The following is a 57,671-nucleotide window of genomic DNA, read 5'->3' as shown; positions in this document are numbered from 1 at the left end:
CCAATGTAAAAGTTAAGAACCTAAGTGGGGGTCAAAAACAAAGGGTTGCACTAGCGCGTGCTTTAGCTCAAGAGCCAGAAATACTGCTGCTAGATGAGCCTTTTAGCAGCATTGATCAGTTTAAAAAAAATCAGCTAAGGCATAGTCTTTTTCCATACCTAAAAGAGAAAGGTATTACCGTCTTAAATGCTACTCACGACCCAAATGACGTACTTTCTTTTGCAGATAACGTTCTTGTTCTAAAAGATGGCAAAATGATAGCTCATGATGCTATTCAGCAATTGTATCAAAAACCAAAGCAGAAATATATTGCCTCACTTTTTGGGCAGGTAAACGAACTTCCTATTTCTTTATTAAAAGAGTATAGCGAGATGGATGCTTCTATACTTATTTATCCTCACGAATTTGAAATTTCCAAAGACGCTGGTTTTGAGGTTTACGTTGTAAACAATCATTTTAAGGGCGGGTATTATGTAATCGAAGGGGTAGCCGAAAATAGTCAAACCGTATTTTTTACCAACCCCAACGCACTTAAAATACACGCTAGAGTATATCTTAATGTTTCACTCCAATTGGTGAACCGAAGAATAAGCATTAAAAAGTAGCGTTTTTCATCGAAAACACCTTCGAATACATACTTCTGGCTTCCCCTTTTTCGTTCCTTTTTTAGAACCCAAAAACTATGGAAATGAAAAAGCCTATTTATCTTTTGTTACTCTGTTTGTCTATAAGTTTGTTTTCTTGTTCTGATGACAACGCTCTTTTGGAAGAAGTTCTAACAGATACCGAAGCTGATGAAGTTGATGACACTCCTGATGATACCTCAGGAAATGATAATAATACAGACCTTATTACTCTAGAAGCCGACCCCGATATTATTGTCAATGATGGTGAAGGTAACCAAACCTGGAATGAGGATGTTACAATTAGCGCTTTAAAAATAGATCGCTCACCTGGTAAAGTCGTCTATGAAAGTCGTTTTACCGATGATGGTTTTGGAGTTGCAGGAGGAAGATGGCAGCAGATAGATTATTACTATGAATATCAAGGTGAAATCGTCAAAGCAAGTGAGCAATTGATACTTGAATTTAATTCTCCATTAAATAACGTAATACTACAGGTAGGTCAAATGGACCCGGATGAGGGAAGACAGGCAAAAGAAGGTACGACCTGCGCCGATAACGATACCAATAGAGCCGATGAATCTGGTAAATGGACTGCCTTTAACGCTATGGGACAAGAGATTGGAAACGGAATTCTATTGGATGAATACTCGATTGAAGGTAAGTTGCCAAATTCAAAAGGCTCTTACCGCTTTGAGCTTAATACCAATAATATCTCAAAAATTATAATTGAAGCTACACAGTGGGGAGGTGAAGAAAGAGGCTGCCCAACCTATAGAGCGAGTTATGCAGGGCAGGCGTTAAACGATAGTGGTAATACCGAAAACAATTCAGAATTTAATCTAATGGCCCTAAGCTATAAAAAACAATAACCTGCTTACTTATCTATCTTTGTGTAAAGTAGCGTTTTGCAAAAAGAAATTATTTTAAAGGAGTTGAAATTCAAGGCTATTCGAAGCAGTGGTGCTGGTGGTCAGCATGTAAACAAAGTTTCTTCAAAAGTCGAACTTAGTTTTGCCATTTTAGATTCAGAAGGCCTATCCAACTCGGAAAAAGAGCGTTTACTTTTAAAGCTGAATACCCGGTTGACAAAGGAAAACCTTTTAATTCTACAATGTGACGAGGCTAAAAGTCAGCATAAAAACAAAGACCATGTGGTAAAACGGTTTTTGGATGTACTAAAAAAGGCTTTGCACATTCCTAAAAAAAGGAAGCCTACAAAACCTTCAAAATCTTCTGTTGAAAAACGGTTAAAATCTAAAAAGGCCGCTGCTTCAAAAAAATTAAATCGAAAAAAGCCAAATCTAGATTAGTTGATTTACATTCCCTGACCCATATCAGGTAATTGGTAATGATACGTAGCCCTGGTAATCTGATCGTTTTCTACTTGATATACGCATAGCTCATCCATTTGCTGCCTACCCCTGTCCTTAAAAGTTGCATCCATAGACATCGGAACCACAAAATGATTACCTGCGACCATTGGCTCACCTACAGAACCGCCGTGCATTTCTTCGATACTCTCTTCCCATTGCTGAAACCCTTTTAAAATATTTGCCTTACCCTTGGTTATATTGTTAGGTACCCCGGGCATTTCTTCGCTTACGGCATTATCGGCATACATTCCGTATGCCTCATCATATTTTCCTTCTTTACATAGGTTTACAAACTTGTCCGCTACTTCTTTAGTTGTCATGCTTATTTATTTTTTGGTTAACCTCTTAAAGATAGTGAACAACAGCAAATAAAATTTTAAGAAATAGTTAAAAGAGGCAAGTCATTACTAATTGACTCCCAGTATTTTATGCGCTTTCCCGTTAAATTGAAAAGTAGCTCCCGCGGATTTCCCCATTAACAGTTTCCCAATTGGGGTATTGGCAGAAATGCAGAAATATGTAGCTGTGCCGCTTTCATACTTTCCAGCAGAAATAGCGATATAGTAATTGGCATTGGTAGTTTTAACCAAACTCCCTAAAATAACGGTATTGGATTGCTTTGAGGCATTAACTTTACCTAGTAAGATTGTGGTTTTCTCAGCCTCTAATAATTGTTGCCCCAATTTCTCACGTTCAAGTTGAAGCATGGCTCTGCCCGTCTCGTGTTTATCGCCAGCACTGCTTTTGGTTTCAGAGTTTAAAGAATTATTGACCTCATCAATATTGTTTCTAATTCTTTGAAGTCTGGCTAAAATGTATGCTTCACAAAACCTATAGAGCGCTTCTTTCATACAGTTTTTAAAAAGTGAGCGTAAATACAGTTTCCTTATTTAAAACAGAATATAACTTTAAACTTCCGCCGTGCATTTGCATAATCTGTTTTGATAGGCTTAGCCCAATACCTGTACCCTTTTCTTTTGTGGTGAAGAAGGGAATAAAAATATCTTCAAGTATGTCAGAAGGTATTCCAGGGCCATTGTCCCTTACCTCTATATTCTTTTTTGCTTTGGCATCAATAAAAGCACTTACCCTTACTTCCCCGTTCTGTTGGCCTTCTAAAGAGTGTATAGCATTTTTCACCAAATTTATGAGCACCTGCGTTATCTGCTTTTCATCAATAAACAATTCTAAACTTTCATCGGCCAACTCCCAAAATATTTTAGTCCCGCTATCTGCGTCAATTTCCATTAGCACCTGTACTTTTTCAAAGAGCTGCTTAACACTTACTAATTTTTTATCTGGTTTGGGTACGCTAAGTAAGCTTCTGTACGACTGTACAAACTCCATTAAATCGTTGCCTTGATTTTTGATAACCTCAAGGCCCTTTGCGGTACTGTTCAACTTGTTTTCATCTAACTGTTCAGTAGAAACTAATCCATCACGGGTCTTATAATACTTTAGAATAGATTCTGATATAGAGGTTATCGGAGTTATGGTGTTCATAATTTCGTGTGTAAGCACACGAATCAATTTTATCCAAGAATCCGTTTCTTTTTCATCTAATTCTTTATGGATATCTTGAACAACCACTAGTAATAAAGTCTGCCCGTCAAAAGTAATAGGTGTAGATTTTAAAGCAAGTTGTATTTGTTCGCGCTCGTTCATTAGCTGAAACAGTTTGCGTTCAAAAGGTTGAAAGTTTTTAAAGATATCATACAGCTTTTCATCTATTTGCGCTAACTGCTTAATATGGTTTAAAGGAGTGTAATTGAGTAATTTTTCTAAGGTTGGATTAGCAAAGAGAATATGCCCCTTTTCATTAAAAGTTAAAATGCCGATACTGGCCTGCTTCAAAATTTCTTGATAATACTGTTCCCTTACTTGAAGTTGTAGATGTACCTCTTGAATTAGACCATTTACCCTATTCAAACTTTGATTTAATTCTTTAAAAGATTTGATGGTTACTTTTTCTGGGAAACGTAAGGTGAAATCTTCATTTCTAATAGCATCAAAAAAATAAGCGATTTTACGGTTGGTGCTATTAATGAACTTAATTAAAGAGTAGGTCTGAATAACTAAAAGTATGACCAAAAACCCAAATAAGAAAAAAAGATTTTGCACAAAGGCCAAAGCCAATAAAATGGAGGTAACTGTAATAAAACCGACCCTAACGATAAGTTGAAAATAAAAATTTCTACTAGCCATTATTTATTTTCTTAAGCTTGTTATACAAGGTTTGTCGAGAGACCCCCAACTGGTCGGCAGCAGCACTATAATTACCATCATGCGCTTCTAAAGCCCTTAAAATCATCTGCTTTTCCATTTCCTCAAGAGTTTTTGGATCAGCACCAAGAGATGGGGTCGATTTATTGTTTAAAATAAAATCATCTGCCTTTAAAACATTGCCTTCACCTAAGATTACAGCACGTTCAATGGTATGCAATAGTTCTCGAACATTGCCAGGCCATTGATACTTCATTAACTTTTCTTGAGCTGCGTTGTTTATTCTCAGGCTTGGTTTATCGTACTTGTTACCAAAGCGCTTTAAATAAAAATCGGCAATAATCAATATGTCATCGTCTCGCTCTCTGAGTGCAGGCACCTCAACGGAAATGGTATTAATTCTGTACAAAAGATCTTCCCTGAAAAGTCCATCAGTAACCATTTGTTCAAGATTGCAGTTTGTAGCACAAATCAATCTAATATCAACGGGGATTGTCTTATTTGCGCCGACTCTTACTATCGCCTTATTCTGTATAGCAGATAATAGTTTCGCCTGCGCCTGTAGTGAAAGATTTCCTATTTCATCTAAAAACAACGTTCCCTTATGAGCCGCCTCGAATTTTCCGATTCTATTTTCACGAGCGTCTGTAAAGGAACCTTTCACATGGCCAAAAAGTTCGCTCTCTAATAGATTTTCAGAAATAGAACCCATGTCAACGGCTATAAACACTTCATCTTTTCGCTTAGAAGTTTTATGAAGTTCTCTAGCGATTAATTCTTTTCCTGTTCCGTTCTCGCCTGTAATAAGAACATTAACATCAGTTTTCGCTACTTTTCTGGTAAGGTTTAAAACAGTATTTAAAGCTTTAGAATTACCTATGATATAGTTTTTATCTTCATTGATAACCTTTTTAAGACTACTTTCTTTCTTTTTTAAAAGGTGTATCTCTTGCCTTGATTTTCGCAGCTCAAATGCCGACTTTACGGTAGCCAACAACTTATCGTTGTTCCAAGGTTTTAAAATAAAATCAGAAGCGCCTTCTTTAAGGGCCTTAACTGCCAAGTCTACAGCACCGTATGCCGTCATCATAATTACTGAAGTATTCGAGGCTTTCTTTTTTATTTCTCTGAGCCAAAAAAGGCCTTCATTTCCTGTGTTGACACCAGCCGAAAAATTCATGTCCAAAAGAATTATGTCTACCTCTTTAAGGTCTTTAGACGATATCTGATTCGGATTGGAAATGGCCTCAACAGTTTTATACTCGAACTGTAACAAGATTTCTAAAGCGCTCAACACACTTTTGTTATCATCTATCACTAAAATTTTCGCATCGACCATTCTTAAACAATAAAATATAGTACTAAAGCTACAATATGAATTTTTACTTAATTTAAAAGTGTCAATTTTTTTTACAATATCTGTATAAATATTTTACATGTGTCTTTTGGTCGAAATCGATAAAATATTGTAAGTAATTCAAAATCAACAATTTAAAATAATGGCACAACAATAGTATATAGTTTGGCATATTAATAGTTTATGAGCCTAAAAATTAAAACAACCATCCTAATCATTTGTATGATTTGCTCTAAGGCCTTAGCACAACAAAAATGGTCTTTAGACGAATGTGTTGCCTATGCCCTAGAGCATAATCTGCAAATAAAGGATTTCAAGTATAACGAACAATCCAATAAGGAAACTTATAAGCAATCTATCAGGGATCTGCTCCCAACTGTCAGTGGTTTTGCCAATTATTTTGTTAGGTACGGTAGGCAGGTAAACCCAGAGGATAACAGTATCGTGAATACCGATATTTTTTCTAACAACTACTCCGTGGACGGTTCTTTTGATGTTTTTCAAGGGTTCCAAAAAATTAATACACTAAAAGCTTCCAAGTTTTTATACAAAGCTACCAAGGAAGAGCATGTGCAGCAAAAATATTTGTTGGCCTTTAGGGTGATGTCAGCCTACTATGACATTCAATTCATCGAAGGCTTAATTTCAATTTCAGAAGAACAGGTGCAAATTTCGCAGACCAATTACGATTTGGTAAAAAGGCAAGTAGAGCTGGGTACTATGGCAGGGGCCGATTTGTATGAAGCCGAATCCCTTCTTTTTACCGATAAATTGGCATTGACACAAAATGAAAACCGCTTAAAAGCTGCTAAATTGACCTTAATACAGGCCATGAACCTCCAAAATGAAGATGACATTACAATCGCGCCCGAATTGAATGAGGTGAAAACGACCAACGAAGAAAATATAGTAATTTCAGATTCCATTTTCACCAAGGCCAAAGGTTTTATGCCCTCCATAAAAGCTCAAAACTACCGAGTAAAAGCGGCAAAGAAACAACTTGCAGCAACAAGAGGTGGCCTTTACCCTTCGCTGAGCTTACAAGGAGGTATCGGTACCGGATATTTTGAAACAATTACAGAGGAAATCATTACAGGCAGCGATACCATTAGAAAAACAAAACCATTTCGTGACCAATTTGAAGAAAACAGGTTTGAATATGTTGGAGCTTCCTTGAATATTCCATTATTTAACGGATGGGCAAATCGCTCTAGGGTAAAACAACAAAAAATTGCTTTGGAAAGGGCCAAGAACAACGCCAAAATCACCGAGCAAGAACTTTATCAAATCATTCAACAATTGGTGCAGGAGCATGAAGCCCTAATTACGGAAACAGCACAAACATCCAAAGCTTCCAAATCACAACAATTGGCCTTTGAGATTGCTCAAAAAAGATATGAAAAAGGTATGATTAACACCATAGAGCTAGGCCGGGCAAAAACGCTCTTTGCCACTGCAAGGAACCAGCAGTTACAGGCACAATTAAGATTGCGGGTAAATAATAGTACGCTGGATTTTTATAAGGGATTACCAGTATTTAATATTAATTAGACAGAAGTAAGATGGATATAAAAATTGAAAAGAAAAAAGGATTAAAACCAAAACACTTTGGCTACATAGCGTTAGGGTTACTATTGCTATTTGTTGGCTATCAATTGCTTTCTCCGTCAGTTTCTACTTTTAGAACCGAGAAAGACAAACTTTCCATTGCCCAAGTATCACAAGGGAAATTTGATGACTACATCACTATTAATGGAAATGTTGCCCCAATCGCTACTATTTATATGGATGCCTATGAAGGCGGAAGGGTTACCGAAAAATTGATAGAAGAAGGAGCTACAGTGAAGAAAGGTGATATCATACTTAAACTTGAAAACATCAATCTCTATGAACAAATATTGAATAGCGAAAGTAATTTGGCCTTAAAACAGAACGACCTAAGGTCCACGCGATTAAATTTTGACTCACGCCAAGTCGAAGGCCGCAGGTCGTTGGCTACTGCCAGTACAGACTTGCAACGTTTAAAACGAAATTATGAGCAAAATGAAGCCCTTTTTAAAGAAGAGTTGGTTTCCAAAGAAGTATACCTGCAAGCAAAGGAAAACTACGAACTATCGAAAAAGCAATATGAAATCGTAAAATCTCAAACAGAAACTGATGATGATTTAAGAAAAACTTCACTTACAGGATTGGATGCAGATTTATCTAGAATGCAAAAAACCTTAGGTATGGTCTATCAAAGATTAGATCATTTAAATGTTCGAGCACCGGCAGATGGCCAGCTTGGCTTTTTAGATGCAGAAATAGGGCAAAATATTACACAAGGCCAGCGTATCGGGCAAGTAAATGTTCTGACCGATTATAAGATAGAAGCTGACATTGACGAGCATTATATCGATAGGGTAAAACGTGATTTAGTGGCGGTTTTAGAACGTAATGGCACTGAATACCCCCTACGACTACGAAAAGTATATCCAGAAGTTCGTAATGGAAGATTTAGGGTTGATTTGGTTTTTACCGAAGACAAGCCAGAAACTATTCGTACCGGTCAGAGCTATAACATAAAATTACAATTAGGAGAATCTAACGATGCCTTGTTATTGCCCAAAGGAAGCTTCTTTCAAAGTACTGGAGGACAATGGATTTTTGTTGTAGCTCCTGGTAGTAATGAAGCAATAAAAAGACCTATTAGAATTGGAAAACAAAATTCTAGATACTACGAAGTTTTAGAAGGTTTAGATGCCGGTGAAGAAGTGATTACCAGTAACTATGATAGCTTCGGGGAAGCAGAAAGAATTGTACTAAAATAATAAAAGAGCTGTCACATCAAGGGAAATCTTGATGTCATTATACTAATCGAAACAATTGAACAAAATGATAACAATCCAAAATTTAAAGAAGAGTTTTAGAACTGAGGAAGTAGAAACTTTAGCACTGAACAATGTGAACCTTAAGGTAGAAGATGGTGAGTTTGTGGCTATCATGGGCCCATCAGGATGTGGAAAATCCACCTTATTAAATATTATCGGAATGTTGGACAACCCAACGGAGGGGAGCTACAATTTTGCAGGTAATGAAGTCGGTGGTTTAAAAGAAAGTCAACGCACACAACTAAGAAAAGGAAATTTAGGCTTTGTCTTTCAGAGCTTTAACCTCATCGATGAATTAACGGTCTATGAAAATGTAGAATTGCCGCTTATTTATCTAAAAATGGGTAAAGCGGAGCGTAAAGAGAAAGTAATGAAGGTTTTGGAGCGTATGAAAATCGCGCACAGAGAAAAGCACTTTCCACAGCAGTTATCTGGAGGTCAACAACAACGTGTGGCCATCTCAAGAGCAGTGGTTACGAATCCGAAACTGATATTAGCGGATGAGCCAACAGGAAACTTAGACTCTAAAAACGGTATCGAAGTTATGAATCTGTTGACCGAGCTTAATCAAGAAGGAACAACAATCGTAATGGTAACCCACTCAGACAGAGATTCGCACTACGCCCATAGAGTAGTAAATCTATTCGATGGCCAAATCGTAACGGAAAGTCAAAATAGAGCTATTGGAGCAATGATATAGGAGTTTATTCATCAATCAAAACAATCATCAATCAAAATTATTTCCGCTATGTTCAAGAACTATATAAAAATTGCTTTTAGAAACCTTTGGAGACGAAGAGGGTTGTCTGCAATTAACATAACCGGGCTTGCCGTAGGTTTAAGTGCGACCTTTCTTATTGTATTATATATCAGTTTTGAACTTAGTTATGATTCTTTTCATTCTAAAAAGGCAAATATCTATCGTTTAATCGCTGATGTTGAAGTGCCTAATGATGTCTTAGAAATTGATAGACCCGCACTTGCAGTTCCCTCTCACTTAAAAGAAGACTTCGAAGAGATAGAAGATGCTGTTCGAATTATGGGTCTTTCTTTAGCTGTAAGAAATGGAGATTTGAAATTCAAAGAAGAAGATGCCGTGGCTGTAGATGCCTCATTCTTTGATATGTTCGATTACAATTTATTACAAGGAGACAAAGCAACTGTTCTAAAAGAACCTTATTCTGTAATATTAACACCTGAAGCATCAAAACGATATTTTGGAAGCGAAAATAGCATTGGAAAAACCTTAAAAATTCAAAATGAAGATATAAGCGATTTAACATTTACAGTAACCGGTATTATGGAGCAAGCTCCACAAAATTCACGGTTTCGACCCGAATTGCTCATTTCTTTTTCAACCTATTTTAATGGTGTAATGCCTGATATCAATAACATGTGGGGCACCTATGACCCTGAGGCATTTGTGCTTTTAAATCCGAATGTTGATGTTTTGGAATTACAGTCAAAATTTCCGGCTTTTTTAGAAAAATATACGGGTGATCAAATGCGTCAAGATAAATCATTGGTGACCCTAAAAATGGAGCCCTTCACAGATGTGTATTTACATTCTAATCGTAATCAGGGTGTGAGTGGCGATATAAATTCAATCTATATTTTTTCAATAATTGCACTGTTCATCCTACTGATTGCTTGTATCAACTTTGTGAATTTAACTACAGCCCGTTCTGTAGAACGGGCAAAAGAAGTCGGTGTCAGAAAGGTGATCGGTGCTGAAAAAAACCAACTATCCAAACAGTTCATAGGTGAGTCCATAATCATTGTTCTACTTGCTTTTGTTTTATCAGTTTTTCTTTCAGGACTTGCCCTACCTGCTTTTAAAGAATTGATAGGAAAAGAAATTAGTTCAGGTATTTTATCAAATCCCAGTTACTTACTCATTCTATTTATAACTTCGTTATTGATAGGGGTGCTAGCCGGAATTTATCCTGCGTTTGTGCTTTCTTCTTTTAAACCTGTAAACGTTTTAAAAGGTAACTTCTCAACAGGTTCTAGCGGTATTCTTTTACGAAAAGGCTTGGTCATTGCGCAGTTCACTATTTCTATTACTCTGATTATTGGTACGATAGTAATCTATAATCAAATGGGGCATATGAGCAATCAAGAGCTTGGTTTTAACAAAGATCATGTTGTTGTTTTGGAGACTGGTTATATTCCGGAAAGAAAAGCGCTTCAGCAAAAACTAAATGAAATTCCAGAAATAAAATCAACGAGTTACACTTCGAGTGTTCCTGGTGTCAATAATAATATCGCCTATTCACTTATTGAAGATAGCACCAATGAACAATTGGCGGTTCATATAGATGCATTTTTCGTCGATTATGATTATATGGACCAATACGGATTGCAACTATTGGCAGGCAGACCATTCTCTAAAGCCTTTGCCTCCGACTCCACTGCCGCAATGATAATAAATGAACGAGCGGTAAAATTATTAGGTTATGTTTCACCTGAAGATGCGCTTGGAGCCAGTTTTTCTCAGTGGGGCAAACAAGGGGAAATAATAGGTGTGGTAAAAGACTTCCATTTTAAGTCCTTAGAAGAAAACATTAAGCCAATGAGCATGACAGTTTCAGAGGCCGGGGGCGATTTTTTATCGGTTACAATACAGTCGAATGACATGGCCAAAACAATAGCTGCTATAGAAACTGAATGGAATAAAGTAATGCCGACCAATCCCTTCAACTATTATTTCTTAGATGAGGCGTTTGACAGACAATATAGAACCCAACAACGTTTCGGAAAAATATTTGTCAATTTCGCAGTTCTGGCAATTTTCATCTCTTGTCTTGGGTTGCTAGGGCTTGCTGCTTACAGCATGTTACAGCGTCGTCGTGAAATAGGTATTCGCAAGGTACTAGGGGCTTCTGTTACCACAGTGGTCAATTTATTGTCACTTGAATTTATGAAACTAGTAGGTATCGCATTTTTAATCGCAGTACCAATTGCAGCATTTACAATGAAATCATGGTTAGACAATTTTGCATATAGAATAGATCTTCAGTGGTGGATATTTGCGCTTGCGGGACTTATAGCATCAATTATAGCTTTAGGTACCGTTGGTTTTCACGCAATTAAAGCATCATTAACAAACCCAGTAAAGAATTTAAGAACTGAATAACATCATCAATCATAAAAACAAAATCATGAAATCATCCATTAAAAATATCAGTTTCAATCTTATAGCATTTGTTTTCGTATTGTTCTCGATCAATGCGTTTTCCCAGACCAAGACAATCTCTGTCGAAGACTTTGACAAGGTAATTGTAAGTCCGCACATCTCGGTCACTTTCGTGCAAGGTTCTCAAAACAATATTAAAATACATAGCAGTACGGAGCCACTTGAAAAATTAAACGTTGAAGTCGTGGGTTCAACCCTTCGCCTTTATCTAGATGGTGCAAAGACATACACGGATAGTAAAAAGGAAAAAGGAGACAATTACAGTTACAATAAACCTATTTACAAAGGCACAGTTATTATAGCCACCGTAACCTATACCCAGTTAGAAGAACTTTCGCTAAGAGGTGCGGAAAAATTTGTTTGCGAAAGTATTATAGATCGATTTGAATTTAGACTGAAGCTGTTTGGAGAATCAGAAGTGTATTTTAATGAAGTACGTCTAGATAACCTAACCACCACAATTTACGGAGAGAGTTATCTAGAACTTAAAAAAGGAAGTATTGATAATCAAAAAATCACAGCATATGGTGAAACTAAAATCAACATGCTTGATGTTGAAACCAATAGTGCTAAAATTACAGCCTACGGAGAAGGAAGCTATCGTATCTCGGTTAAAGACAGATTGAAAGTTACTGCTTACGGTGAGGCCGTTATTGCCTACAGGGGCTCTCCGGAAGTGAAAAAAGGAATAATAATAGGTGAAGCAACCATCCAAAAAATATAGGCCATGTTCAAAAACTATTTAAAAATTGCTTGGAGGAACTTACTGAAAAATAAGGGGTACAGTGCATTGAACATTTTTGGTCTGGCCATTGGAATTACATGTGCTTGCCTAATTTTGCTTTGGGTTGAGGATGAGGTGAATTATGATAGTGTTTTTCCAAAACGGGATTTGGTCTATTACGTGCCCACCAACCAAACTTTTGAAGGGGAAGTATATACTTATAACGTTACCCCTGGGCCCCTTGCCAAAGATTTAAAAGAAGAAGTGCCTGGAATTGCAAAATCTGCCGCAACATTTGGGGAGAAGATGTTGCTCACAAACGGGGAAACAGGAATCAATAGATTTGGAAGGTACGTGCAACCTGATTTTTTAGAAATCTTTAGTTTAAATTTTTTGGAGGGAGAATTGAAGACGGCCCTTTCTAGACCGGACGGAATTGTGTTGACACAGAAAACCGCAATAGCGCTTTTCGGCACCGATAAAAACGTCTTGAATAAAGTAGTACAATTGAATAGTGAGTTTTCCTTTACCGTAACAGGTATAATACAAGATTTGCCAAGTACCATTACCTATAAATTTGATTGGCTTATACCCTTTCAGCGTTTCCAATTGGGACAAGAAAATATGGCTTGGGCTGAACAATATGGTGGAAATTTTGCTGATACTTTCGTAGAACTTACTCCAAATTCCGACTTTAAAACAGTAGATAGCAAGGTCAGGAAAATGATAGCTTCCAAAATAGAATATGCTACGGAAGTTCCAAATGAGGCGTTTTTACATTCCATTAAGGATTGGCATCTACGTTCCGAGTTTGAAGAAGGAAAAATTGTTGGAGGCAGGGTTACTTTGGTAAGGTCGCTGACCTTCATCGCTTTGATTATTCTTTTGATTGCCTGTATCAATTTTATGAACCTATCTACGGCGAGAAGTGGTAAGCGGGCCAATGAAGTTGGTGTGCGAAAAGTATTGGGATCTAGTAAAAAAAGATTGATAGGCCAATTTATGACAGAAGCCATTATTCTGGCAAGTATCGCCGCCCTGCTGAGTATTGTTTTAGTAATGGTTTTACTGCCATCATTCAATAGCTTAGTAGATAAGCAGATTGAATTTAGGCTGTCTAGTCCTATGCATCTATTTTCCCTATTGAGCATTACGCTTATATGTGGGCTACTAGCTGGCTGGTATCCCGCTCTGTATTTATCTTCTTTCCGCCCGGCAAAAGTCCTTAAGGGCGCAGGTTATAGCGAAGGAAACGCTAACGTGATAAGAAAAGGTCTTGTGGTTGCCCAGTTTTCCGTTTCTATAGTTTTTATTGTCTGCAGCACTATAATCTATCAACAAATACAACATGTAAGCACTAGGGATGTAGGTTATAGCAAAGAAACATTACTAAATCTACCCGTAAGCGGGAATATGATTGAGAAATTTGAACCTATTAAAGAGGAAATGATAGCATCAGGTCTAATACATAATGTGGCGCTGACCAATGCAAACATGCTCACAGGAGGTTTTAATGGGCAAGGATACCGATGGCAAGGGGGGCAGAATTCCGAGAATGTATTGGTGAGATATAGGTTTGTAAGTCCAAACTTTTTTAGTACTGTAGGATTAAATTTACTTGAAGGTCGTAGCTTCAACAACAATGCTATGATAGACAGTACCAATGTTATAATAACCCAATCTTTTGCTAAATTGATGGGAGAAGATAGTGCTATCGGAAAAACTATTACGGACGAGAATATCAACTATAATGTAGTAGGTATAGTAAATGATTATGTCTATGGGGACGTATACGGTAATAACAATACAGGACCGGTTATTTTTTATAGTTATTCTGACAATGCGAACACCATGTATATAAACATAAAACCCAAATCATCCAAAACGGATGCACTTGCGGCTATCGAGAATGTTTTGAAAAAATACAATCCTGGATTCCCGTTTGAGTATCGGTTTGAAGATGACCTCTTCAATGCTAGGTTTAGAAACGAAGAATTGGTAGGCGAGTTAGCAAAAATATTTGCAGTACTTGCCATCATTATCTCATGTTTAGGTTTGTTTGGTCTGGCAGCTTACACAGCGGAACAACGAAAAAAAGAAATAGGAGTACGTAAAGTATTGGGTTCAAGCGTTTCGGGCATCGTTAAGTTGCTTTCTAAAGATTTTATGGGTCTAGTAGTGATTGCCTTGCTCATTGCAATTCCTTTATCATGGTGGTTCATGAGATCATGGCTAGAAAGCTTTGCTTATAAAATTACGATGAGTCCTTGGGTGTTTTTAGCAGCAGGAATAGTAGCTATAGGTATCGCATTATTAACGGTAAGCTTTCAAGCTATTAAAGCAGCTGTAGCCAATCCGGTAAAAAGTCTTAGAACGGAATAAAATCAATCAAAAAACGAAATCATCATGTTCAAGAATTATTTGAAAATAGCTTGGAGGAACCTATTAAAAAACAAAGGGTATACTGTCATTAATATCGGAGGCTTGGCCTTAGGTATGGCTGTGACTCTTATCATTGGTCTTTGGATATATGATGAGTTAGCTCATAACAGTTATTTCAAAAACAAAGAAAAGATTGCGCAGGTATGGCAGTCACAAACTTTTAACGGTAACGTAGGTACCGGTCCTGCCATACCACTTCCTCTTGAGCCTGCATTACGTGACGGCTATAGTGACAACTTTAAATATTTAATGATGGCTTCTTGGACGCAGGATAGCTATATCAAATACAAGGAAAATAGCATTTCTCGTCCTGGCAATTATATGCAGCCAATGGCTCCTGAGTTTCTTAATCTTGAAATTATAAAGGGCGAAAAAAATGGGCTTAGAGAAATAAATTCTATCATGCTTTCAGCTTCTACCGCAGATGCGCTTTTTGGAAAAGAGGACCCTATCGGAAAAATTGTTAAGATTAGCAATCAGTATGATTTAAACGTAACTGCAGTCTACAAGAATATTCCTTTCAATAACTCTTTCAATGATACCGATTATATTATTCCTTGGGATAACTATGTAGCCAATCGCGAATGGATTAAGAACTCTCTGGAGAATTGGGGTAATAACTCTTTTCAGCTTTTTGTACAACTGGCAGATAATGCCAATATGGAAAATGTGTCCAACACAATTAGAAACGTAAAAAAAGACTTAAACGAAGATACAGCAGAGTTTAACCCTCAAATCTTTTTGCTCCCTATGGAGGATTGGTATCTACGTTCAAATTTTGAGCAAGGAAAACAAGTAGGGGGTCGTATTAAATACGTTTGGCTTTTTGGAATTATCGGCGCATTTGTATTGCTCTTGGCATGTATCAATTTTATGAATCTAAGTACTGCCCGATCAGAAAAACGAGCTAAAGAAGTAGGAATACGCAAATCCATTGGCTCACAAAAAGGACAATTGATTTATCAATTTTTGAGTGAATCTTTTTTGGTCGTACTCTTTGCCTTTTTTGTTGCTTTGTTGATTGTTTTACTATCACTAAATGGATTTAATGAGCTGGCTAGAAAAGAAATTGCATTTCCTTGGAGTAGTATAAATTTCTGGATTATATCACTACTATTTATCCTATTTACTTCCTTGTTAGCAGGAAGTTATCCTGCACTTTATCTTTCCTCATTCAAACCCGTGGATGTGTTAAAAGGGACTTTTAAATCTGGAAAATATGCTGGTTTGCCAAGAAAGATTTTGGTAGTGCTTCAATTCACAGTTTCTGTAGCTTTTATTATTGGAACCGTAATTGTTATGCAGCAGATTAACCATGCTAAAAATCGCCCAATTGGATATGATAGAGAGGGATTAATCCAAATTCCAACATGGTCAGCAGATTTTGAAGGAAAAACAGATTTAATGCGTGAACAATTTATAAGCTCTGGTGCAGCAATCGCAATGGCAACATCAAGTAGTCCTACAACACAAATATGGTCTAATAGAAGTGGGTATACCTGGGAGGGCAAACCCGATGGTTTTCAGGAAGATTTTGCTTGGACCGAAATATCTCCAGAATACGCCAGTACATTAGATTTAAAAATAACTCAAGGAAGAGATTTTTCTAAGGATATGGCTTCTGATTCATTGGGAATTTTAATTAATGAGACCGCCGTCAAATATATGGGAGTTGAAAATCCCGTTGGCATGGTAATCAGAGATACCGATGAAGAAGACCCAGGGCCTTCAAGAAAAATTATTGGCGTAGTTGAAGATATCATAGCCCAATCTCCGTATGAAGCGGTAAAGCAAGCTTGGTACGTATACGACCGTCATGATAATTTTAGCTACTACACCCTAAGGTTGAATCCGAAGCAAAGTGCAGCCAAAAGCATTGCGACCATAGAACGGATATTCAAAGATAATTTTCCCGCGATTCCATTTCAATATGATTTTGTAGACGATAAATATGCTGAAAAATTTGCAGCGGAGCAGCGCGTAGGCACGCTTTCAGGCATTTTTACGGCCTTGGCCATCTTAATCAGTTGTTTAGGGTTATTTGGCCTTACATCTTTTGTAGCAGAGCAGCGTACAAAAGAAATTGGGGTTCGCAAAGTATTGGGGGCTTCTGTATTCAATGTTTGGAATATGCTCTCTAAAGATTTTTTAAAGTTGGTGGTGATATCCTGTTTTATAGCAGTGCCAATTGCCTACTATATTATGAATGGTTGGCTACAAGAATACCCGTACCGAGTAATCTTAAAATGGTGGATTTTTGCATTGGCCATGTTGGGAGCTATGGGGGTGACTGTGTTAACGGTAAGTTTTCAGGCAATTAGAGCTGCCAAACAAAACCCGGTAAAAAGTTTACGGACGGAGTAATAATACTAAGTCTTGTTCTAAATGCTTTAGAACAAGACAATTAGGTTTAGTAAGGTGTAAATATGTTGTACATAAACTGTAAAAAAAATTTACACACTAACACAATGGTTTATTTTTATATAATTGATTATCAATTATTTATGTGCTTGGCATGGTAATCGATTTTAATTCGTAAGTCAATCATAAAACGAATCGGTCATGTTTAAAAATTATCTAAAAGTAGCCTGGCGAAACAATAGAAAGAATAGAGTAATGTTCGCTATCAATATTATTGGTCTCACTTTAGGTATAACTTCTTGTTTGCTGATAATGCTTTTTGTTGTAGACGAATTGAACTATGACACCTTCAATGAAAAAGCGGATGAAATCGTCCGTGTTGTGCTCAAAGCTAAAATTGAAAATGAAGATATTAGGGAGGCGGTAGTAATGGCTCCGGTTGCCCAAACACTAAAGGAAGTCTTTCCAGAAGTTTTAGATGCTACACGTCTACAAAAAATTCATAATCCCAGTATCAGCTATAACAAGGTCAAATTTAACAATACGAGCCTGGCCTATGTTGATTCAAACTTTTTTGATGTTTTTACAATGCCCATTATTAAAGGTACATACAAGAACCCTTTAGACGCTCCATATGCTATTGTAGTTACCGAAGAATTAGCATTCAGGTATTTTGGAGAAGAAGACCCGATCGGTAAGTCGTTATCCTTAAACGAAGAAAGTCAGCCTTATAAAATTAGTGCGGTGATGAAAAATATTCCTAAAAACGCGCATTTTCATTTTGACGCCTTTATTTCTATGCAAGGTTTATCTGCCGCTAATAGTAATTCTTGGACTCAAGGTAATTTTCATACCTATCTAGAGCTAGAAAAGGGAGCTTCTCAAAGCGATCTAGAATCAAAATTACCAGCGGTGGTAGAAAAAAATATGGGGCCTCAACTTCAAGAAGAAATAGGTATTTCTTTCGCCGAGTTCAGCAAAGAAAACCCCATAGGTCTCTTTTTACAGCCTTTGACCAGTATTCACCTAAATTCAGAATTTACCAAAGCATCTTCTTTAGAAGAAGGCGGTGATATAAAATACGTTTACATTTTCAGTGCCATAGCACTTTTTATGCTGCTCATCGCCTGTATCAATTTTATGAATCTCTCAACGGCCTCAGCTTCTAAAAGAGCAAAGGAAATAGGCATTCGTAAAGTCTTGGGGTCACGCAGAAAGCAGCTTGCAAATCAGTTTTTAATGGAGTCTTTTTTGGCAACACTTATGGCAATGATATTTGCTGTAGTATTAGTTGCCATTGTACTACCTTATTTCAATACAATCTCAGGAAAAGAACTTGAATTATCCTATTTGGTAACCCCTAAGCTTATCTCGGCTTTATTGGTAGCCACTTTACTCATAAGTCTTTTGGCTGGTAGCTACCCCACTATTTTCCTATCCTCATTTAAACCCGTAACAGCTTTAAAAAATAAATTCTCTGGCAGTGGCAGAACAAAAGGTTTGCGCAGTGGGCTGGTAGTTTTTCAATTTGTAATATCGGCAGCATTAATATTGGGTACACTAGTGGTAAATCAACAGATGTCTTACATTCAAAACAAAAGTCTGGGTTACGATAAGAACGAAATATTGGTTCTTAGGGATGCCTATCTTCTTGGAGAAAACAAAAGAAATGCCCTTAAAAATGAATTGCTTAAAAATTCAAAAGTGGCAGGCGTTAGCGTATCGGGATTTGTTCCGGCAGGGCCTTCCAATAATTCAGTATCTCCAATCTATAAAAACGGCAAATTCATTAGAAGAAGTATGCAGTATGATATTGATGATGCATACATGAATGTAATGGGCATGACCTTGTTAGAGGGTCGAAATTTTTCAGATGATTTTGGCTTTGAACAAGACAAGATCATCATAAACGAAAGTGCCGTAAAAGCATTCGGTCTTGGGGAAAATCCATTAGGAAAAAGTTTTGAAAGAGCAACTGACAACGGAAACGAAACAGTGACTGTAATTGGAATAGTAAAAGATTTTCACCATGAATCACTTCATAAAACCATAGAACCCTTAATTATGAACTATGGTTCTGCCGGGGGTCTTGTTGTGCGAGCAAAAACAGCAAATATGAAAGCCCTTATTGCAGACGCACAACAATTGTGGAATGGTTTCAACACAGATGAAGTTTTTAGTTACGCCCTTTTAGATGAGTCTTATAGATACACCTATGTTGCTGAGCAAAAAATGGGAACTGTGCTCAACATTTTTGCAATACTTACCATTTTAGTGGCCTGTATGGGTCTATTTGGTCTTGTAACTTTTACTGCCGAACAACGCTTTAAAGAGATAGGTATACGAAAAGTTTTAGGTTCTTCGGTTTATCAAATTGTTACAATGCTTTCCAAAGATTTTTTAAAACTTATAGGACTTTCATTTTTAGTGGCATTTCCATTGGGGTATTATTTGATGAATACCTGGCTTGAAAATTTCGCATATCATATAACAATAAAGTGGTGGTTTTTTGCTTTGGCCGGCATCTTTACCGTATTGATAGCCTTGACTACCATTAGTTATACGTCATTACATGCCGCTTTACAGAACCCTATCAAAAGCTTAAGAACAGAATAAAAAACACAATCATTCTATGTTGAGTTTAATCAACATCAAAAAACGAGAATCATGATTACAAATCATTTAAAATTAGCTTGGCGAAATTTGAAAGCTAACCGTATGTTTTCGATTATAAATATTGTGGGCCTTTCTTTGGGTTTAGCGATTACGATACTTTTATTTATGTTCATTGCCTATGAACGGAGCTATGACACAGATTATGTAAACAAAGATGATATCTATAGGGCCCTTATTCACACGGGCGAATCTTATGGTAATCAGGTGTTTTGCACTGCGCCGGCTGCATTAGCTCCGGCATTAAAATCAGATATTCCTGATATAGCTTACGCCGCTCGCATGCTAAAACATGATTTTGGGCAGACCGCATTTATCAAAATCGATGAATCTAACTTTTTAGAGAAAGAATTGTATTGGTGTGACCCTGATTTACTTTCCATTTTTAATATGGAATTTGTAAAAGGGAATTCCAATACTGCTTTAGATAGACCTAATACCGTGATTTTATCAGAAAGTACCGCTAAAAAATACTTTAGCGATAACAATCCTTTGGGTAAAACAATCACAGTAGACAATGAAAGGCAACTAGAAGTAACAGGGGTATTTAAAGATTTTCCGGGGAATAGTACTTTGCATTGTAATGTTATAGGGTCTTTTAGTTCTTCTTGGGCTGCAAAAAACCCTACTTGGGGTAACTCTAGTTTTGAAACCTATGTTCAGCTTAAAAAAAACACTTCTGTCGCAGCAACAGAATTGCAAATGCAAGCAATTTTAGATAAAAATGTAGCGAAAGAGGGGCAATGGTTTACACTATCCTTGCAGCCTTTAGAGAAAGTTCATTTGTATTCCTCAAATTACGTTAATTCGTATACCAACAGAGTCGGTAATATTAGCGAGATAGAAAACTTATCCATTCTAGGCTTATTAATTCTAATTATAGCCTGTGTCAATTATATGAATTTAATGACTGCCAGGTCTCAAAAACGATCAAAAGATGTTGGTATTAACAAAACACTTGGAGCATCATCTAAAAGCATGATTGTTCGTTTTTATGCAGAGACAGGTTTAATAACGTTTATTGCTTTAGTTATTGGAGTAGTATTAGCGGTTGTTACCGTTCCAATTTTTAACGCCATTACGGAACAACAGCTCGATATTTCTTTATTGTTCAAAGCAGAATTAGTGATTGGCTTGTTTGTTTTTTGGGCAATCACAACGCTTATATCGGGGTCATATCCTGCATTTTATTTGTCGCGTTCTTCTCCAAAAGCGATTCTGAATCCAGAAATAAAACAGGCAGGAGGCGTTGTGAATATTAGAAAAGGGCTAGTTGTATTACAGTTTGCAGCCTCTGTGATGCTTATTGTTGGTGTTATTACTATTTATAAGCAACTACAATTAATACAGAATCAAGAATTAGGGTACGAACCTGAACATACGGTCGCTATTTCTACCATGGCCATTAACGAAACAGCAAAGAAAACAGCGTTGGTGCAAGAGTTCAAGTCTTTAAGTAATGTGACCAATACTGCCATGGCGCAAGGGTTCCCTGGGGTTACGGTAAGTGGAAGAATGCTTTTTAAAAATGAGCAAGATGAAAACGGATTACAGATAAGTACCAATCGTGTTGATCCCGAAGTTATTGATTTGCTCAAGTTAAAATTGTTATCAGGTAAAATGTTGCCAAGTGTAAAACAAGAAAATGACACCTTAATAGATGTTGTCTTAAACAAAAAAGCAGTGCGATACTTAGGTTATTCTGTAGAAGATGCTGTAGGTAAAAAAGTCTTGATAGGCGGTTTTAGGGATAATGCCACCATAGTCGGTGTAATTGATGATTTTAACTTTGAATCGCTACATGAACCTATTGGAGCCTATGCTTTCCATAATGGAAAATCAGAAGCCAAATCGTTTGCTTTGGTACGTTTTAATAGTGCTTCATTACCGGTTATTATGGGAGAACTAGAAGCAAAGTTTAAAGAAGTTATGCCGGAATCAGGTTTTGAATACGTCTTTTTAGACAAGAATCTTGAACGTTTCTATTCATTAGAACGAAAAGCGGCAACTCTGGGGCTTTTATTCTGTGGCTTAGCCATTTTTGTAGCTTGTTTAGGGCTCTTTGGATTAGCTGCTTTCATGGCAGAACAGCGCAAAAAAGAGATCGGCGTTCGTAAAGTTTTAGGGGCCAGTGTATTTAATATCACCAAAATGTTATCGAAAGAATTTGTAAAGCTTGTTTTAATTTCTCTTTTGATAAGTTTTCCTTTAGCCTATTGGGTGATGAATGGTTGGCTAGAAAATTACGCGTACCGTATAAACATAAGCTGGTCTATATTTTTTATCGCCGGATTACTAGCGATAGCTATTGCCTTGTTTACGGTAAGTTTTCAATCCATACGGGCGGCAATGATGAATCCTGTAAAAAGTCTAAGAACAGAATAACCTTGTAAATTAATTATACATAACATGTAAAAAAAATTTACACTACACAATTAGATAATTATTTTAAATATTTGATTTACAGACATTTAAATTATGGCATAAAATTAGACTTCAATTACATATCAATCAAAAAAAGTAATCATGTTTAAAAACTATCTAAAGATCGCTTGGCGGAATCTTCTTAGAAATAAGAGCTTTTCTCTACTGAATATTTTTGGTTTATCAATAGGTCTAACGGTTTCTGTCCTGATACTTCTTTGGGTTAACTACGAAATTGGGTATGACCAATTCCATGAAAAGAAGGATAGAATTTATCAGGTGTACAATAAGTATCCTGTAGACGGAGAAATATGGACTTGGAACAGTACTCCAAAAGTGATGGCTCCTACTTTAAAAAAAGACTATCCAGAAATCGAGGAAGTCTCCCGATATTTTTACAATTTCAATTTTCTTTTTAGCCAGGGCGACAAGAGTATCCAATCAACGGGTACTATAGTAGACCCTAACTTCCTAAAGATTTTTAGTTTTCCATTGATAGAAGGAGACATAACAGCGGTTCTCGAAGATGTAAACAGTTTAGTGGTGACAGAATCCTTCGCCAAAAAGATGTTTGGTGACGAACCAGCTATTGGACAAGTGGTTGAAATGGATGACAGGGATTCTTTTAAGATAAGTGGAATTCTTAAAGACCTTCCTGAAAATTCAGACTTCAGATTTGAATATTTAATACCGTGGTCCTATTCGAAACAGCGTAATTGGGATGATGAATATTGGGACAACAACTCGGTCGGTACTTTCGTCCTGTTAAAGGAGGGCGTGGATTATCATGCTTTTTCTAAGAAGGTTTCAACCCTCAGAGAGAAATACGATAGAGAATCACCCGATATGGTTACTTATCTCTATCCCTATACTCGGTCACACTTATATTCTGAATTTGAAAACGGTGTAGAAACAGGTGGACTTATCGATATCATTAGGCTGTTTGCCCTAATTGCAGTAATCGTTTTGGTGATTGCTTGTATTAACTTTATGAATCTTAGCACGGCACGGAGTGAAAAGCGAGCCAAGGAGGTAGGCGTTCGAAAAGTTGTTGGGGCTAGAAAATATACATTGATTTGGCAATTTTTGGGAGAGTCTATTCTCATCAGTACTCTAGCTGCAATTGTTGCTTTGGGAACGGTCATATTGGTACTGCCATGGTTTTCAGAATTAATAAACATTGAGCTTTCCATTAATTGGAAAAATCCCTGGTTATATGTCTCTATCTTAGGAATTGTATTGTTTACAGGAATTCTAGCAGGAAGCTACCCTGCTCTATATCTGTCTTCCTTCAAACCCTCTTCAGTATTAAAGGGAACTTTCCAAAAAATCAATACGCTCGTAACTCCTAGAAAGGTATTGGTAGTCATCCAATTTTCCGTGGCCATCATTTTAATTACGGCTACTATCGTTATTAGGCAGCAAATTGATACTGTTCAAAATCGGAAATTGGGCTACAACAAAGACCAATTAATCACCATAACTATTGAAGGCGAAATAGAAGAAAGCTACGAAACCATTAAAACCGAACTTTTAAAAAGTGGGAGCGCTACATCCATTTCAAGAATGGGTAGTAGGGTAACGGAAAGTTGGAGCAATTCTTGGGGTATAGAGTGGCCAGGAAAGAATCCTGAGAATAAAACTTTGGTCCACCGTATGAGTACTGATGCCGATGTGGTTAAGACACTGGGACTAAACTTAATACAAGGTAGAGACTTTGATTTACAAAGATATCCTACGGATTCTACGGGGGTTATTTTAAATGAGGCAGCCGTTAGTTTGATGGGTTTCGATGACCCACTGGGAAAAATCATTAAGGATAACAATACCGATTGGCGGGTGATAGGTGTAGTGGAAGATTTTGTGTTCAACTCCCCCTTTCAAAAAATTGAGCCAATGATTATTCAAGGTGCCCAATGGTGGTTAAATACTATTCACATTAAGTTAAATTCAGATCAAAATGTTGCGGATAATTTGGCAATAATTGAAACTATTTTTAAAAACCAAAATCCCACATATCCTTTTAATTATGAGTTTGTGGACCAAGTGTATGCCAGAAATTTTGTTAGTGAACAACGCTTTGAAAAACTCGCTAGTCTTTTTACGCTTTTAACCATTCTAATTTCCTGTTTAGGGCTATTTGGTTTGGCTAGTTATATGGCTCAGAACAGAATCAAAGAGATAGGAGTCCGCAAAGTATTAGGGGCTTCTGTTAGTGGTATTACCGCTTTACTTTCAAAAGACTTTTTAAAGTTGGTAGGCATTTCGCTCTTGATTGCTATTCCCATATCATGGTACGCCATGAATCAATGGCTTCAAGATTTCGCATACCGCATAGACCTTTCGTGGTGGGTGTTTGCATTAGCCGGTCTTTTAGCATTGGTTATCGCATTCCTAACGGTAAGTTATCAAGCCGTTAAGGCAGCAAAACGGAATCCTGTAAAAAGTCTAAGAACAGAATAGCCTTGTAAATTAATTATACATAAGGTGTAAAAAAAATTTACACTACATAGTTAGGTGATCATTTTAAATATCTGATTTACAAATAGTTAAATTATGGCATAAAATTAGACTTCAATTACATATCAATCAAAAAACGAATCGGTCATGTTTAAAAATTATCTAAAAGTAGCTTGGCGTAGTCTTAAAAGACAGCCTTTTTTTACTTCATTAAACATCTTTGGTCTTGCCATAGGTATGTCCGGTGTTTTACTAATCTCATTATATATTCATAATGAGTTGAACTATGATAAAATGTTCGCTGATGCCAGCCGTATTCATAGGATAAATGCAGATATTAAATTTGGCGGAGATCAAAATATATCTGCTGAAACAGCTGCACCTATGGCGGCAGTATTGGAAAATGATTTTTCGGAAGTAGAAATGGCCACTCGAATTAGAAATTTAGGAAGTATTCTTGTGCGAAAAAGTGCGAAAAATAATACTAAAGAACTCCATTCTGCGTATGCCGATGCCAACTTCTTTAAAATGTTCGGTCTAGATTTACTAGTTGGCGACACCAGAACTGCGCTAAAAGAACCAAATACCCTAATACTTACCAAAACAGCAGCTGAAAAGCATTTTGGGGTTAACAATGCATTGGGGCAAGAACTAGTTCTTGACAATACAGATACGTATACCGTTACTGGGGTAATTAATGATTTACCTAAAAACTCTTTATTACGTGACCACAGCGTTTTTATGGCCATGTCTGGTTATGAAGATGCCCAACAAAATGAATGGGGGAGCCATAACTATTTTACTTTTATTAAGCTTATTCCAAGTGCAAAAATTGAAGATTTTCAAGCTCCGCTTCAAGGGATTGTTGGAGATTATCTAATTCCTTGGGTGCAAAAAATTTATCCAGGAATTACAGAAAAAGACTTTAGGGCCTCGGGAAACTATGTGAATTATTATTCCATCCCTTTAACAGATATACACTTACATTCAGATGCTCATATTGAATTGAGTGCAAATGGATCTATCCAAAACATTTACATTCTTTCTTTTATCGGGTTGTTCTTAATTCTATTGGCAAGTGTAAATTTTATGAACCTGTCTACTGCCCATTCTTTAAAGAGGGCCAAAGAAGTGGGCATTCGAAAAACCTTAGGTTCAAATAAATCTGGTTTAATAAGACAGTTCTTAACAGAGTCCGCACTTATCTCTTTTATTTCGCTCTTGGCAGCAATTGGAATCGCAATTTTTGTAATGCCTTTTTTTAATGAGCTTGCAGGAACAGAAATAAGTATACCCTATCTCAATCCGATTTTTTGGTTAGTTGTACTTTTTTCAACAGTTGTATTAAGTTTATTTTCAGGATGGTACCCCGCTTTTTTTATGTCTCGATTTATTCCGGTGAAAGTTCTGAAAGGGCTGGGGAAATCAAGTGTAGGCGGAGGTAATATTCGTAACTCATTGGTAATTTTTCAATTTGCTATTTCTGTGTTCTTAATAGTAGGTACACTTGTAGTATTTAACCAGCTCGATTACATACAAAGTAAAGAATTAGGTTTTTCAAAAGATCAGATCTTAATCGTTCAAGACTTTTATGGCGCAAGGGAAAAAGGCGATGTAATTAAGCAAGAAGTGCAAAAACTCGCTCAAGTTGAAAGTGCTGCAATAAGCAGTTTTTTGCCAACACCATCTTCAAGATCAGATTACACTTATTTTAAAGAAGGTTTTAATAATCAAGAAGATGCCGTTAACATGCAGCGATGGCTTGTTGACTACGACTATTTAAAAACTTTAGGTATTGAACTTAAGGCAGGACGCGATTTTAGTCCACAACGGACAACGGATTCTACAGCAATAATAATAAATGAAACTGCCGCGTCACTTCTAGGTGTAAGTGCCAAAGAAGCTATAGGTTTAAGAGTATCTAGTGATATAGGAGATGAAAATGGAGTGTTCTATACCATAATTGGTGTCGTTGACAACTTTCATTTTGAAACATTACGAGATGACATTGGCGCACTAAGCCTGAGATTAGGGACCTCAACAGGAAACTTGGCCGTCAAACTCAGTGGAAGGGATTTTTCTAATACAATAGCCGCAATTGAACACGTATGGGATAAAAATATTCCTGAACAACCTTTAGCTTATAGTTTTATGGATGAATCGTTCAATAATACGTATCGGGCCGAACAAAGATTGGGGCGAATTTTTATTGTTTTTACAGTTCTTTCCATTTTTATTGCTTGCCTTGGCTTATTCGGGTTGGCCGCATTTAATGCAGAAAAACGTACCAAGGAAATCGGTGTGAGAAAAGTTTTAGGGGCCAGTGTTGGCCAAATTTCATATCGACTTACCTTAGATTTTCTAAAACTTGTAGGTGTTGCCATATTTATCTCATTACCCATCGGTTGGTACGCAATGAATAAGTGGTTACAAGATTTTTCATATCGAATTGAAGTCAGTTGGTGGATTTTGGCGCTCGCTGGGCTTATAGCCATATCGATTGCCATAATAACTGTAAGCTATCAAAGTATTAAAGCGGCTATTGTAAACCCTGTCAAAAGTTTGCGTACCGAATGAGATAATCAAAAAAACAAAAGTCATGTTTAAAAACCATATAAAACTTGCTTGGAGAAATTTGATTAAAAATAAAGCCTACCTAGCTATTAATTTAACAGGCCTGGCAGTTGCAATGACCTGTTTTTTGTTATTAGCATTGTTTGTTCAGTTTGAAATGAGCTTTGATAAGCATCATCAGAATTCAGAAAGAATTTTTAGGATTGTACAACAACAAAAAGGTAATAGTTATCAGGGCACAGACATGTTTGCCGTTGCTCCTCTGCCTCTTGGTGAAGCATTGTTACAAGATTTTCCTGAGGTCGAAAGTGTTACGAACCTCAACGTTGGAGGGGCGTTAATACTTAAAGATAATCAATCTTTTGTTCAGCAAGGCTTGTATACGGACAGTGCTTATTTTGATGTTTTCAGCACAAAAGTTATTGAGGGAAATCCAAGTTTAGCTTTGCAAAGCCCAGATAATATTTTGGTTACAGAATCATTAGCCAATACGTTATTTGGAAATCTTTCTCCGATAAATCAAGAATTAACGTTCGGAAACGGAAAGACCTTTACCGTCAAGGCCTTGATTGAAAACCCTCCCAAAAACCAGCATTTTAGCTATGACTTTATCGTCTCTTACAAAAGTCAAGGATACTATCAACATGATGTGGGCCAGTGGGTAAGCAATAACTATCATACTTATCTTACGTTGAAAGAAGCTAGCCAGTCTAAACTGTTGGAAGATAAAATGGCGATTTATGAAAAAATCACAAAACCGGCCTATGAAAATCAAGGCTTTAAATTTTATCCTGAATACAAATTACAACCATTAGAAGATATTCATCTTAAATCGAACGTAAATGTTGAAATAAGTCAAAACGGCAATATTAAATCTGTACGCTTATTCGCCCTAATTGCTATAATAATTCTTGTTCTAGCAGCTATAAACTATACAAATTTAGCAACTGCAAAATCTGCTCAAAGAGCAAAAGAAGTTGGTGTGAGTAAGGTTCTTGGAGCAAAAAGAAGAAGCTTAATAATTCAATATCTGAGCGAATCTTTGTTTCTTACTTTCGCCAGTCTCGTACTATCATTATTTCTGGCATCAATTTTACTCCCAAGTTTTAATGCCCTATTAAACAAAGACATTGGTTTTAATCTTTTATCGAATCTGCAAATACTGGCAGTTCTTTCTTTAGCAGCATTGGTTACAGGAATTATCTCTGGACTATATCCTGCTTTTTTTCTCTCGGGCATTGGGCCTATTAAGGCATTAAAAGGTAATTTTCTAAAAAGTACAAAACAAAGATTTTCTTTAAAAAGTATTTTGGTCGTTAGTCAATTTACCGTGGCAATTGGTCTAGCAATAGCAAGTATCGTTATACAACAGCAGCTCCAGTATATTCAAAATAAAAATTTAGGATATAAAAACGAGCAACTTGTACATGTTCGCTATTTTGAGCCTGAAATTACAGAAAAGCAAAAGGTTCTAAAAGAGATGTTATTGCAAAACCCAATGGTTCATGAGGTTTCTTTGAGTTCTCAACTTCCATTTAATGTTACAAGTCAAGGGCCTATCACAAGTTGGGAGGGAAATTACAATGATGAACCTTTATACATATACAGAACTTATGTCGATTTTGATTTTATCGATGTTTTTGAGATGGCACTGATTGACGGCCGAAGTTTTTCACCTGAGATAGCATCCGATTCTCTGGCTTATTTAATAAACGAGTCAGCCGTAAAATCACTTGGTTGGAATGCACCAATTGGCAAACAATTCGCAAATGGTAAGGTAATTGGGGTTTTAAAAGACTTTCATCTTAAAACTTTTGATCAAGCAATTGAACCCCTCTTTATGGCTTTACGAACTCCTGAACATACTAGAAATAATGGGGAAGTAGTTTTAAAAATAGACATGTCTGACTACCAGAATACTTCTGATTTTATTGTGAAAACAATGAAAAAGATTGTTCCTCATGTACCTTATGAAGTAAAATTTGTAGAAGATTCTTATATGCAATTCTATGATGCCGAACAAAGACTTGGTAAAGCCTTTAACATCTTCACGCTTTTAGCTCTTTTTATCGCAGGTATGGGGTTATTCGGCATGGTTTCATTCCAGATTGCCCAAAGAAGAAGAGAAATAAGCATACGAAAGGTATTAGGAAGTTCAGTTTCCGGTATTTTAAATCTATTGGCAAAAGGTGTTTTTAAACAAATCATAATAGCGCTTTTAATAGCCACTCCTTTTGCGTATTATTTTATGGAAAGTTGGTTGCAAGACTACGTATATCGAATTTCTTTGCAATGGTGGGTTGCAATTTTGGTAGGTTTTCTAACGCTAATATTGGCATTTTTATCCATTAGCTTTCAGAGTATAAAAGCCGCAAGAACAAACCCCGTGAAAAGTTTACGAACTGAATAAGTTATCATCGATCAAAAAACTATAAGCATGTTTAAAAGCTACCTAAAAATCGCATGGAGAAACCTTCTGAAGAACAAAGCCCATTCATCAATTAACATCGGCGGACTGGCTTTAGGCTTTAGCGTAGCCATGTTCATAGGTCTTTGGATTCATGATGAAAAATCCTTCAATACTAATTTCAAGAATCACGAGCGTATCGCACAGGTGCTTATGAACAAAACCGATAATGGAGAGACTAGAACACGATACAACCACCCTTATCCATTGGCAGACGAATTACGAAGGGTCTATTCCGATGATTTCAAATATGTGGCCATGAGTTCTTTTCCAGGAGACAATGTACTGTCTTTTAAAGAGAAAAATCTGAACATGCATGGTGCATTTATGGAGAAAGATGTACTTCGTATGTTCTCATTTAATATGCTTAAGGGAAGCCTTGATGCCCTAAATGACTCAAATGCGATTGTGATTTCGGCTTCTACCGCCCAGACGTTGTTTGGCAATGAAGACCCACTGGGCCAAGCCATGCGATTGAATAACGATGCTGTCGTAACCGTGAAGGGTGTTTTTGAAGAGCTTCCTAACAATGCCAATGTATTTGAGTCTCTTGCCGCTTTTTCCGAAACCAAAAAACTTGATTTTATTGCGCCTTGGAATCTTTACGTCTCGATGTATGACTGGGTAAGAACTGCACGTGATCGAAAACTTTGGGATAACAATTCATACCTAGTATTTGTTGAAATATACAATCAATCTGCAATGCAGTCCATAAACCAAAAAATCGAGAAGGTGCTCTATGACAATGTTTCCGAAGCCACTAAAAGGAGTGAGCCCCAAATCTTTCTTCACCCTATGAAAGATTGGCACCTAAAATCCAGTTTTAAAAACGGTGTTTCAAGTGGGGGAGCGATTCAATATGTGCGAATGTTCGGTATAATCGGTGTTTTTGTACTGTTATTGGCCTGTATTAATTTTATGAATTTGAGTACTGCACGAGCTCAAAAACGGGCTAAGGAAGTAGGGGTAAGAAAAACGGTTGGTTCGAACAAAAACCAATTGATACGACAATTTTTGTTAGAATCCCTTGTGGTTACCTTCTGTGCTTTTCTGTTGGCCTGTGCTTTGGTCGTATTGCTTTTGCCCGCATTTAATCAATTAGCGGACAAGCAGCTTGTTTTCCCTTTCGCTGAACCGCTATTTTGGAGCATTGGTTTAGGATTGATCTTGATCACCAGCCTTTTGGCGGGGAGTTACCCTGCACTCTACCTTTCCTCGTTCCGCCCGGTGAAAGTTCTGAAAGGAACTGTTCGCCCGGGTAAATCCACAGTGTCATTTCGAAAAGCATTGGTTGTCGTGCAGTTTACAGTTTCCATTATTCTGGTCTCCGGCACTATAGTGGTCAATCAGCAGATTCAACATTCAAAAGACCGCCCCACAGGTTATGATAAAAATAACCTTATTATGGTAGAAAAGACCACTGATGAATTCGAAGGGAAGTATAATGCGCTTCGCGATGCATTACAAAAAAGCGAAGCTGTCTTGGAAATGGCTGAATCTTCAAGCCCAATGACCGAGGTTTGGCACAGTAACGGCGGTTATGAATGGGAGGGTAAAAATCCTGATTTCACCACTAATATTGTTTCCTTCTATGTATCTCATGACTACGGAAAGACCGTGGATTGGGAAATTAAAGAAGGTCGGGATTTTAGAAGGGATTTCGCCTCAGATTCCACAGCCTATGTTCTTAATGAGGCGGCTATTGCTTACATGGGCTTGGAGAATCCTATTGGAAAAACGATCCGATGGTATGACGGTGAACATCAAGTCATTGGTGTAGTTAAAAATCTGTTGACCGAATCCCCTTTTGAGCCCGTTAAACCAGCCATTTACAGTATAGACTATAATGAAACGAACTGGATAAATCTCAAATTGACACCTGAGAAAAACCTTGCACATTCTTTAGAACAGATTGAGGTAGAATTGGCCAAATTTGCCCCGGATGTTCCAATTGACTATCAATTCGTGGATGACGCCTTTGGCAATAAATTCAAAACCGAGGAACGAATGCGGAAATTATCGGGTATTTTTTCAGTCTTGGCTATTTTGATTAGCTGTTTAGGCCTATTCGGTCTCGCTACTTTTATGGCTGAAAGGCGAACAAAGGAAATTGGAATTCGCAAAATAATGGGCGCATCCATTCCAAACCTGTTAAAGATGCTTTCTAAGGATTTTGTGCTACTAATACTGCTTTCCGGACTAGTCGCGATTCCCGTCGCATATTTTTTTATGCAACAATGGTTGGAAAACTATACCTATCATATCAATATTCCCTGGTGGGTCTTTGGGCTAGCCATTTTGTGTGTGTTACTAGTATCCCTTTTCACGGTAAGTTATCAAGTAGTACGAGCAGCAATCATTAATCCCGTAAATAGTTTACGGACGGAATAAGTCATCATAAATCAAAAACAACAATCATGTTTAAAAACTATTTGAAAATAGCTTGGCGTAATCTTTGGAAAAACAGACTGTTTACTTCAATAAATATAGTAGGCTTATCCGTCGCCTTTGCTGTGGCTACCCTGTTGGTTATGGATTCCCTTAATGAGCTTTCTTATGATAGCTTTCATGAAAACGGAGACCAACTTTATAAAACTTACATTACATGGCAGACACCAAAAGGTACAGAGATTGGTACAAGTATGCCCACCCCATTTTCCGAAGCGTTAAAGTCTGAGGTGCCAGGTGTTCAAAAAATCACTCAATTTCTTGAAGAGAATGCCTTGCTGTTCTACAAGGAAAAGGAAATCAATCTAGACGCTGTATGGGTAGCTTCAGATTTCTTTTCAATGTTTACCCTGCCTATTCTTCAAGGAAATAAAACCAATCCACTACAAGATTTATCATCAGTAGTCATTTCAGAAGCTGCAGCAAGTAAATTATTTGGTGATGAGAATCCTATAGACAAAGTTGTCAACATCTTAATTAATGGAAAACAAGAACCCTTTACAATAAGAGCTGTTACAAAAGAGAATACTAACGAAAGTTCATTAGAATTTGAAATTGCAATACCTTTTGAAAAAAATGCGTCATATGTGCCAACCAAAGAAAGATGGGGGGCTCAATATCATGATGTGTTGGTCCAATTAGAAAAAGGGGTTTCGGCCAAGGCTTTTGAAAAAAACAGCAATGCATTTACCAATCTTCATTATAAAAACTCGATTGAAAAACTAAAACGTGATGGTGCATTACCAGATGCAAACGGACAATTTCTTCAACTAGGTCTACTTCCCATAAAAGAGATTCATTTCACCAGTTTTAATACGGGCGTTGCCGAAACCAGCCGCACCAGTGTTTATCTTGTTCTAGGGGTAGCCTTTTTAATTTTATTTATCGCCTGTGTCAACTTTATTAATATGAGCATCGCCAAAAGTTCACAAAGATTACGTGAAATAGGTATGCGCAAGACCTTAGGAGCAGAAAAGAGACAGTTATTTTTTCAATTTTGGGGAGAAAGTCTTTTAGTTTTTACCGTTTCGATAGGTTTGGGCATTCTTCTTAGTATTCTGTTGTTAGATAATTTTCAGGCTCTTTTTAGAACCAGTGCTTCTTTTGAAGTGCTCCTTTCTTCAAAAGTACTCGTAGGCGCAATCGTCTTGATATTTTCCATTACACTGGTAGTTGGTGGCTACCCGGCTTTACTGCTAAGTCGCCTTGGTACCATTCAATCTTTAAAAGGAAAACTGGAGACTTCTGGAGGAAATAGGTTGCGTGATGCATTGATAGTAGTGCAATTTGGTATTGCCATATTGCTCATTAGTGGCACTCTAGTGTTATGGGGCCAGGTAGAATTTATGCGCAATAAAGATCTAGGGTATGATAAGGAACAAGTATTCTCCTTTCCTATTAACGGAAAAAAGAACAGCTACGATGCTATAAAATTATTGCGCCAAGAGCTTTCCGGAAACCCCGATGTCTTAGGAATCAGCGCTTCAGACATCAACCTTGGAAGAGGAAGGGACGGAAGCCAATATACAAGTGTATGGGGTTTTGATTATAAAGGCAAAAGTGTTAATACCAACGCCTTGGTTGTCGATTACGATTACATAGAAACCTTGGGGCTAGAGTTGCTTCAAGGGCGAAACTTTGAAATTAACAGAAAGACGGATGCTCAGGCGGTAGTTATAAATGAAAGTATGGCAAAAGAGCTTGGTGAAAAGAACCCCTTAGAAGCTAAAATTGCTATTAACGACACCTTGGCTTACCCTGTTATAGGCGTGGTAAAGGACTATAATTTTCAAGATGTTTCGAAGGCCATAGAACCCCTTACCTTTCTTTTAGATAGAACGGAAGGTTTAAACTACGCCTTTGTAAAAGTAAACCCGGTAAACATAGCCAATTCTGTTGAGTCAATAGAAGCGGCTTATAAAAAGATAGAGCCGAATGCAACATTTTTGGGCTCGTTCTTAGATGAAAATGTCGACCGTACTTTTCGAAGAGAGAAAACTATGGCAACACTTATCACCACAGGTTCGATTATAGCAATAATTTTAAGCTGTATCGGTCTTTTTGCTATGTCACTTTTAATAGTTGCACAACGCACTAAAGAAATAGGAATTAGAAAGGTTATCGGTGCAAGTGTATCTTCCATAACCTATATATTGACCAAAGATTTTCTTCGATTAGTATTCATTGCTTTTATAATAGCCAGTCCAATAGCGTGGTGGTTAGGTAAAGAATGGTTGCAGAATTATGCCTATCATATGAATCTAAATTGGTCCTTGTTTGTTATTTCTGGAGCAACGGCAGTCCTAATAGCACTTTTAACTATTGGTACTAAAACTATCAGAGCTGCAATGCAAAATCCTATAGATTCTTTAAGGGATGAATAAAATACTTTTTGAGCCATCGCTATATAAAATTAAAACATGTTAAAGCACAATCTTTTATTGTATTTGAGAAACATTAGAAAGCACAAAAGCAGTTTCTTAATTAACCTAGTAGGTTTATCCACAGGATTAACTTGTGTCTTATTGGTCTATTTATGGGTTTTCAATGAAGTTTCGATTGATAAGTTTCATGAGAATGAAGCGTCTTTATATCAAGTTCGAAGAAATGTCCCCATTGGTCAAGGAGCAATTGGCACATTTACTTCAAACTCTAGCTTAATGCTTAAGGCATTGCAAGAAGAGGTGCCTGAAGTTGAAATGGCCGTGGCTATATATGAGTTTGACGGTAATGCAAGACTAGAAACCGAAACAAAAAAATTAAGTGCCTTTGGGCATATGGCAAGTGACGATTTTTTTAAGGTCTTTTCTTTTCCCTTAATCTCTGGGGATAAAAACACAGTGTTGTCAGATGTGAGTTCTGTGGTGATTTCTTCAAAATTAGCCAGTAGGTTTTTTGGTCCAGATGTTGATCCAATAGGAAAGACTATTGCTTTAAAGGAAGGGGAAGAAGAAATAGATGATGTATTTACCATTACTGGTGTTTTTGAAATACCAAAAAATTCTTCAAAACAGTTCGATTTTGTACTGCCGTATAAAACCTTTTTAAAGTACCGAAATCCAGATTACATCAACTGGTTTAGCAACAGTTCTAGTATTTACACATTACTTAAACCTAATGTAGATATTAAGACCTTTAATGGTAAAATGGCCAACTTTATTAAAAAGAAAAATGAAAATGTTGATGAGCAGGTATTTTTTACTAAGTACAGTGATAATTATCTAAAAGGAAGCTATGAAAATGGAAAACAAGTTGGGGGGCGAATAACCTACGTGATTCTTTTTTCTATAGTAGCACTCTTTGTTCTTTTAATAGCCTGCATCAACTTTATGAACCTTTCAACGGCCAGAGCATCAAGAAGATTAAAAGAAGTAGGAATCAAAAAAGCAGTGGGAGCAAGCAGAAAGTCGCTTGTTTTTCAATTCCTTACTGAATCTTTGTTGCTGTCATTCTTTTCTTTAATTAGTGCCTATTTTATTGTGTTATTGATTTTGCCTTGGTTTAATAATTTAACGGGTAAAGAATTAGTCTTTGCAATCGAAGGCTCAGTGATTTTTACAATTATTGGTATAACCCTATTGACAGGTTTAATTTCAGGGAGCTACCCGGCTTTATATTTAACTAAGTTCAGTGCCGTTAAAGTTTTAAAAGGAAAGATACGCACTTCGTTCGGAGAGCTTTTTATTCGAAAAGGTCTTGTAATTTTTCAATTTAGTATTTCGCTATTACTAATTGTTGCGGTGAGCGTAATCTATATGCAACTCGATTATATTCAGTCAAAAAACCTAGGCTTTAATAAGGACAATGTGATGATTTTTGAGCGTCAAGATGGACTTATTACCAACATGGAAGTTTTTATTGAAGAAGCAAAACAGCTACCTGGGGTAGTTAATGCCTCTTTTATGCAGGGTGGTATGACTAATTTCAGTAATTCATCTCGGGGCCATACATGGCCCGGGCAAAATGAAGAAGATAAAGAGATAACTTTTAGACATGCACATGTTGGTCCAGAATTTATAGAAACCATGGGCATAGAACTAAAAGAAGGTCGGTCTTATGTCAAAGAAAAGCCTGATAACGATTCAAAAATTATACTGAATGAGACAGCGGTAAAACTAATGGGGCTCAAAAACCCTATAGGAACAATTATAAATATGCGCGGACCAAACAGAGAAATTATTGGTGTTGTAAAAGATTTTAATATTCAATCATTATATCAAGAGATTGCCCCAATGGCATTATTATGTAGAACAGAATGGGTAAGTAATTTAGTGGTGAAAATTAAGGCAGGTGAAGAAAAAACTACCATTGCTGCTCTAACCAAATTATATAATAAATTCAATCCCGGATTAGAATTTAATTTTCGCTTTCTCGACAATCAATATCAACAACTTTATCAATCTGAACGGCGGGTTGCTACCTTGTCTAAATATTTTGCAGGGATGGCCATTTTAATATCTTGCCTAGGTCTTTTTGGGTTAGCGGCTTTTTCAGCAGAAAGACGAAAAAAGGAAATAAGTATTCGAAAAGTTCTAGGCCAAACGGTATCTCAAGTTACAATAATGTTGTCTAGTGAATTTGTAAAACTAGTGCTAATCTCAATGGTGATTGCACTACCAATAGCCTATTTATTGGCAAAAGATTGGCTGTCGCAATTTGCATACAAAATACCATTACATGCGGGCTACTTTATAGGGGCAGGGTTAGCGGCTTTATTAGTTGCGATGTTTACCGTTGGAAGTCAAGCGATTAATGCGGCCAATAAAAATCCTGTTAAGGCACTTAGAGAAGAATAAAAATTAAAATAATTATACTATGCTACTACAACTAAATAATATTTTCAAATGGGTCAATTCAGGAGGTCAAAGAATCTTTCTGTTAAAAGACATTAATCTACAGGTAGAAGAAGGAGAGTTTATCTCCGTTATGGGACCTTCAGGTTCAGGTAAATCCACACTATTGAATGTAATTGGTATGTTAGATACTTTTGACGAAGGTGAGTATCATTTCTTAGATGAATCGGTTCATACACTCAAAGAAAAACATAGGGCTAATCTGTACAAAGAATATATAGGCTTTGTCTTTCAATCTTATCATTTATTGGATGAGCTTACGGTTCAAGAGAACCTAGAGATGCCTTTGCTATATAAAAAATATAAGGGTGCGGAACGGAAAGCCATGGTTGCCGATATGTTGGACCGTTTTAATATTGTGGGCAAAAAAGATTTGTTCCCGGCTCAATTGAGCGGGGGGCAACAACAGCTTGTTGGTGTAGCACGTGCCCTAATTGCAAATCCCAAACTAATTTTAGCAGATGAACCTACCGGGAATTTAAACTCGCAACAAAGTGAGGAAATAATGGAGCTTTTTAAAAAATTAAACCAAGAAGATGGGGTTACTATTATACAAGTGACCCACTCCGAAAAAAATGCCGCCTATGGTTCAAGAATTGTAAATCTATTGGACGGCAGAAAGGTTTAAAGTAAATCGGCGAGCTCTTTTCCAACTAGACTTCCAATGGCGATACCCATACCGCCTAAGCGAACGCCGCAAAAGACGTTATTGGATAGCTGCTTGATAATTGGTTTCTTTTTGTTTCCTACGCCCATGATTCCGCTCCAACGTTGTTCTATTTCAAAAACGGAGTCGGGTAGTATGACCGTTTTTAGAAACTGCTCCAATTGCTCTTGTACCAATTTTGTTCTACCAAATGTGGTCGTTTCTTCAGCATCAAAGTCTAAGTTTCGGCCACCCCCGAACAAGATTCTGTTATCAATGTCCCTAAAATAATAATAGCCTTCATCAAAATGAAAGGTGCCCTTTAACTTTAGATCAGAAATTGGTTTGGTAATTAACACTTGTGCTCTTGCCGGCTTTACATTTTCATTTAAGAATTGGAAAGCAAAACCATTTGTAGTAATTAGGAGTTTTTGAGTACAAAATTCAAACTGACTTGTTTTTATAGAAACGTTATCTTCATTTTCAAAAAAGTCCTCAACGTTTACCGAATTCAGAATAAGAATACCCTCTTTATTGGCAATATGAAGAAGTGCTGTCATCATACTTCCCGTATCTATTTGACCTTCGAACTTTTGGGTAATATAAGAAGGTATAATTCCTTCAAAATTATAAGTATTTGTATTTAGCTCAAAAGCTCCTTCTTTAAAAACTGGTAGTAAAAGCTTGTTTAGGTATGGTAAGCTTTCCTCACATTCTTGAAAGAGCTTGCCTTCCTTTTCCAAAAACAACTCATGCCCTCCGTTTTGTTCAAAATTTAGTGCCTTATCGCCCACTAATTCTCGAAGTTTCTGTATGCCTTCACAACGTTGTTTTACCAATTGAAGCACCTCATCTTCTGTATGCGTCTTTAAGTCTGAAAGTAGTTCAGATGCACTACCAAAACAGGCAAAGCCCGCATTTTTTGTGCTCGCACCTTGTGGTAACATCCCTCTTTCTAAAATAAGAACCTTCGCTTTAGGAAAACGCTTTTTAAGATGAATCGCAGTCGTAAGGCCAACTATACCGCTCCCCACAATAGTAAAATCTATGTTCGAAAGCCATGTCTTATATTCCCAATAACTTAATTCCATAAAAGCAAAAACCCCGAAAGATCGGGGTTTGTTTTAATAGTCATATTTTTCATCCATTTCAAAATCTTCCATGAATTTGGTAGTATAATTACCCGCCAAATAATCTGGCTCATCCATTAACTGTCTATGAAAGGGTATGGTCGTTTTAACTCCTTCAATTACAAACTCATCTAAAGCACGGCGCATTTTATTGATAGCCTCTTCACGAGTCTGTGCCGTAGTAATCAATTTTGCCACCATAGAATCATAGTTTGGTGGAATAATATAGCCGCTATAAACATGTGTGTCTAAACGAATACCATGGCCCCCTGGGGTATGTAATGTAGTAATCTTACCAGGTGAAGGTCTAAAGTTGTTATAGGGATCCTCCGCATTGATTCTACATTCTATCGAATGGAGTTTCGGATAATAATTCTTTCCTGAAATTGGCACACCACCAGCTACTAAAATCTGCTCACGTATTAAATCGTAATCAACAACTTGTTCAGTAATCGGGTGCTCTACTTGAATACGTGTATTCATTTCCATGAAGTAAAAATTTCGGTGCTTATCTACCAAAAATTCTACTGTTCCAGCTCCCTCGTACTTAATATATTCAGCGGCTTTTACAGCGGCTTTTCCCATGTCATCCCTTAACTTGTCAGTCATAAAAGGAGATGGGGTTTCTTCGGTAAGCTTTTGGTGTCTTCTTTGTACCGAACAGTCCCTCTCAGAAAGGTGACATGCCTTACCGTACTGGTCACCAACAATCTGAATTTCGATGTGTCGAGGTTCTTCAATTAGCTTCTCCATATACATAGCGCCATTACCAAAAGCCGCAGAAGCTTCTTGTACAGCACTATTATATAAATCTTCCATTTCCTCTTCACTCCAAACAGCACGCATTCCTTTTCCTCCGCCACCTGCGGTAGCTTTAATCATTACGGGATAGCCCATTTTTTTGGCTGTCTTCTTTGCGTCTGTTACATCTTTGAGCAAACCATCTGAACCAGGAACACATGGCACTCCGGCTTTTTTCATTGTTTCTTTGGCCGTAGCCTTGTCTCCCATTCGGTCTATCTGATCACCAGAAGCGCCGATAAACTTTATATCATGCTCGGAACAGATTTTTGAAAACTTCGAATTTTCGGAAAGGAATCCATATCCCGGATGAATCGCGTCTGCATTTGTAATTTCGGCCGCTGCAATAATATTTGGGATTTTTAAATAAGATTCGCTACTTGGCGCAGGGCCAATACAAACTGCTTCGTCGGCAAAACGCACGTGTAAGCTTTCTTCATCGGCCTTTGAATAAACCGCCACCGTTTTGATACCCATTTCTTTGCATGTTCGTATCACACGAAGTGCAATTTCCCCCCTATTGGCAATCAATATTTTTTTGAACATATTCTTTTAGTTTAAGAGTTTACCGTTTAGTAGTTTATTTGTTTGAAAGCGTTTGCTTTAAACTTTAAACTTCAAACTTCTAAACTTAAAATTATGATGGGTCAACCAAAAATAAAGGTTGGTCAAATTCTACCGGAGAAGAATCATCAACTAATATTTTGACGATTTTTCCTGAAACTTCAGATTCAATATCATTAAAAAGTTTCATCGCTTCAATCACACAAAGCACATCACCCTGTTGTATCTCTTTGCCAACCTCAACAAAGTTAGGTTTGTCAGGCGCAGGCTTTCTATAGAAAGTACCTATAATTGGAGACTTAATGGTGATATATTTTGAATCATCAGAGGCAGCAGCAGCTGGAGCGGCCGGTGTGGCTTCGGGTGCTGCAGGAGCTTGTGGGGCAGCAGCTACCGGAGCCTGAGCCATAGGTATTTGTTGCACTATAGTTGTCTCTGGAGAACTTGACTGATCACCGGTACGAATGGTAATCTTGATATCTTCCATTTCCAACTTCACTTCACTTGCACCAGATTTGGCAACAAACTTGATCAAGCTTTGAATTTCTTTAATATCCATTGAATTTGATTTAGTTATTCTAGTTAGTTAATATGCCCATTTTAAATAAATAGACCCCCAGGTAAATCCGCCACCAAAAGCGGCAAAAACGAGATTGTCTCCTTTATTTAATTGATTTTCATAATCGGCCAAAAGTAATGGCAGTGTTGCCGAGGTTGTATTGCCATAACGATGAATATTCATCATTACCTTGCTATCTTCTACCCCCATACGTCTGGCGGTAGCGTCTATAATTCTTTTATTGGCTTGGTGCGGAACCAACCATTGCACATCATCATGAGATAAATTGTTACGTTCCATAATTTTGCCAGATACATCTGCCATGTTAGAAACGGCAAATTTAAACACCGATTTACCATCTTGAAAGACGTAGTGCTGACGGTTTTTTACGGTTTCTTCAGATGCGGGCAAAATTGAACCTCCGGCATCCATCTTTAGAAAATTTCTCCCAATACCATCTGATCTTAAATATTCGTCTTGCAGACCTAAACCTTCTTCATTAGGTTCAAAAAGAACTGCTCCTGCCCCATCTCCGAAAATGATACATGTAGTTCTATCTGTATAGTCTATAATTGAAGACATCTTATCGGCTCCTATCAATAAAACTTTTTTGTACCTGCCTGATTCTATATAGCTAGATGCTGTTGACATTCCGTACAAGAAACTAGAGCATGCAGCTTGTAAATCATAGGAAAAAGCATTTGTAGCACCAATCTCAGAAGCCACATAGGCTGCCGTTGAAGCAACCATCATATCTGGTGTTGCGGTCGCCACCAAAACCAAGTCTATCTCTAATGGGTCAAGGTTTTGTTTTTGCAAAAGGTCTTGCGCCGCTTTTATGGCCAAGTACGATGTTCCTTCACCTTCTTTTTTAAGTATTCTTCTTTCCTTGATTCCGGTTCTACTGGTAATCCATTCATCATTGGTATCTACCATGGTCTCCAATAGCTGATTGGTTAAGATGAAATCTGGGAGATAAGCTCCCACAGCTGTTATTGCTGCTGTTTTTTTTGTCATGCTAGTGTCCGTTTTTTGTCAAAAAAGATGAAAATAGACCAAAAAGTGGTGAAAAATAGTGATTTTTTACGACTTTTCGCTTTAAATCGTTCGTTTTTAAAATTGAGTTGAGTCCATAAAAAAACTCCCGATAATTACATCGGGAGTCGCTATTTTTTAAAAATAGAGTTTACTTACGCAGCAGTTTCTTCCTCTGTTTTGTCTATAAGGATTTGCCCTCTATAGTACAATTTACCTTCGTGCCAGTGGGCTCTGTGGTATAGGTGCATTTCTCCTGTTGAAGAGTCCTTCGCAATTGTTGGTGCAACCGCTTTATAATGTGTACGTCTTTTGTCTCTTCTTGTTCTTGATATTTTTCTTTTAGGATGTGCCATTGTTGCCTATTTATCCGTTAATAATTTTTTTAGTCCGTCCCACCTCGGGTCTGTATCTTCTTTATTTTCTTGTCTCTCTTTTGGTTGTAATTCTTCAAGCTTATCTAAAACCTCAGATTTTAATGTTCCATCAAGTACCCCAGGGTGCACTCTTTTTTGTGGAACCGCCAAAACCAGCATTTCATAGACATATTGAGCAATGTTGATTTGGTATTCTCCGTGAGGTAGAATCAAAATCTCATCGTCTTCATCATTATATTCTTCCCCGAACTTTACGACCAGTTGCAAATCTGATTCGATTTTTTGATCGTATGGTTCACTGGTAAGATCACAATTCACATTAACACTGCCCGACGCGATGATATCCAATTCCATCATCGTGTTCATCTTATCAAGAATAGCTTTTATGTTAATTGAAGATGAATTAAACTCTTCATAACCAAAAGATTCAAAGAACGTATTATCAATTGTGTACTCAAACTCGTGTTTTCCTAACTTCAATCCTGAGAAAGGAATAAAAAACCCCTTCAACTTCTTCATTTTTACGCGTATGGTTTGTGTACCAGCCATTAAGGCGGGTGCAAAGATAGTATTTATTTACAAAAAGCCAATCTTTAACGAAAAATATCCGTTGCTGTTAGGCCGAACGCTTTACTCTCTGTTTTTTTAGTGGATTTTTAGTAAGCTCGGCATACTCGTTTCTATTTCTAAAAATGCGTATCGCTGCAAACACCGCTTCTTTAAAAGAGCTTTCATCTGCTATGCCTTTCCCCGCTATTTCATAGGCCGTGCCGTGATCTGGCGAAGTTCTTACTTTGCTGAGGCCCGCTGTAAAATTAACCCCCTTACCGAATGAAAGTGTTTTAAAAGGTATCAACCCTTGATCATGGTATGCCGCCAGTATCGCATCGAATTTTTCGTGCCCATTAGATCCAAAAAAGCTATCTGCAGAATAAGGCCCGTACACCAAATGCCCTTCATTAAATAATTTTTCAATAATCGGTTTCATAATTTTCTCATCTTCTTCACCAATAGTGCCGTTATCACCACTATGTGGATTAATGCCTAACAGAGCTATTTTTGGTCTACGAATACCAAAATCCATCTGCAAAGATTTGGCCATGGTTGCCACCTTTTCTTGAATCAATTTGGTGGTAATCGCTTGTGCCACATCTTTTACCGCAATATGATCGGTTAAAAGCCCTACCCTAAGTTCATCGGTAACCATGAACATTAGGCTTTCACCATCTAATTCTTTCGCCAAATAATCGGTATGACCGGGAAATTTAAAATCATCGGCCTGTATGTTGTTCTTGTTTATCGGGGCGGTTACCAAAACGTCTATTTCATTTTTTTTTAGGGCTTCCACTGCCGCTCTTAAAGATTTTATAGCGTACTTTCCGCCTTCTTCCGTTGCCTGACCAAAGGCGGTTTCTGGAGTTTCTTTCCAAACATTGACCACATTGATTTTACCATCGAGTGCCTTTGCAGCATTGTGGACGCCATTAAAACTCACTTCAATACCTAAGGTCTGCTTTTGGTTTGATATGGTCTTGTTGGAAGCAAATAAAACTGGAGTGCAAAAATCGAGCATCCTATTATCCTGAAAAGTTTTTAGGGCTACTTCACATCCAATACCATTTAAATCACCCACTGAAATGCCTAACCGTATTTTTTTACTTCCATCCATATAATCAATATTCGAATAACTACTTTTACACTACAAAGCTAGGTAATTTCAAAAGGACATGTTTACAGGTATTATTGAGACTTTAGGAAAGGTAAAAGACTTAAAGAAAGAGGGTGAAAATCTTCATATAACAATTACATCTAACATTACCTCAGAACTTAAAATTGACCAAAGTGTCGCCCATAACGGGGTATGTTTGACCGTCGTTGCTATTGATAATGATTCATATACGGTTACGGCTATACAAGAAACCTTGGATAAAACGAGTTTAGGACAATTAAAGGTTTCCGATAAAGTAAACTTGGAGCGTGCTATGGTTTTAGGCGCACGATTAGATGGCCATATCGTTCAAGGCCATGTAGACCAAACCGCTATTTGCCAAAGTGTTGAAGAGAAAGATGGCAGTTGGATTTTTACCTTTTCTTATGATTCCAGCCTAAATAATGTCACCATAGAAAAAGGATCAATAACTATTGATGGGACTAGTCTTACGGTGGTAGATTCTAAAAAAGACCGTTTTAGCGTGGCCATAATCCCTTATACCTATGAGCATACCCGATTTAACACCTATAAAGAAGGAACTCTAGTAAACTTGGAATTTGATGTTATTGGGAAATATGTGGCTAGGTTGATGAAAATATAGAAAAAAACCCAAACCAACGATACACGAAGCAGGTACCAAAAATGCGTTACAATTAAATAGTAAAAGTAGAGCTAAACAACCATCATTTCTCCACACAAAGACTTTGAAAATCCGGGATTAGTTGATTTTTGTCAAGATATATTGCCTGAAATCCAGAGATGAGCTCTATTCCGTTGGCATTTTTTTCATATTGTGCTCCGGTTATCACATAGTGCTGTTCATTAGCGCACGTAGAATTCGTACATACAAATTCATAATAAATATGATTGTCTGAAACCCAAGTCAGTTGCTTTTTAGAATTCAGAAAGGCATAGTGTGGGTTTCTTGCGAAAATTTTTCCGTTATCATTGAAATGATATACAAAGCCCAGAATGATGACATCATCCTCTTTTTTCAGTACATAGTTCCATCCAATCCCATCTCCCGTATAGCATGATTGGAAGCCCACCAACGTAAAGCTATCGAATAGAGCTGTATTACATTTCCGAACCGGAAGCCAAAGATGGTGCATCTTCATAGTTTCCCATTTTCCATGCCATTTCCCTGAAAAACTATTCAAGGCATTAAATGCCATTAAGAAATTAGTCCTGTTTATTTCAGGTTTCTTAAAAGAATGTTTTAAGTCAGGATTTGACCAAAGTCTTGTTTCGATTAAATCATTTATTGTGGATTGTTCTATGTATTCTGATGAAGAATAAAAACTGTAAGATTTGATTAGGCCTTCCCAAAATAAACGATTGAAGCTCTCTTCCTTCATTATAAAGGTTGCAATGGACTCTGAAAAATCAGTCAAATCTTTATAATCGGATGATAGATTACGCCCTAAATCTGGTTTATTGCCGACGGTATTCAATGGGTACAGAACATCTGCGACTATAAAAGGCATGCATAAAGTCAGTGTAATTGTAGTATACAGATAATATTTCATGTCTATTTAAATTCTTGAATTTTTTGCTTGGTGTAAATACCCGACCATCTTTGAATAGAATCAGATTCTTTTTCTTCTGTCTTACCATGTTGAGATTCCCATTCTTTAATGCTTTTTTCCCGAGGAGTAAGAAACCAATTGGAAGCACAAGAGTTCAGCCCGAAAATGAGAACAACTCCTAATAAGGATAAAATAGGCTTGCTATATATTTTAAGTAGATATTTTGATTTTTTCACTTTACCAGATTTTTCGATTAGAGTGTGTCATTAAAAGGCACTTTCCATACTGTACGAAGTATTATAAAAAATGCCGCTGAATTAATAAGGGCAAAGAATATTTCATCTAAATCTCCCGAGGGCAGTGTGTAAAGTATTCCTAGACTAGAAACTAGCACAGCGATTACGTTCGCCCATTTATTGGCCTTGTGATTTAATATTCTGGAAAGAACTATCATCAAAATTGGTATTTCTACTATGAATGCATAAAAGAGCATTACTTCTTCTGATAATCTTAAAGACATCATTTCTTCTACATAGCCTTCGGTTGGAAATTCATGTAAATCCCTTAGAATCATATTGAACAAGATGAATATCCATAGTGTAGAAACCAACTCCTGTGGTTTGATGTTGCTTTTTAACATAATGAAGCGCTTTGATATTTTACCTTTAAATTCTTTTTTGGAAATCTAGCTGTTGTACTCCAGCCAAATCCTATTATCGGGTTAAATACTCGAATACCTTTATTTCGATTTTTTCGTTTCATGATTGTTTGTTTTTTGATGTATTATTTTAATTCGCAAATTTTATTCAGATGGATGCTCAGATACCTATTACTTCAAAAGATTAATTTCATCTAAATATTTGATTACGAGGCAAATATTGATGAATCTTAAGGGTTATGAAATTTTGTTATGCAAGGCTGGTAAAGCTATCTGCAAATGCCTGTTTTTGATCTGCAAAAGATTTTGCTTTGAGCGGTACTCTTGAAACTTCCTTAGGGGATGGCCGAAGCGATAATAGAATTATGGAATAACTAGTGTTGTCGAAGTATCTAATTGCCCAATAAAATGATTGGTCTTACAATAAAGCATCGCTCCATTTAATGTAAGAACGGTGGCGTAGACCTCTCCTCATTGTTTAAATTGTTACGCCCATTGTGTTTGACGTTTGGACAAAAGAAATTTACCAGTTACTGGAACCGATTTGCTGAAAAAAACCTGCTTTATAAGTTTCGGAAATGGGAATCATTTGATTGGCAATTCTTATCCTATTCCGTTCTATGGATTCTATTTTGCTTAGGGAAACCATATAAGATTTATGCACTCTACAGACAATATTGGAGGGAATAATCGCTTCAAATTCCTTAAAGTTTTGAAGTGTCATAATTCTTTTATTAATGGTATGAATTCTACGGTAATCACGCATTCCTTCAATGTAAAGAATATCTTGAAAGTTGATTTTCTCCAAACGATTCTCTGTTTTAACGAAGATAAATTCTGATGATTTTTTCTCTGTTTTTATATCTAAATTCTCTTGTGCTTTATTCACGGCCAGTAAAAAACGGTTGAAGGTAAACGGCTTTAGCAAATAATCCGTGACGTTAAGTTCAAAGCTTTTTAATGCATATTCTTGGTACGCTGTAGTGATAATTACTTGACTCTCTATTCTTGAGCTTTCTAAAAACTCTATCCCTGTCAACTCATCCATGTTGATATCCAAAAAAAGAACATCCACTTTATTGGTCTTCAAAAAAGCGAGTCCATCTAGTGCATTATCAAATGTGGCAGCTAAGTCAAGAAAGGGTATTTTTTGAGTAAATTCCTTGGTTCTTTCAAGGGCTAAGGGCTCATCTTCTATAATGATACATTTATACTTTTTCATTATTGTTGGCATTCTTTATCAATCTATCCTTTAATCAATAGGCTTACACTATATTCTGTGTCTGTCTTCTCTACCGCTAGCGTGTGTTTTTCTGGATAAAGAAGTCTAAGCCTTTTTTTAATGAGCGTATTGCCCAAGCCATGACTTTCCTGTTTTAATTTCCGATTAGGATCTAACTTGTTCTTACATTCAAACTTTACGGTTTCTTTCTGTATTGTAATAATGATGGTAATGGCATTGTTCAATTTTTTATTTGTAGTGTGCTTAAAAGCATTCTCAATAAATGGAAGAAAAACCATTGGTGCAATGGTTCGACCTTTTGGGGAGCCTTTAATTTCAAAATTTATATAACTGGAATTTGCTGTTCTAATTTTTTGCAGAGCGATGTACTTTTCTATGTATTCAAGTTCTTTTGAAAGCAAAATTTCATCTGTTTTTGTTTCAAATAACATAAAACGCATGATATCAGATAATTTATTCAGGTATTTGGAGGCTTCCGCGGCGTCTTTCAAAATTAAAATGTCAATATTATTAAGCGTATTGAACAAGAAATGTGGGTCAAGTTGAGATTTCACCAAAGCCATTTCCATTTCATGATTTTTTTGTTTTAACTCTTCTTTTAATTTTAATTCTTCGTACCACCTTAAAAACCCTTTGGTTACTAGGGCCATTATTCCGATTATTAAGCATACAAATGAAATAAAAATGATACCTACAGCAACCGATTCTTGAGCTCTTGTTAAACTTTCTACTCCAAGAAAAATGTAAATTAAGGCAGTGCCTACTAGCGAAGCCCCAATTGAAGTAACAATTGCGTAAAGAATAGCACGTATAAATCGCTTCTTTCTTATACTACGGAATATTAGAAAATAAAAGGAGTAAAAAGAGATGATAGACGGAATAATGGCGAAGTAAATAACCCTTACCGTTGCTTTGTCTACAACAGAATTCTCTTCGCCTTTTAAAGAAAGAGATAACAGCACTATAGTCAATACCAAATAACAGAACCAAAAACCAAAATGCAATCCAATAACAATTGACTTTTTCATGTTTATAGAATAGAGAAAACAATCATACAAAAGTTATTCATTTTCTATATTTAAAAAAAGTCTTTCTGCTAACTAGGTTTATTTGTCTGCAAAATTCTATTTACAATAACCTAACTCAATACTCAAAGATTATTAAACCTTAATAAAAACATTACCCTTATAAAGTACATACGCCAATAGGCAATAGAAAGCAACTACACTTAACCCATAAAGTAAGGAAGAAGTTTCTAAAGAGATAAATTCTTGAACATAAATATTTTGAAACAGCCAGCCATGTAAAGAGGTTTCACCAACCTTAATGAGGCCCATTACCTTGCTGATACAGCTTGATAAAAAATAGAGAACAATAGCATTTGCCCCAGCGTATTTGAATATACTACCAAATTCAATTTTCTTTACATCCGTTAGGTAATAAATCAATGCTAAAACCACATTGGCCCAACCGGCGGTAACCAAAACAAAGCTGCTTGTCCACAGCGCTTTGTTAATAGGGAATACAAAATCCCATAAATGGCCTATTAATAGTAGCGACCCTCCCAGACCAAATAGAATAGTTGCCTTTTTCTTTTGTTTTGACAGTAATATTAGTCCTGTGAAAATTCCTAACAACGAACTTACAATTGATGGAATTGTGCTTAACAGTCCTTCGGGGTCATAGTCTGGTTTGTAATTGTGGGTTCCGAATACCTTTACATCTAACCAGTTTGCAAAATTATTAGGCGCACGGTCTAAAGTTGATTCTATGCCGTTTACTGGCACTAAGGTCATCAACAACCAGTATCCTATTAAAAGAATAGCTGAAACACCGATAAGTTTTTTCCAGTCAAGATTTATAAAAAGTATCGAAGCGAAAAAGAAAACCACCCCTATTCTTTGCAAAACACCGGGAAATCTTATCTCTGAAAAGTCTTTTATAAATGGAAAGCTTAGCATGAATGCACCCAAAAACAGGCCTAACCCTATCAGTTTTAAGCTTCGAATAGCTATTTTTTTGTAGGTGCCAGCGTTTGTCTTTTTGTTCTGGTATGCAAACACTATTGAAGTACCAACAATAAATAAGAAAAAAGGAAAAACCAAATCGGTCGGTGTATAACCATGCCATTTTGCATGCAAAAAGGGGGCGTATACGTTAGACCATGTACCAGGCGTATTGACTAAGATCATCAAAACAATAGTCATGCCCCTAAAAATATCAATCGCTAATATCCTGTCTTTCATGTCTATGTTATAAAATAGTTGTCTTCATTTTACCCCAAGTACGTACCAATAAAATTGCTGCTACAATAGCAATGCCCGTAAGCGTTAGCGCCAATGTGGTTTCACCATAAATCCAATACCCTGTGGCAAACATGATACTATAAATTAAAACGACTCCTATTAACATTGCGCCAATACCAGAGGGAACGCTCCATTTTTCGTTAGTTGTACTAATCTCCTCATTATCTCTGGTTGCTTTTGAAACCACTTTTGCCCATCCTGGTCCTCCGGGTTGTATTTTTTTATAAAATGAGCGCAGCGTTGCATCAGATTCAGGTTTTGTCATAAATGTAACCGCCACCCAAATTGCTGTAGTGACCACCACCACAAAAGGATAGTTGGCCCATTCTGGCAAAACTCCCGTTATAGGGTCAAATAATATGTCGCCCAAACTGGTTTTTACCAATAGAATTGAGATGATTCCAGAAGCAAACATCGCCGTAATTTCACTCCATGCATTGATACGCCACCAGAACCATCTAAGAATAAAGACTAATCCCGTTCCTGCGCCGAAGGTTACCAAAAGGTCAAAAACTTCGAATGCGTTTTGAAGCGTTAGCGCTAATAATGCACTAAGCACCATCAATATTACAGTAGAGATTCTACCCACTACAACCATCTGCTTTTCTGTCGCATCAGGATTTATCTGTTGTTTGTAAAAATCAAAAACAATATAAGAAGAACCCCAATTTAATTGTGTTGAAATGGTGCTCATATAAGCTGCGACCAATGAAGCCAAAACCACTCCTAAAAGTCCGCTTGGTAATTTTGTAAGCATTGCAGAATACGCCAAATCATGACCCAATTTACTTTCAGCCACTTCAGGAAATGCCGATGCTATACTAGCAATATCCGGATAAACCACCAAAGATGCCAAGGCCACTAAAATCCATGGCCATGGGCGAAGAGCATAATGCATAATATTAAAAAAGAACGTGGCCCCAATAGCATGATTCTCATTTTTAGCTGCTAACATTCGTTGTGCAATATAACCGCCGCCGCCAGGTTCAGCTCCTGGATACCAAGAACTCCACCATTGCACTGCAATAGGGATAATAAACATGGTTATAAGTACACTGGTATTATCAAAATCAGGTAATATATTTAGTTTGCCTGCAACATTCTCGTGGGCTATCAAAGCTTCAATGCCTCCCACTTCAGGAATATTTACCAAATAAAATGCCGCTCCAATTGCACCTGCCATGGCTACAAAAAATAGAAGAAAATCTGTATAGACTACTCCCTTAAAACCCCCTAATGCGCTAAAAATTACCGTTATGAGTCCTGCTCCGACAACGGTTTCCCAAGGCTCTAGACCCAACATAATACCGCCTATTTTTATAGCCGCCAAGGTAACGGATGCCATGGTTATTACATTGAACAGCGCCCCTAGATATATAGATCTAAACTTTCGAAGAAAACTCGCTGGTTTACCTCCGTAGCGCATCTCATAAAATTCTAGATCCGTTTTTACATTAGACTTTCTCCATAACTTGGCATATACAAAAACGGTGAGCATACCTGTTAATAGAAAACACCACCAAACCCAATTTCCAGAAACCCCTGAAGTTCTCACGATATCAGTAACTAAGTTGGGCGTGTCGGTAGAGAACGTTGTGGCTACCATAGAAAGACCCAAAAGCCACCAAGGCATAGTGCGGCCCGAAAGAAAAAATTCTGAAGAATTCTTTCCTGATTTTTTGGAAACGTATATTCCAATTCCTAAAACAAGTGAGAAGAAAATTATAATAAAACCGTAGTCAAGTGTACTGAGTTCCATAAGTTGGTTTTGGTCGATTTTTAAAGATATCGATTTTTAAAATATTTTTGCCTTAGATTCGCTCAACCTAAACTCAGGTTCCACCAATAACATCAGAATTAACTACCAAGCATGAATATTGAAGTTTCCATAATCGGTTGGGTGTTGGCCGCAACCGCCTCTTTTTTGCTTGGTATTTCAAAAGCCGGGCTCAAAGGCCTCTCTATTTTTAATGTAACCCTTATGGCCCTTGCATTTGGCGCAAAGCAATCTACAGGTCTGATAATGCCCTTGCTTTTGGTAGGTGACGTTTTTGCCGTAATCTACTACAATAGACATACCCAGTGGAAGTACATTCGCAAGTTTTTACCTTGGATGCTCACTGGTATTCTAATCGGAGTTTTTCTAGGTAAGGATTTGCCCGAGAAGCAATTTAAAATTGGCATGGTCGTGGTGATTATGATAAGTCTGGCCATTTTGATTTATTGGGAAAGACGAAAATCAAAATCAGTGCCTACTCATTGGGCCTTTGCAGGCGGCACAGGTGTTTTTGCAGGCATATGCACAATGATAGGCAATCTCGCAGGTGCCTTTACCAATCTTTTCTTTTTGGCTATGCGCTTGCCTAAAAACGAATTTGTTGGCACAGCAGCTTGGCTTTTTTTAATTACCAATCTCTTTAAGTTACCTTTTCATTTATTTGTTTGGGAGACTATCTCTTTAGAAACCTTAGTCATAAATTTAAAATTAGTGCCTGCTATTTTATTTGGCCTTTTTACGGGCGTAAAACTGGTGAAGTTGATTAACGAAAAGCAATATCGCATCTTTATTTTGGTGGTCACGGCGTTTGGGGCGATTGCAATTCTGTTACGCTAAGTTGTCTTATTTATTTTAATTCTTAGAAAGGTTTACGTTAATTTTAGTTGATAATAATGATTAGAAATGAGTGATTCTTACAGCCCTATTAAAGTTGATTTAGAAAAAGACAAACGTTACGCATGGTGCACTTGTAGTCATAGCACAAACCAGCCTTTTTGTGATGGTTCTCATCGAACACATAATGCTACCCCGTCTATGGGTTTTAGTGTTGAAGAAAACAAAGAAGCCTATTTATGTACTTGTAAAAAAACAAGTAATCCACCCTACTGTGACGGCACGCATAATGCTTAAATAGGACCCTATTTTAGGGTAGTCGACTGCTTTACAAGATATTAGATTTGTTAAGTATTTGTTAATCTAATTTTTTTAGATTACTTTTAGTTAACCAACTTAATCAATTTGGCGTGAAAGCTTCTGAAAAATTACTTCCTGCAAGAATCCTTATCTGGTCTTTAGTTATAGGGATGCTAGTTGTAGGCTACACGGTTTACGCTCAATATGCCGATGAAATTGGCCAAGAAGTTACCAATACTATTGTTGAAGCATTGCCGGACTTTGACAACGCGGTCGCGAAGCTTTAAGGATTTACAATAATCTTTCCGTTCGTTACAAATAATTCTATACAGTATATTATCTCTCGTTTTATGTGAATGTTTTCTTTAATCATTTCAAATAGAACATACAACTTAGAAATGAAACGTCTCTGAAATTTTCAGTATGCCAGTGCTATGTTTTCAAATACTCTCTATTGTAGAGCGTCCCATTCTTTTTGAGTTGCAAATGGTTTTTGATATTCCATCATCGCGTACCATTTATTATTACGTTTTACGAGTAGCATTTCAAAAGGAATGATAAACCTCGCTGTGTTTCCAGTATAGGTGTCAGTAGACGTATAAACAAATATTCCCGTTTCGTGAGCAGTAGTTTCGTTTCCAATTCTTTGAGAAAAACGAAGTTCTATATTCACTTTTATTTTCCCTTCTCTAGTATCTTTAAACCCCTTCTTCCAACCTTCCAGCGCAGTCGAAATTGGCACAGAAGTCTTGTTATTTCCTGACGCAAATACGATAACGGCATCTTTATGGAAGCAATCTTTATTCCCTTCAAAATCACCCTCTATTACAGTTTTATTTAATCGTTCCCAATAGCGATCAAGTTCGGCGATTCTAGTCGAATCGTTTTGCACCTGAATGGAAGGAAAGCATTTTTTTGAAGCAGCAGCTGACAGCTGTACACTTACCAATAAAAAGATTACTGAAAATAATATGTTTTTATGCATAATTCTGAAAATTTTCTTGATGATTTTATTTTAATACACGTTTATTATTTAGTTCTTTTTCGCAAATAATTGGATAAAAAAGTTCTTTACTCCTGAAGCTCCTTTTTTTCCATCATCATCTTGATTCGATAAGATGATTACCATGTATTGGTCTTTTGTGAAATGGAGTAATTCGTTGTGAATTCCATACCAACCTCCGCTTTGGCCGATAATCTTTTGATTATACCTTGAATCAATGTCTACTCCATAACCAATATGAGTATTGTAGCCTTTGGTTTTTGGTTGATGCATTAGTTTTACCGTTTCCTTTTTAAGCAATTTGCCCTTTCTTAATGCCTTTAAAAAATTGAACAAATCTTCAGCAGTAGCATAATGAAATCCTGCCGGGGACGCTTTTGAAAGGTAAGATTCATTTTTCTTAAGCGTTTCCATTTCTCCAAAATGAGAAGTATAGCCATCAGCTCTGTTTTCTGTTATTGCATCTATTTCAAATACCGAGGCGTTTTCCATCTGTGCAGGTTTAAAAACAGCATTTTTAATATAGTCATAGTAATTTTGCTCGCTGACTTCTTCAATAATCAAACCTAATAACACAAACCCTGATGCACTATAATGATACTTTGAACCAGGTTTAAATAAGAGGGTGTCATTTTCAAAAAGTGGAACAAAGTCACTTACATTTTTGTACTGCAATTTATCAGTTGCTAAAAACCGTTCTTCAGTGTAGAAATTATTAAGTCCTGAAGTATGAGACAGCAGTTGATGAATGGTAACACTGCTTTTAACTTCTTCATTTGAATAATTTGGTAGATATTTTTTAATCGGTTCTTCCAAAGAAATTTTACCCTCATCATACAGCTTTAAAACGCCAACTGCCGTTATCATTTTGGTAATGGAGGCGAGATTGAATCTAGTGTGTACCTCATTCTTAATTTTGTGTTCGATGTTTGCATAGCCATAGGCCCTATAGTCAATTATACTATCTTCTTTAGCAACTAGTATTGCTCCTGAAAAATCTTCTGTTGTTAAGGCATTCAAATAATTCTGAATTTCAGAAAATTCGGACTTCACATCTGGACTGCACGAAGAAATTGAAATTGTGGAATACAGAATCAATAAAATAATGCTATTTTTTCCTTTGCTTATGCTTTTTCTCTTAGCAAACTCTTTATTCAAAAAATAGATACAAACTAGTACTAGTAATACTGAACCACAAATCGCTAAAACTAGGCTTAATAATCCGCCATAAAGCTCTGTTAGCGTTTGATTCATGGTAGAGTCCATGTCCACAAAGTATCGGACCAAATACCCGCTAAAATTAGCTGTCGCATGAATTATTATGGAGTATGAGATACTCTGTGTTCTATAATACACCCATCCTGAAAAAATGCCTATTACCAAACCTGTTACAAATTGCCATGGGTTTAAATGAACTAGTTCGAAAAGAAAACTGGAGATTAGAATTGCAGTAATCGGAGTATACTTTTTTAGTAAACCATCCAATATAATCGCTCTAAAAATAAATTCCTCGAGAATTGGTGCAGCAAACACCATTAAGATAAATGCAAAAATTCCTGTTTGATTGCTAAAGGACAAAAAGACTTGTTTAATACTTTCTGGTATTGGAATCAAATTTGTAATCGGAGAAATTAGACCAAAAAGCAAAGCTACAGTCGCAATGATAATGAAAGGAATTATTCTTTTATTTTCAATCTTGAAATTCAAAGTCTTGCTATTGGTCTTACTCTTTCGAATGGCGCTTATAATCCAAAAAGGTACTCCTATGGATAAAAGATAGTAGATAAGTGTCGCAAGTTCTTTGCCCATAAAATTACCCAAAAGTAAACTCACTGGACTAAACAAAAGCATTCCAAGAATCACGATTCCTGTAATCCCGAAGCTTTGTAAAATAGTCAGGTCATTTTTTTTCATAGAATTCGATTTTCAGCATTATCTAATAATTCCACATTTTTAGTCCAATAAAGCCAATGCTCCATAAATACCATGCTAGTGATAGCGCTCCTATAGAAGTAAGTATATACAAACCATTAAAGACCTTAGATCCGGTTAACTTAAAACACCTATAAATTGAAAATACCGACATGATAACAAAAGTGAATGAGCTCAAATACGTGAGTACGGAGGGGAAGTCTATGCCTGAAAAAGATTTTAAATTACTCGCAGTTGTACCAAAACCAACAAAAATTAAGATAAATGAGACGCCAACTCCAAAAATAGTAAGCTGATTGACTGGGCTTTTTTTGTTTTTTCTAAAGCCATTTCTGATTAGCCATATCAAACTAGACAATGTGAAGGCAAGTACTAAGACTACAGATAATAATATGCCAAAAAAAAGAAAAATTCTTTTTAACCATGATTGCCGCACTGTATAATTATCATTTATCCATAAGACCTTGTTTTCAGAATTTTTAGCTATCAACAGCACAGATGGCACACCATCATCGTTTAAATAGAATTGGTTCTTACCTGCATAATATAAAGTGTCTTTAGATTTTCCTAACAAGGTCCTTGTAATCACTTTCTCTTTTTGAAAATCTAATTTCAATCCGGCGAGCATATCATCCGGAAAGGTCGTTAGTTTACTTTTGGGGCTTTTGAATTCGTAAAATCCTGAAAATTCGTCTTTCATTGAATCTGGAATCGGCACTATTTTTCTATTCTCATTCATTTTATTTACAGTGCTTAAAACCTGCTCCAAGATTTCATCGACGATTTCGTTTGCGTTTCCGTTTCTATTTATTGCCACCGCCACTCCGATACCTGCATCTCTTGAGTAAACATATCGTGAGGTAAAACCATCTATTTGCCCTCCATGGCCATGAAAAAGAAAACCATTTTTCCATATGGAATAATTACCAAGTCCATATCCAACTATCAATCCATTCTTAGCTGCAATACTGGTCTTGGGACTTTCGATTCTCTCAAACTCTTCTTTTGAAAATACCGAGGTGTCACGCTTGATCATGTGCTGAAGGTATGCGGCCATATCAACGGCATTTGCACAAAAGTCTCCTGCCGGACTGCCATTTATTGTGGCGAATTCTATAGGATTTAAGATTTTACCGTTTCGTTGGTAGCCTTGAGCGAATAATTTATCCTCAGGTTTATTAAAAAAATAACCCGAAGACCTCATCCCTATTGGTTTTAGAATGTTTCTATCAACATATTCAGTAAAAGAATTATTTGATATCTTTTCAATTAAATGCCCAGCAAGAATATAATTCGGATTTGCATATGCTTTTTTTGTCCCTGGCATCCATCTAGAATGTAACGAATTTCTATGGTCATTAACCAAATTAATTATGTCCGGAAGAGTGTTGTATTTTGTATTGTACATAGCATGAAGATGAAAATCTTCAAAACCAGAAGTGTGTTCTAAAAGATGCGATACTCTAACTGGAGATTTGTCTTTCCATTTATTTGTAAATGGAATATTCTTATCGATTTCAATTATAGGCGTACTTAAATCATATGGTGAATCTCCAAGTAATTTATAGAGTCCCATCGCCGTAAATGATTTAGAAATTGACCCTTGACGAAATAAATGTTTCTCGGTAACTTTTTCTTTCTTTTGAATATCTGCATAACCTATACCACCCACAAAGATTGTACTGTCGGCAGTAACAATGCCAATCATTGCACCTGGGATAAGTTTCTTTTCAATATAACTTTCAAGACTATCAAGCAGTATTTCCGTTTTACCTTGACCAAAACTATTCGTTGAGCCTAATACTATGGCAATTAGTGTTATTATTATAGTGAACGATTTTTTCATAGAATTAAGTACTAATTTTCTGGTGGTATTAATTGGGGCTATATGATTATATCGCTCAAATAAATAATTAGTAAAACAAAACATATTTCATAACTGCATCAGTTCAATTAGTTGATTTTTTCAATTAAAACCGAGCAAACCAGGTCATTTCATGATTTTGCGGAACTCTTCGCACCACGGAATCTGATTTTCTATTATACCAAACAGCATCGAAATTTCCCGAAGTGGTTAAAACCACGCGCCATTCGACATACAGATTCTCATAATCTTCATACGAAGCAGATAGGTTCTTCCAATCCGTATCGGCAAAAATCTGTGGGTCAAGGTAAGCCACAACCTCTTTTTC

The 57,671-nt window shown here is 36.8% G+C and carries 45 protein-coding genes (2 of these 45 cut by a window edge); 23 read left to right on the top strand and 22 right to left on the bottom strand.

Features of this window, described 5'->3' with window-relative positions:
• The 3 genes from ACFSQJ_RS11215 to arfB all read left to right on the top strand — a co-directional run.
• Window positions 1–605, top strand: partial view of an ABC transporter ATP-binding protein gene (locus tag ACFSQJ_RS11215; RefSeq protein WP_377767040.1) — the 3' portion only. The gene continues 379 nt to the left of window position 1, outside the view; 605 of the gene's 984 nt are visible here — the last part of the coding sequence; the start codon falls outside the window, past its left edge; its stop codon occupies window positions 603–605.
• A gap of 83 nt (window positions 606–688) precedes the next feature.
• Window positions 689–1,495 (top strand): hypothetical protein, encoded by an 807-nt coding sequence (locus tag ACFSQJ_RS11210; RefSeq protein WP_377767039.1) that lies wholly within the window; start codon window positions 689–691, stop codon window positions 1,493–1,495.
• Between the two features lie 36 nt (window positions 1,496–1,531).
• Window positions 1,532–1,936: an alternative ribosome rescue aminoacyl-tRNA hydrolase ArfB gene (gene arfB / locus ACFSQJ_RS11205; RefSeq protein ID WP_377767038.1), complete on the top strand. Its 405-nt coding sequence runs from the start codon at window positions 1,532–1,534 to the stop codon at window positions 1,934–1,936.
• A gap of 5 nt (window positions 1,937–1,941) precedes the next feature.
• Here the strand turns inward: arfB and ACFSQJ_RS11200 are convergent, their stop codons facing one another.
• The 4 genes from ACFSQJ_RS11200 to ACFSQJ_RS11185 all read right to left on the bottom strand — a co-directional run bounded on the left by ACFSQJ_RS11200 (window position 1,942) and on the right by ACFSQJ_RS11185 (window position 5,561).
• Entirely contained in the window at window positions 1,942–2,319 is a 378-nt protein-coding gene (locus ACFSQJ_RS11200; protein WP_377767037.1) for a SnoaL-like domain-containing protein, read from the bottom strand.
• Window positions 2,320–2,406: 87 nt separating this feature from the next.
• Window positions 2,407–2,850 carry a 3-oxoacyl-ACP synthase gene (locus ACFSQJ_RS11195; protein ID WP_377767036.1) on the bottom strand — a complete coding sequence of 148 codons (444 nt, stop codon included), beginning with the start codon at window positions 2,848–2,850 and terminating at the stop codon, window positions 2,407–2,409.
• A gap of 7 nt (window positions 2,851–2,857) precedes the next feature.
• Window positions 2,858–4,204: a sensor histidine kinase gene (locus ACFSQJ_RS11190; RefSeq protein WP_377767035.1), complete on the bottom strand. Its 1,347-nt coding sequence runs from the start codon at window positions 4,202–4,204 to the stop codon at window positions 2,858–2,860.
• Window positions 4,197–5,561 (bottom strand): sigma-54-dependent transcriptional regulator, encoded by a 1,365-nt coding sequence (locus ACFSQJ_RS11185; RefSeq protein WP_377767034.1) that lies wholly within the window; start codon window positions 5,559–5,561, stop codon window positions 4,197–4,199. Before ACFSQJ_RS11185 ends, ACFSQJ_RS11190 begins: the two co-directional genes overlap by 8 nt.
• Window positions 5,562–5,801: 240 nt before the next feature.
• Between ACFSQJ_RS11185 and ACFSQJ_RS11180 the strand changes: the two genes are divergently transcribed.
• The 16 genes from ACFSQJ_RS11180 (at window position 5,802) to ACFSQJ_RS11105 (ending at window position 37,702) form a co-directional block, all read left to right on the top strand.
• Window positions 5,802–7,130 carry a TolC family protein gene (locus tag ACFSQJ_RS11180; protein WP_377767033.1) on the top strand — a complete coding sequence of 443 codons (1,329 nt, stop codon included), beginning with the start codon at window positions 5,802–5,804 and terminating at the stop codon, window positions 7,128–7,130.
• Window positions 7,131–7,141: 11 nt separating this feature from the next.
• Window positions 7,142–8,389, top strand: coding sequence for an efflux RND transporter periplasmic adaptor subunit (locus ACFSQJ_RS11175; protein WP_377767032.1), 1,248 nt, complete (start codon window positions 7,142–7,144; stop codon window positions 8,387–8,389).
• A 64-nt stretch (window positions 8,390–8,453) separates the two neighbouring features.
• Complete coding sequence (locus ACFSQJ_RS11170; protein WP_377767031.1) at window positions 8,454–9,149, top strand: ABC transporter ATP-binding protein; 696 nt, start codon at window positions 8,454–8,456, stop codon at window positions 9,147–9,149.
• 48 nt (window positions 9,150–9,197) lie between these two features.
• Complete coding sequence (locus tag ACFSQJ_RS11165) at window positions 9,198–11,588, top strand: ABC transporter permease (RefSeq protein WP_377767030.1); 2,391 nt, start codon at window positions 9,198–9,200, stop codon at window positions 11,586–11,588.
• A 25-nt stretch (window positions 11,589–11,613) separates the two neighbouring features.
• Window positions 11,614–12,372 (top strand): head GIN domain-containing protein, encoded by a 759-nt coding sequence (locus ACFSQJ_RS11160; RefSeq protein ID WP_377767029.1) that lies wholly within the window; start codon window positions 11,614–11,616, stop codon window positions 12,370–12,372.
• Between the two features lie 3 nt (window positions 12,373–12,375).
• The gene (locus ACFSQJ_RS11155; RefSeq protein ID WP_377767028.1) at window positions 12,376–14,754 is read left to right on the top strand and encodes an ABC transporter permease; all 2,379 of its coding nucleotides are present in this window, start codon (window positions 12,376–12,378) and stop codon (window positions 14,752–14,754) included.
• 24 nt (window positions 14,755–14,778) lie between these two features.
• Window positions 14,779–17,178 (top strand): ABC transporter permease, encoded by a 2,400-nt coding sequence (locus ACFSQJ_RS11150; protein ID WP_377767027.1) that lies wholly within the window; start codon window positions 14,779–14,781, stop codon window positions 17,176–17,178.
• A 198-nt stretch (window positions 17,179–17,376) separates the two neighbouring features.
• Complete coding sequence (locus tag ACFSQJ_RS11145) at window positions 17,377–19,791, top strand: ABC transporter permease (protein WP_377767026.1); 2,415 nt, start codon at window positions 17,377–17,379, stop codon at window positions 19,789–19,791.
• 51 nt (window positions 19,792–19,842) lie between these two features.
• Entirely contained in the window at window positions 19,843–22,233 is a 2,391-nt protein-coding gene (locus ACFSQJ_RS11140; protein WP_377767025.1) for an ABC transporter permease, read from the top strand.
• 141 nt (window positions 22,234–22,374) lie between these two features.
• Window positions 22,375–24,735 (top strand): ABC transporter permease, encoded by a 2,361-nt coding sequence (locus tag ACFSQJ_RS11135; protein ID WP_377767024.1) that lies wholly within the window; start codon window positions 22,375–22,377, stop codon window positions 24,733–24,735.
• A gap of 144 nt (window positions 24,736–24,879) precedes the next feature.
• On the top strand, window positions 24,880–27,309 hold the full coding sequence (locus ACFSQJ_RS11130) for an ABC transporter permease (RefSeq protein WP_377767023.1): 2,430 nt from the start codon (window positions 24,880–24,882) through the stop codon (window positions 27,307–27,309).
• 22 nt (window positions 27,310–27,331) lie between these two features.
• Window positions 27,332–29,716: an ABC transporter permease gene (locus tag ACFSQJ_RS11125; RefSeq protein WP_377767022.1), complete on the top strand. Its 2,385-nt coding sequence runs from the start codon at window positions 27,332–27,334 to the stop codon at window positions 29,714–29,716.
• Window positions 29,717–29,743: 27 nt separating this feature from the next.
• Entirely contained in the window at window positions 29,744–32,164 is a 2,421-nt protein-coding gene (locus ACFSQJ_RS11120) for an FtsX-like permease family protein (RefSeq protein ID WP_377767021.1), read from the top strand.
• Window positions 32,165–32,190: 26 nt separating this feature from the next.
• Window positions 32,191–34,605, top strand: coding sequence for an ABC transporter permease (locus tag ACFSQJ_RS11115; protein WP_377767020.1), 2,415 nt, complete (start codon window positions 32,191–32,193; stop codon window positions 34,603–34,605).
• A gap of 36 nt (window positions 34,606–34,641) precedes the next feature.
• Window positions 34,642–37,017 (top strand): ABC transporter permease, encoded by a 2,376-nt coding sequence (locus ACFSQJ_RS11110; protein WP_377767019.1) that lies wholly within the window; start codon window positions 34,642–34,644, stop codon window positions 37,015–37,017.
• A 19-nt stretch (window positions 37,018–37,036) separates the two neighbouring features.
• Window positions 37,037–37,702, top strand: coding sequence for an ABC transporter ATP-binding protein (locus ACFSQJ_RS11105; RefSeq protein WP_377767018.1), 666 nt, complete (start codon window positions 37,037–37,039; stop codon window positions 37,700–37,702).
• On the opposite strand, the gene ACFSQJ_RS11100 is transcribed toward ACFSQJ_RS11105, so the two are convergent.
• The 7 genes from ACFSQJ_RS11100 to pdxA form a co-directional block, all read right to left on the bottom strand.
• Window positions 37,699–38,811 (bottom strand): NAD(P)/FAD-dependent oxidoreductase, encoded by a 1,113-nt coding sequence (locus tag ACFSQJ_RS11100; protein WP_377767017.1) that lies wholly within the window; start codon window positions 38,809–38,811, stop codon window positions 37,699–37,701. The two genes, ACFSQJ_RS11105 and ACFSQJ_RS11100, sit on opposite strands and share 4 nt — an antisense overlap.
• 33 nt (window positions 38,812–38,844) lie before the next feature.
• Complete coding sequence (accC, locus tag ACFSQJ_RS11095) at window positions 38,845–40,197, bottom strand: acetyl-CoA carboxylase biotin carboxylase subunit (protein WP_377767016.1); 1,353 nt, start codon at window positions 40,195–40,197, stop codon at window positions 38,845–38,847.
• Window positions 40,198–40,288: 91 nt separating this feature from the next.
• Window positions 40,289–40,774 carry an acetyl-CoA carboxylase biotin carboxyl carrier protein gene (accB, locus tag ACFSQJ_RS11090; RefSeq protein ID WP_377767015.1) on the bottom strand — a complete coding sequence of 162 codons (486 nt, stop codon included), beginning with the start codon at window positions 40,772–40,774 and terminating at the stop codon, window positions 40,289–40,291.
• Between the two features lie 27 nt (window positions 40,775–40,801).
• A complete protein-coding gene (locus ACFSQJ_RS11085) occupies window positions 40,802–41,791 on the bottom strand; it encodes a beta-ketoacyl-ACP synthase III (RefSeq protein ID WP_377767014.1) in 990 nt (329 codons plus the stop codon).
• Window positions 41,792–41,964: 173 nt separating this feature from the next.
• Window positions 41,965–42,165 (bottom strand): 50S ribosomal protein L32, encoded by a 201-nt coding sequence (rpmF, locus tag ACFSQJ_RS11080; RefSeq protein WP_377767013.1) that lies wholly within the window; start codon window positions 42,163–42,165, stop codon window positions 41,965–41,967.
• Between the two features lie 6 nt (window positions 42,166–42,171).
• A complete protein-coding gene (locus tag ACFSQJ_RS11075) occupies window positions 42,172–42,705 on the bottom strand; it encodes a YceD family protein (protein ID WP_377767012.1) in 534 nt (177 codons plus the stop codon).
• 97 nt (window positions 42,706–42,802) lie between these two features.
• Window positions 42,803–43,855: a 4-hydroxythreonine-4-phosphate dehydrogenase PdxA gene (pdxA, locus tag ACFSQJ_RS11070; RefSeq protein WP_377767011.1), complete on the bottom strand. Its 1,053-nt coding sequence runs from the start codon at window positions 43,853–43,855 to the stop codon at window positions 42,803–42,805.
• Between the two features lie 58 nt (window positions 43,856–43,913).
• Between pdxA and ACFSQJ_RS11065 the strand changes: the two genes are divergently transcribed.
• Entirely contained in the window at window positions 43,914–44,498 is a 585-nt protein-coding gene (locus ACFSQJ_RS11065; protein WP_377767010.1) for a riboflavin synthase, read from the top strand.
• A gap of 82 nt (window positions 44,499–44,580) precedes the next feature.
• Here ACFSQJ_RS11065 and ACFSQJ_RS11060 read toward each other — a convergent pair whose 3' ends face one another.
• From ACFSQJ_RS11060 to ACFSQJ_RS11030, 7 genes are all read right to left on the bottom strand, one after another.
• On the bottom strand, window positions 44,581–45,426 hold the full coding sequence (locus ACFSQJ_RS11060) for a hypothetical protein (RefSeq protein ID WP_377767009.1): 846 nt from the start codon (window positions 45,424–45,426) through the stop codon (window positions 44,581–44,583).
• Window positions 45,427–45,428: 2 nt separating this feature from the next.
• Window positions 45,429–45,662: a hypothetical protein gene (locus tag ACFSQJ_RS11055; RefSeq protein ID WP_377767008.1), complete on the bottom strand. Its 234-nt coding sequence runs from the start codon at window positions 45,660–45,662 to the stop codon at window positions 45,429–45,431.
• Window positions 45,663–45,679: 17 nt separating this feature from the next.
• Entirely contained in the window at window positions 45,680–46,066 is a 387-nt protein-coding gene (locus tag ACFSQJ_RS11050) for a DUF6326 family protein (protein ID WP_377767007.1), read from the bottom strand.
• A 541-nt stretch (window positions 46,067–46,607) separates the two neighbouring features.
• Window positions 46,608–47,306, bottom strand: a complete 699-nt coding sequence (locus ACFSQJ_RS11045; protein WP_377767006.1) for a LytR/AlgR family response regulator transcription factor — start codon at window positions 47,304–47,306, stop codon at window positions 46,608–46,610.
• A 23-nt stretch (window positions 47,307–47,329) separates the two neighbouring features.
• Window positions 47,330–48,355 (bottom strand): sensor histidine kinase, encoded by a 1,026-nt coding sequence (locus ACFSQJ_RS11040; protein ID WP_377767005.1) that lies wholly within the window; start codon window positions 48,353–48,355, stop codon window positions 47,330–47,332.
• A gap of 132 nt (window positions 48,356–48,487) precedes the next feature.
• The gene (locus ACFSQJ_RS11035; protein WP_377767004.1) at window positions 48,488–49,573 is read right to left on the bottom strand and encodes an acyltransferase family protein; all 1,086 of its coding nucleotides are present in this window, start codon (window positions 49,571–49,573) and stop codon (window positions 48,488–48,490) included.
• A gap of 7 nt (window positions 49,574–49,580) precedes the next feature.
• On the bottom strand, window positions 49,581–51,392 hold the full coding sequence (locus tag ACFSQJ_RS11030) for a sodium:solute symporter family protein (RefSeq protein WP_377767003.1): 1,812 nt from the start codon (window positions 51,390–51,392) through the stop codon (window positions 49,581–49,583).
• Window positions 51,393–51,503: 111 nt separating this feature from the next.
• On the opposite strand from ACFSQJ_RS11030, the gene ACFSQJ_RS11025 reads away from it, so the two are divergent.
• The 3 genes from ACFSQJ_RS11025 (at window position 51,504) to ACFSQJ_RS11015 (ending at window position 52,831) form a co-directional block, all read left to right on the top strand.
• Entirely contained in the window at window positions 51,504–52,247 is a 744-nt protein-coding gene (locus ACFSQJ_RS11025) for a sulfite exporter TauE/SafE family protein (RefSeq protein ID WP_377767002.1), read from the top strand.
• A 66-nt stretch (window positions 52,248–52,313) separates the two neighbouring features.
• Window positions 52,314–52,541: a CDGSH iron-sulfur domain-containing protein gene (locus ACFSQJ_RS11020; RefSeq protein WP_377767001.1), complete on the top strand. Its 228-nt coding sequence runs from the start codon at window positions 52,314–52,316 to the stop codon at window positions 52,539–52,541.
• 113 nt (window positions 52,542–52,654) lie between these two features.
• On the top strand, window positions 52,655–52,831 hold the full coding sequence (locus tag ACFSQJ_RS11015) for a hypothetical protein (RefSeq protein ID WP_377767000.1): 177 nt from the start codon (window positions 52,655–52,657) through the stop codon (window positions 52,829–52,831).
• Between the two features lie 164 nt (window positions 52,832–52,995).
• Here the strand turns inward: ACFSQJ_RS11015 and ACFSQJ_RS11010 are convergent, their stop codons facing one another.
• The 4 genes from ACFSQJ_RS11010 to ACFSQJ_RS10995 form a co-directional block, all read right to left on the bottom strand.
• Window positions 52,996–53,529 carry a hypothetical protein gene (locus tag ACFSQJ_RS11010; protein ID WP_377766999.1) on the bottom strand — a complete coding sequence of 178 codons (534 nt, stop codon included), beginning with the start codon at window positions 53,527–53,529 and terminating at the stop codon, window positions 52,996–52,998.
• Window positions 53,530–53,577: 48 nt separating this feature from the next.
• The gene (locus tag ACFSQJ_RS11005) at window positions 53,578–55,461 is read right to left on the bottom strand and encodes a serine hydrolase (RefSeq protein WP_377766998.1); all 1,884 of its coding nucleotides are present in this window, start codon (window positions 55,459–55,461) and stop codon (window positions 53,578–53,580) included.
• A 22-nt stretch (window positions 55,462–55,483) separates the two neighbouring features.
• On the bottom strand, window positions 55,484–57,325 hold the full coding sequence (locus tag ACFSQJ_RS11000; protein ID WP_377766997.1) for a serine hydrolase domain-containing protein: 1,842 nt from the start codon (window positions 57,323–57,325) through the stop codon (window positions 55,484–55,486).
• A gap of 124 nt (window positions 57,326–57,449) precedes the next feature.
• Window positions 57,450–57,671: the 3' end of a hypothetical protein gene (locus ACFSQJ_RS10995; protein ID WP_377766996.1), read on the bottom strand. Its footprint extends 237 nt past the window's final position; 222 of the gene's 459 nt are visible here — the last part of the coding sequence; its start codon lies off the right edge, out of view; it ends in the stop codon at window positions 57,450–57,452.

The organism is Croceitalea marina (assembly GCF_042684265.1).
In the GTDB taxonomy this organism is placed as follows: Bacteria; Bacteroidota; Bacteroidia; order Flavobacteriales; family Flavobacteriaceae; genus Croceitalea; species Croceitalea marina.
This window is presented reverse-complemented; position numbering and strand designations above follow the sequence as displayed.

Excerpts from the sequence above, each read along its gene's own strand:
- ACFSQJ_RS11210 (WP_377767039.1), top strand. The coding sequence starts at position 689 with ATGAAAAAGCCTATTTATCTTTTGTTACTCTGTTTGTCTATAAGTTTG.
- ACFSQJ_RS11200 (WP_377767037.1), bottom strand. The coding sequence starts at position 2,319 with ATGACAACTAAAGAAGTAGCGGACAAGTTTGTAAACCTATGTAAAGAA.
- ACFSQJ_RS11195 (WP_377767036.1), bottom strand. The coding sequence starts at position 2,850 with ATGAAAGAAGCGCTCTATAGGTTTTGTGAAGCATACATTTTAGCCAGA.
- ACFSQJ_RS11190 (WP_377767035.1), bottom strand. The coding sequence starts at position 4,204 with ATGGCTAGTAGAAATTTTTATTTTCAACTTATCGTTAGGGTCGGTTTT.
- ACFSQJ_RS11185 (WP_377767034.1), bottom strand. The coding sequence starts at position 5,561 with ATGGTCGATGCGAAAATTTTAGTGATAGATGATAACAAAAGTGTGTTG.
- ACFSQJ_RS11180 (WP_377767033.1), top strand. The coding sequence starts at position 5,802 with ATGATTTGCTCTAAGGCCTTAGCACAACAAAAATGGTCTTTAGACGAA.
- ACFSQJ_RS11175 (WP_377767032.1), top strand. The coding sequence starts at position 7,142 with ATGGATATAAAAATTGAAAAGAAAAAAGGATTAAAACCAAAACACTTT.
- ACFSQJ_RS11170 (WP_377767031.1), top strand. The coding sequence starts at position 8,454 with ATGATAACAATCCAAAATTTAAAGAAGAGTTTTAGAACTGAGGAAGTA.
- ACFSQJ_RS11165 (WP_377767030.1), top strand. The coding sequence starts at position 9,198 with ATGTTCAAGAACTATATAAAAATTGCTTTTAGAAACCTTTGGAGACGA.
- ACFSQJ_RS11160 (WP_377767029.1), top strand. The coding sequence starts at position 11,614 with ATGAAATCATCCATTAAAAATATCAGTTTCAATCTTATAGCATTTGTT.
- ACFSQJ_RS11155 (WP_377767028.1), top strand. The coding sequence starts at position 12,376 with ATGTTCAAAAACTATTTAAAAATTGCTTGGAGGAACTTACTGAAAAAT.
- ACFSQJ_RS11150 (WP_377767027.1), top strand. The coding sequence starts at position 14,779 with ATGTTCAAGAATTATTTGAAAATAGCTTGGAGGAACCTATTAAAAAAC.
- ACFSQJ_RS11145 (WP_377767026.1), top strand. The coding sequence starts at position 17,377 with ATGTTTAAAAATTATCTAAAAGTAGCCTGGCGAAACAATAGAAAGAAT.
- ACFSQJ_RS11140 (WP_377767025.1), top strand. The coding sequence starts at position 19,843 with ATGATTACAAATCATTTAAAATTAGCTTGGCGAAATTTGAAAGCTAAC.
- ACFSQJ_RS11135 (WP_377767024.1), top strand. The coding sequence starts at position 22,375 with ATGTTTAAAAACTATCTAAAGATCGCTTGGCGGAATCTTCTTAGAAAT.
- ACFSQJ_RS11130 (WP_377767023.1), top strand. The coding sequence starts at position 24,880 with ATGTTTAAAAATTATCTAAAAGTAGCTTGGCGTAGTCTTAAAAGACAG.
- ACFSQJ_RS11125 (WP_377767022.1), top strand. The coding sequence starts at position 27,332 with ATGTTTAAAAACCATATAAAACTTGCTTGGAGAAATTTGATTAAAAAT.
- ACFSQJ_RS11120 (WP_377767021.1), top strand. The coding sequence starts at position 29,744 with ATGTTTAAAAGCTACCTAAAAATCGCATGGAGAAACCTTCTGAAGAAC.
- ACFSQJ_RS11115 (WP_377767020.1), top strand. The coding sequence starts at position 32,191 with ATGTTTAAAAACTATTTGAAAATAGCTTGGCGTAATCTTTGGAAAAAC.
- ACFSQJ_RS11110 (WP_377767019.1), top strand. The coding sequence starts at position 34,642 with ATGTTAAAGCACAATCTTTTATTGTATTTGAGAAACATTAGAAAGCAC.
- ACFSQJ_RS11105 (WP_377767018.1), top strand. The coding sequence starts at position 37,037 with ATGCTACTACAACTAAATAATATTTTCAAATGGGTCAATTCAGGAGGT.
- ACFSQJ_RS11100 (WP_377767017.1), bottom strand. The coding sequence starts at position 38,811 with ATGGAATTAAGTTATTGGGAATATAAGACATGGCTTTCGAACATAGAT.
- accC (WP_377767016.1), bottom strand. The coding sequence starts at position 40,197 with ATGTTCAAAAAAATATTGATTGCCAATAGGGGGGAAATTGCACTTCGT.
- accB (WP_377767015.1), bottom strand. The coding sequence starts at position 40,774 with ATGGATATTAAAGAAATTCAAAGCTTGATCAAGTTTGTTGCCAAATCT.
- ACFSQJ_RS11085 (WP_377767014.1), bottom strand. The coding sequence starts at position 41,791 with ATGACAAAAAAAACAGCAGCAATAACAGCTGTGGGAGCTTATCTCCCA.
- rpmF (WP_377767013.1), bottom strand. The coding sequence starts at position 42,165 with ATGGCACATCCTAAAAGAAAAATATCAAGAACAAGAAGAGACAAAAGA.
- ACFSQJ_RS11075 (WP_377767012.1), bottom strand. The coding sequence starts at position 42,705 with ATGAAGAAGTTGAAGGGGTTTTTTATTCCTTTCTCAGGATTGAAGTTA.
- pdxA (WP_377767011.1), bottom strand. The coding sequence starts at position 43,855 with ATGGATGGAAGTAAAAAAATACGGTTAGGCATTTCAGTGGGTGATTTA.
- ACFSQJ_RS11065 (WP_377767010.1), top strand. The coding sequence starts at position 43,914 with ATGTTTACAGGTATTATTGAGACTTTAGGAAAGGTAAAAGACTTAAAG.
- ACFSQJ_RS11060 (WP_377767009.1), bottom strand. The coding sequence starts at position 45,426 with ATGAAATATTATCTGTATACTACAATTACACTGACTTTATGCATGCCT.
- ACFSQJ_RS11050 (WP_377767007.1), bottom strand. The coding sequence starts at position 46,066 with ATGTTAAAAAGCAACATCAAACCACAGGAGTTGGTTTCTACACTATGG.
- ACFSQJ_RS11045 (WP_377767006.1), bottom strand. The coding sequence starts at position 47,306 with ATGAAAAAGTATAAATGTATCATTATAGAAGATGAGCCCTTAGCCCTT.
- ACFSQJ_RS11040 (WP_377767005.1), bottom strand. The coding sequence starts at position 48,355 with ATGAAAAAGTCAATTGTTATTGGATTGCATTTTGGTTTTTGGTTCTGT.
- ACFSQJ_RS11035 (WP_377767004.1), bottom strand. The coding sequence starts at position 49,573 with ATGAAAGACAGGATATTAGCGATTGATATTTTTAGGGGCATGACTATT.
- ACFSQJ_RS11030 (WP_377767003.1), bottom strand. The coding sequence starts at position 51,392 with ATGGAACTCAGTACACTTGACTACGGTTTTATTATAATTTTCTTCTCA.
- ACFSQJ_RS11025 (WP_377767002.1), top strand. The coding sequence starts at position 51,504 with ATGAATATTGAAGTTTCCATAATCGGTTGGGTGTTGGCCGCAACCGCC.
- ACFSQJ_RS11020 (WP_377767001.1), top strand. The coding sequence starts at position 52,314 with ATGAGTGATTCTTACAGCCCTATTAAAGTTGATTTAGAAAAAGACAAA.
- ACFSQJ_RS11010 (WP_377766999.1), bottom strand. The coding sequence starts at position 53,529 with ATGCATAAAAACATATTATTTTCAGTAATCTTTTTATTGGTAAGTGTA.
- ACFSQJ_RS11005 (WP_377766998.1), bottom strand. The coding sequence starts at position 55,461 with ATGAAAAAAAATGACCTGACTATTTTACAAAGCTTCGGGATTACAGGA.
- ACFSQJ_RS11000 (WP_377766997.1), bottom strand. The coding sequence starts at position 57,325 with ATGAAAAAATCGTTCACTATAATAATAACACTAATTGCCATAGTATTA.